Origin of the sequence: Micromonospora sp. NPDC047557 (assembly GCF_043205095.1) — a bacterium.
Taxonomy (GTDB): domain Bacteria; phylum Actinomycetota; class Actinomycetes; order Mycobacteriales; family Micromonosporaceae; genus Micromonospora.
This window is the reverse complement of record NZ_JBIDDK010000025.1, coordinates 1-46,639: the sequence shown is the minus strand read 5'-3', so window position 1 is coordinate 46,639 and position 46,639 is coordinate 1. Positions and strand designations below refer to the sequence as shown.

41 protein-coding genes and 1 pseudogene are annotated in these 46,639 nt (G+C 71.6%); 9 read left to right on the top strand and 33 right to left on the bottom strand.

The window, feature by feature from the left end; translation table 11 throughout:
• Positions 1-110 precede the first annotated feature (110 nt).
• From ACGGAQ_RS32010 to ACGGAQ_RS31920, 19 genes are all read right to left on the bottom strand, one after another.
• On the bottom strand, positions 111-1,178 hold the full coding sequence (locus ACGGAQ_RS32010) for a polyprenyl synthetase family protein (RefSeq protein WP_354854588.1): 1,068 nt from the start codon (positions 1,176-1,178) through the stop codon (positions 111-113).
• Positions 1,175-2,590 (bottom strand): alkaline phosphatase family protein, encoded by a 1,416-nt coding sequence (locus tag ACGGAQ_RS32005; protein ID WP_393055802.1) that lies wholly within the window; start codon positions 2,588-2,590, stop codon positions 1,175-1,177. The genes ACGGAQ_RS32010 and ACGGAQ_RS32005 overlap by 4 nt, the downstream gene beginning before the upstream one ends.
• Entirely contained in the window at positions 2,587-3,786 is a 1,200-nt protein-coding gene (gene eboE / locus ACGGAQ_RS32000) for a metabolite traffic protein EboE (protein WP_393055799.1), read from the bottom strand. Before eboE ends, ACGGAQ_RS32005 begins: the two co-directional genes overlap by 4 nt.
• On the bottom strand, positions 3,786-4,640 hold the full coding sequence (locus ACGGAQ_RS31995) for a TatD family hydrolase (protein ID WP_393055796.1): 855 nt from the start codon (positions 4,638-4,640) through the stop codon (positions 3,786-3,788). Before ACGGAQ_RS31995 ends, eboE begins: the two co-directional genes overlap by 1 nt.
• Positions 4,641-5,249: an EboA domain-containing protein gene (locus ACGGAQ_RS31990; RefSeq protein WP_393055793.1), complete on the bottom strand. Its 609-nt coding sequence runs from the start codon at positions 5,247-5,249 to the stop codon at positions 4,641-4,643.
• A 65-nt stretch (positions 5,250-5,314) separates the two neighbouring features.
• Entirely contained in the window at positions 5,315-6,316 is a 1,002-nt protein-coding gene (locus ACGGAQ_RS31985) for a sugar phosphate isomerase/epimerase family protein (protein WP_393055790.1), read from the bottom strand.
• Positions 6,313-7,185, bottom strand: coding sequence for an SCO3242 family prenyltransferase (locus ACGGAQ_RS31980; protein ID WP_393055788.1), 873 nt, complete (start codon positions 7,183-7,185; stop codon positions 6,313-6,315). The genes ACGGAQ_RS31985 and ACGGAQ_RS31980 overlap by 4 nt, the downstream gene beginning before the upstream one ends.
• Entirely contained in the window at positions 7,169-8,335 is a 1,167-nt protein-coding gene (locus tag ACGGAQ_RS31975) for an inositol-3-phosphate synthase (protein WP_393055784.1), read from the bottom strand. The genes ACGGAQ_RS31980 and ACGGAQ_RS31975 overlap by 17 nt, the downstream gene beginning before the upstream one ends.
• Before the next feature lie 623 nt (positions 8,336-8,958).
• Positions 8,959-10,152 carry a Gfo/Idh/MocA family protein gene (locus ACGGAQ_RS31970; protein WP_393055811.1) on the bottom strand — a complete coding sequence of 398 codons (1,194 nt, stop codon included), beginning with the start codon at positions 10,150-10,152 and terminating at the stop codon, positions 8,959-8,961.
• Between the two features lie 53 nt (positions 10,153-10,205).
• Positions 10,206-11,258 carry a substrate-binding domain-containing protein gene (locus ACGGAQ_RS31965; protein ID WP_393055781.1) on the bottom strand — a complete coding sequence of 351 codons (1,053 nt, stop codon included), beginning with the start codon at positions 11,256-11,258 and terminating at the stop codon, positions 10,206-10,208.
• 119 nt (positions 11,259-11,377) lie between these two features.
• Positions 11,378-12,502, bottom strand: coding sequence for an ABC transporter permease (locus ACGGAQ_RS31960; protein WP_393055778.1), 1,125 nt, complete (start codon positions 12,500-12,502; stop codon positions 11,378-11,380).
• Complete coding sequence (locus ACGGAQ_RS31955; protein ID WP_393055775.1) at positions 12,499-14,136, bottom strand: sugar ABC transporter ATP-binding protein; 1,638 nt, start codon at positions 14,134-14,136, stop codon at positions 12,499-12,501. Before ACGGAQ_RS31955 ends, ACGGAQ_RS31960 begins: the two co-directional genes overlap by 4 nt.
• On the bottom strand, positions 14,133-15,311 hold the full coding sequence (locus ACGGAQ_RS31950; protein WP_393055808.1) for an ROK family protein: 1,179 nt from the start codon (positions 15,309-15,311) through the stop codon (positions 14,133-14,135). The genes ACGGAQ_RS31955 and ACGGAQ_RS31950 overlap by 4 nt, the downstream gene beginning before the upstream one ends.
• A gap of 231 nt (positions 15,312-15,542) precedes the next feature.
• Entirely contained in the window at positions 15,543-15,815 is a 273-nt protein-coding gene (locus tag ACGGAQ_RS31945) for a hypothetical protein (protein ID WP_393055772.1), read from the bottom strand.
• A gap of 29 nt (positions 15,816-15,844) precedes the next feature.
• A complete protein-coding gene (locus ACGGAQ_RS31940; protein WP_393055770.1) occupies positions 15,845-16,237 on the bottom strand; it encodes a hypothetical protein in 393 nt (130 codons plus the stop codon).
• Positions 16,234-16,821, bottom strand: coding sequence for a hypothetical protein (locus tag ACGGAQ_RS31935; RefSeq protein WP_393055767.1), 588 nt, complete (start codon positions 16,819-16,821; stop codon positions 16,234-16,236). Before ACGGAQ_RS31935 ends, ACGGAQ_RS31940 begins: the two co-directional genes overlap by 4 nt.
• Before the next feature lie 82 nt (positions 16,822-16,903).
• Positions 16,904-17,221, bottom strand: coding sequence for a hypothetical protein (locus tag ACGGAQ_RS31930; RefSeq protein ID WP_393055764.1), 318 nt, complete (start codon positions 17,219-17,221; stop codon positions 16,904-16,906).
• A 69-nt stretch (positions 17,222-17,290) separates the two neighbouring features.
• Positions 17,291-17,836: a hypothetical protein gene (locus tag ACGGAQ_RS31925; RefSeq protein WP_393055761.1), complete on the bottom strand. Its 546-nt coding sequence runs from the start codon at positions 17,834-17,836 to the stop codon at positions 17,291-17,293.
• A gap of 35 nt (positions 17,837-17,871) precedes the next feature.
• Complete coding sequence (locus ACGGAQ_RS31920) at positions 17,872-18,411, bottom strand: MauE/DoxX family redox-associated membrane protein (RefSeq protein ID WP_393055758.1); 540 nt, start codon at positions 18,409-18,411, stop codon at positions 17,872-17,874.
• Positions 18,412-18,614: 203 nt separating this feature from the next.
• Here ACGGAQ_RS31920 and ACGGAQ_RS31915 point away from each other — a divergent pair, with 203 nt between their 5' ends.
• Positions 18,615-19,385: a BTAD domain-containing putative transcriptional regulator gene (locus ACGGAQ_RS31915; protein WP_393055755.1), complete on the top strand. Its 771-nt coding sequence runs from the start codon at positions 18,615-18,617 to the stop codon at positions 19,383-19,385.
• Here ACGGAQ_RS31915 and ACGGAQ_RS31910 read toward each other — a convergent pair.
• The 7 genes from ACGGAQ_RS31910 to ACGGAQ_RS31880 form a co-directional block, all read right to left on the bottom strand.
• Entirely contained in the window at positions 19,351-20,361 is a 1,011-nt protein-coding gene (locus tag ACGGAQ_RS31910; RefSeq protein ID WP_393055752.1) for a YihY/virulence factor BrkB family protein, read from the bottom strand. The genes ACGGAQ_RS31915 and ACGGAQ_RS31910 overlap by 35 nt on opposite strands.
• 64 nt (positions 20,362-20,425) lie before the next feature.
• Positions 20,426-21,235 carry an ABC transporter permease gene (locus ACGGAQ_RS31905; RefSeq protein ID WP_393055749.1) on the bottom strand — a complete coding sequence of 270 codons (810 nt, stop codon included), beginning with the start codon at positions 21,233-21,235 and terminating at the stop codon, positions 20,426-20,428.
• 9 nt (positions 21,236-21,244) lie between these two features.
• Positions 21,245-22,036 carry an ABC transporter permease gene (locus ACGGAQ_RS31900; protein WP_393055746.1) on the bottom strand — a complete coding sequence of 264 codons (792 nt, stop codon included), beginning with the start codon at positions 22,034-22,036 and terminating at the stop codon, positions 21,245-21,247.
• 212 nt (positions 22,037-22,248) lie between these two features.
• The gene (locus ACGGAQ_RS31895; RefSeq protein ID WP_393055743.1) at positions 22,249-25,113 is read right to left on the bottom strand and encodes a hypothetical protein; all 2,865 of its coding nucleotides are present in this window, start codon (positions 25,111-25,113) and stop codon (positions 22,249-22,251) included.
• Positions 25,095-25,583: a hypothetical protein gene (locus ACGGAQ_RS31890; RefSeq protein WP_393055740.1), complete on the bottom strand. Its 489-nt coding sequence runs from the start codon at positions 25,581-25,583 to the stop codon at positions 25,095-25,097. Before ACGGAQ_RS31890 ends, ACGGAQ_RS31895 begins: the two co-directional genes overlap by 19 nt.
• Positions 25,584-25,997: 414 nt before the next feature.
• Positions 25,998-26,189 (bottom strand): DUF397 domain-containing protein, encoded by a 192-nt coding sequence (locus ACGGAQ_RS31885; RefSeq protein ID WP_393055738.1) that lies wholly within the window; start codon positions 26,187-26,189, stop codon positions 25,998-26,000.
• Positions 26,180-26,968 carry a Scr1 family TA system antitoxin-like transcriptional regulator gene (locus ACGGAQ_RS31880; protein ID WP_393055735.1) on the bottom strand — a complete coding sequence of 263 codons (789 nt, stop codon included), beginning with the start codon at positions 26,966-26,968 and terminating at the stop codon, positions 26,180-26,182. Before ACGGAQ_RS31880 ends, ACGGAQ_RS31885 begins: the two co-directional genes overlap by 10 nt.
• Positions 26,969-27,256: 288 nt before the next feature.
• On the opposite strand from ACGGAQ_RS31880, the gene ACGGAQ_RS31875 reads away from it, so the two are divergent.
• A complete protein-coding gene (locus ACGGAQ_RS31875) occupies positions 27,257-27,499 on the top strand; it encodes a flavin reductase (protein WP_393055732.1) in 243 nt (80 codons plus the stop codon).
• Positions 27,500-27,590: 91 nt separating this feature from the next.
• Here the strand turns inward: ACGGAQ_RS31875 and ACGGAQ_RS31870 are convergent, their stop codons facing one another.
• Positions 27,591-28,523: an ABC transporter ATP-binding protein gene (locus tag ACGGAQ_RS31870; RefSeq protein ID WP_393055729.1), complete on the bottom strand. Its 933-nt coding sequence runs from the start codon at positions 28,521-28,523 to the stop codon at positions 27,591-27,593.
• Positions 28,524-28,687: 164 nt separating this feature from the next.
• Between ACGGAQ_RS31870 and ACGGAQ_RS31865 the strand changes: the two genes are divergently transcribed.
• Both ACGGAQ_RS31865 and ACGGAQ_RS31860 read left to right on the top strand, forming a co-directional pair.
• A complete protein-coding gene (locus tag ACGGAQ_RS31865) occupies positions 28,688-30,955 on the top strand; it encodes a TRAP transporter permease (RefSeq protein WP_393055727.1) in 2,268 nt (755 codons plus the stop codon).
• Positions 30,919-31,932 carry a TAXI family TRAP transporter solute-binding subunit gene (locus ACGGAQ_RS31860; RefSeq protein WP_393055724.1) on the top strand — a complete coding sequence of 338 codons (1,014 nt, stop codon included), beginning with the start codon at positions 30,919-30,921 and terminating at the stop codon, positions 31,930-31,932. Before ACGGAQ_RS31865 ends, ACGGAQ_RS31860 begins: the two co-directional genes overlap by 37 nt.
• Positions 31,933-31,939: 7 nt before the next feature.
• Here ACGGAQ_RS31860 and ACGGAQ_RS31855 read toward each other — a convergent pair whose 3' ends face one another.
• Entirely contained in the window at positions 31,940-32,476 is a 537-nt protein-coding gene (locus ACGGAQ_RS31855) for a hypothetical protein (protein ID WP_393055722.1), read from the bottom strand.
• Positions 32,477-34,379: pseudogene (gene dnaG / locus ACGGAQ_RS31850) on the bottom strand (DNA primase).
• Between the two features lie 164 nt (positions 34,380-34,543).
• Here dnaG and ACGGAQ_RS31845 point away from each other — a divergent pair.
• The 3 genes from ACGGAQ_RS31845 (at position 34,544) to ACGGAQ_RS31835 (ending at position 37,681) form a co-directional block, all read left to right on the top strand.
• Positions 34,544-35,815, top strand: a complete 1,272-nt coding sequence (locus tag ACGGAQ_RS31845) for a serine hydrolase domain-containing protein (protein ID WP_393055719.1) — start codon at positions 34,544-34,546, stop codon at positions 35,813-35,815.
• Positions 35,816-35,880: 65 nt separating this feature from the next.
• A complete protein-coding gene (locus ACGGAQ_RS31840; protein WP_393055716.1) occupies positions 35,881-36,576 on the top strand; it encodes a response regulator transcription factor in 696 nt (231 codons plus the stop codon).
• Complete coding sequence (locus tag ACGGAQ_RS31835) at positions 36,569-37,681, top strand: sensor histidine kinase (protein WP_393055713.1); 1,113 nt, start codon at positions 36,569-36,571, stop codon at positions 37,679-37,681. The genes ACGGAQ_RS31840 and ACGGAQ_RS31835 overlap by 8 nt, the downstream gene beginning before the upstream one ends.
• Positions 37,682-37,745: 64 nt before the next feature.
• Here the strand turns inward: ACGGAQ_RS31835 and ACGGAQ_RS31830 are convergent, their stop codons facing one another.
• From ACGGAQ_RS31830 to ACGGAQ_RS31820, 3 genes are read right to left on the bottom strand one after another with little or no spacing between them, the layout of a single operon-like run.
• Positions 37,746-38,579, bottom strand: coding sequence for a siderophore-interacting protein (locus tag ACGGAQ_RS31830; protein WP_393055711.1), 834 nt, complete (start codon positions 38,577-38,579; stop codon positions 37,746-37,748).
• A gap of 14 nt (positions 38,580-38,593) precedes the next feature.
• On the bottom strand, positions 38,594-39,847 hold the full coding sequence (locus ACGGAQ_RS31825) for a deoxyguanosinetriphosphate triphosphohydrolase (RefSeq protein ID WP_393055708.1): 1,254 nt from the start codon (positions 39,845-39,847) through the stop codon (positions 38,594-38,596).
• Positions 39,844-40,191: a VOC family protein gene (locus tag ACGGAQ_RS31820; protein WP_393055705.1), complete on the bottom strand. Its 348-nt coding sequence runs from the start codon at positions 40,189-40,191 to the stop codon at positions 39,844-39,846. The genes ACGGAQ_RS31825 and ACGGAQ_RS31820 overlap by 4 nt, the downstream gene beginning before the upstream one ends.
• Before the next feature lie 247 nt (positions 40,192-40,438).
• On the opposite strand from ACGGAQ_RS31820, the gene ACGGAQ_RS31815 reads away from it, so the two are divergent.
• Positions 40,439-40,939 (top strand): roadblock/LC7 domain-containing protein, encoded by a 501-nt coding sequence (locus ACGGAQ_RS31815; RefSeq protein ID WP_393055702.1) that lies wholly within the window; start codon positions 40,439-40,441, stop codon positions 40,937-40,939.
• A gap of 116 nt (positions 40,940-41,055) precedes the next feature.
• Here ACGGAQ_RS31815 and ppdK read toward each other — a convergent pair whose 3' ends face one another.
• Entirely contained in the window at positions 41,056-43,764 is a 2,709-nt protein-coding gene (ppdK, locus tag ACGGAQ_RS31810; protein WP_393055699.1) for a pyruvate, phosphate dikinase, read from the bottom strand.
• Positions 43,765-44,022: 258 nt separating this feature from the next.
• On the opposite strand from ppdK, the gene ACGGAQ_RS31805 reads away from it, so the two are divergent.
• Positions 44,023-45,750 carry a beta-N-acetylhexosaminidase gene (locus tag ACGGAQ_RS31805; protein ID WP_393055805.1) on the top strand — a complete coding sequence of 576 codons (1,728 nt, stop codon included), beginning with the start codon at positions 44,023-44,025 and terminating at the stop codon, positions 45,748-45,750.
• Positions 45,751-46,639: the final 889 nt, after the last annotated feature.

Below are 46,639 nucleotides of genomic sequence, written 5' to 3'. Positions count from 1 at the left end.
TTTTTTGTTTTTTTTGTGTTTTTCTATTGTTTTTTTTTCTTGTTTGCGGGGGGGGGGGCCCCCCCCCCCCCCCCCCCCCCCCCCCCCCCCCCCCCCCCCCCCCCGACACGTCACGACTGCCGACCGGTCACCTGACTGGCCAACCCCACCAACGCCGCCCGTACCGAATCCGGAAGCGGGATCGCCGCCAGCGCTCCCGTCGCCGCTTCCTTGCGTATCCTGATCATCTGTTCGATCCGGTCCCGCGCGCCGGTGGCCTCGATGATCTCGCGCAGCTCGACCGCGCCGTCCGCGTCCAACTTCGGGTTGCCGAACAGCTCACGCAGCCGCAGGGTCTGCGACCGGTCGGCGGCGCTGCGGGCCAGCGCCATCATCACCGTCGGCTTGCCCTCACGCAGGTCGTCCAGGATCGACTTGCCGGTGACCGCCGGATCACCGAAGACGCCCAACACGTCGTCGCGGAGCTGGAACGCGTCACCCAACGGATCACCGAACTCGCCGAGAGCCGCGATCAGCTCCGGCCCCGCCCCGGCCAGCGCCGCGCCGATCTGCAACGGGCGGGTGACCGTGTACCGGGCCGCCTTCATCCGTATCACGGTGAGCGCGCTGGCCACCGAGCCGTCACCCACCCCGGAGACCAGGTCGAGGTACTCCCCCGCGATCACCTCGGTACGCATCAGCGCGAACACGGCGTAGCCCCGGTGCACCTGTTCGGTGTCCAGCCCGCACTCGTGGAACATCTGATCCGACCAGGCGGCGCAGAGGTCCCCGCAGAGCAGTGCGGTGTTGCGCCCGTACGCCTCGGGGTCGCCGCGCCACGACGAGCGGGCGTGCAGGTCGGCGAAGAGGCGGTGCACCGACGGTTCGCCCCGGCGGCGGTCGCTGCCGTCCAGGATGTCGTCGTGGATGAGCGCGAACGCGTGGAACAGCTCCAACGCCGCCGCGGCCACCACGATCGGGCGGCCGTCGGCGGCCCCGGCAGCGCGCCAGCCCCAGTAGCAGAACAGCGGACGCAGCCGCTTTCCGCCGGCCAGCACGAACCGTTGCAGCGCGGTGAACACCCCGCGCGGCGCGCCGTCGGGCCAGTCCGGGCCCTGCCGGTCGAGAAAGGCCGCCAGCTCCGCGTCGAAGCGCTCCCGCAGCCTGCTCGCGTCCGTCGGGGCGACGGTGGACGTCACGATCCCACCCCGGTCCGGCCACCGTCGCGGCTGGCCAACCCGGCCAACTCCAGCAGCAGCGCCTTCACCTCGGTGGCCGCGACCCGGTCCCGGGCAGCGGACGGGTCGGAGCAGAGCAGCACCGGGGCGTCCGCCGGGTCGCTGGGCAGCCGCCCGTGTGAGCCGCGCACCGCCTGGGCGCCGGCGTCCAGGCCGACGGCGCTCATCAGGTAGCGCATGCCGAGCTTCTTGCGGGCCAGCGCCACCCCTGCGCGAGCCTTCGCGGCGCCGGGGTTGGCCGGGTCGAAGAACAGCTCGGCGGGGTCGTACCCCGGCTTGCGGTGGATCTCGACCAGCCGGGCGAAGTCCGGCGCGCGGGCGTCGTCGAGCCAGTAGTAGTAGGTGAACCAGGAGTCCGGCTCGGCCACCAGCACCAGCTCGCCGGCGCGTGGGTGGTCCAGCCCGTGCGCGGCCTTGCCGTCGGCGTCGAGCACCTCGGCCACCCCGGGTAGTCCGGCGCAGAGCTTCGCCACCGCCGGCACGTCGGCCGGGTCCTTGACGTAGACGTGCGCGACCTGGTGGTCGGCGACCGCGAACGCTTTCGACGTCCACGGGTCGAGGTACTCCATGCCGGCCTGGGTGTGCACCCGCAGCAGCCCCTCGGCACGCAGCAGCCGGTTGACGTCCACCGGCCGGGACACGTCGGTGATGCCGTACTCGGAGAGCACCACCACTGTCGCGTCGCGGGCCCGTGCGGCGTCCAGCAGCGGGCCGAGCACCGCGTCCAGCTCGGCCGCCGCGGCGGCGGCCTGGGCCGACGAGGGGCCGAAGCGTTGCAGGTCGTAGTCCAGGTGGGGGACGTAGACCAGGGTCAGGTCGGGTGACACGTCGGCCAGGATCTGCTCGGCGGCCTGGCAGATCCACCGCGACGACGGCAGCCCGGCGGTCGGCCCCCAGTAGGTGAACAGCGGGAAGGTGCCCAGCCGCCCGGTGAGCGCGTCGTGCAGCTCCGGCGGGTCGGTGTAGCAGTCCGGCTCCTTGCGGCCGTCGGCGTAGTACACCGGTCGCGGCGTGACCGTCCAGTTGACGTCCGCGCCCATGGCGTACCACCAGCAGACGTTGGCCACGGTGTAGCCCGGTTCGGCCCGACGGGCCGCCTGCCAGAGCTTGTCCCCGCCGACCAGCGCGTTGTGCTGCCGCCACAGCAACACCTCGCCCAGCTCCCGGAAGTACCACCCGTTGCCGACGATCCCGTGCCCGCTGGGCTGCTCGCCGGTGAGGAAGGTGGACTGCACCGAGCAGGTCACCGCGGGTAGCACGGTGCCCAGCTCGGCCCGGAAGCCGCCGTCGGCGACGCCGCGCAGCCGAGGCATGTGCGCCAGCAGGCGGGGGGTCAGCCCCACCACGTCGAGTACCACAAGTCGTCGGCTCATCGCGTCACTCCCGCGGTCACGGTGTGTTCCGGGGTCAGCCCGAGGCCGACCAGTTCGTCTCGGGCGAAGGCCAGCTCGGCGGCGATGCCGGCGGCCAGCTCCGCGTCGGTGCCCGGCCGCCGCGCGGCCGGTAGAACCCCCCAGGTGTACGTCTCGACGTCGAGGTGGTCGCACCCGGCGGCCGGCCCGCTGTAGAGCGCTCTCAGGGCGGCGCGCAGGACGGACAGGGTCGAGCCGAGTGGTTCCTCAGGTGGGGCGTGCAGCGGCACGTGGTAGTGCACCCGCCACGGGCCGGGCAGCGCCCGGTCCAACGCCTCGTCCAGGTCGTCGGCCGCGTACGCCGGGTCGGCCGGGTCGGCCAGACCGGCGCAGCCGGCGCTCCGGGTCTGGTGCAGGAAGCGCGGCTCCACCCAGCGGCGCAGCGCGTCCGCGCCGCCGGCCGGGTCGGCCGCCTCGACGGCGGCGGAGACCTGCACCTTCACCACGGGCAGCCCGGCCGCCCGCAGTCGTTCCAACGCCTCGGCCGGCTCCTCCCAGGCGCACGCCAGGTGGGCCAGGTCGACGCAGACGCCCAACCGGTCGGTGTCGATGCCGTCCAACAGCGCGGCTGCCTGCCCGGTGCTCTCCACCACACAGCCGGGCTCCGGCTCGAAGGCGACCCGCACCTCGCGGCCGGTGTCGCGCTGCACCGCGGCCAGGCCGGCGGCGAGCTGGTCCAGCCGGCGTCGGGCGGCGTCGGCCCGCTCGGTGTCCCAGGGCCGCCGCCAGGCCAGCGGCAGGGTGGAGATCGAGCCCCGGGCCGCGTCGTCGGGCAGCAGGTCGGCGAGCACCCGGGCCAGATCCAGGGTGTACGTCAGCCGCTGCTCGGTGGTCCAGTCCGGGTGGTACACGTCCTGCTTGACCACCGGCGCCTGGAAGGCCGCGTACGGGAAGCCGTTGAGGGTGACCACCTCCAGCCCGCGCGCGTCCAGTTCGGCGCGCAGCCGCAGACGCAACGCCGGGTCGGCGGCCAGCTCGGCGGCGACCGGGGCGGCCAGCCACAGGCCGAGGCCGAGCAGGTCGCTGCCGAGCGCTTCCCGCACCGGCACGGCGTAGGTGTCCAGTTGACCGAGGATGCCGGCGAGGTCCTCGGCGGGGTGCACGTTGGTGCAGTAGCCGAGATGGACGGTGTCACCGCCGGCATGTCGCAGCCGCATCAGCTGCCGCCGCGCAGGATCGAGTTGCCGGTCTGCGGGTCCACGGCGGTGACGTCGAGGTCGCTCAGGTCGAGCCGACCGGACTGGCCGTAGAACTCCACGGGGTTGCGCCACAGCACCCGGTCGACGTCGTCGTCGCTGAACCCGGCGAGCAGCATCGCCTCCGCGGTGGCCCGGGTCAGCAGCGGATCGGAGCGACCCCAGTCGGCGGCCGAGTTGACAAGCATCCGCTCCGTGCCGTACTCGCGCAGCAAATCGACCATCCGGTGCGGCGTCATCTTGGTGTCCGGGTAGATGGAGAAACCCAGCCAGCAGCCGCTGTCCCGGACGAGCTTGACGGTCACCTCGTTGAGGTGGTCGACGACCACGCGACCCGCGTCGATGCCGGATTCGGCGACCACGGCGAGGGTGCGCTCGCAGCCGCGCGCCTTGTCCCGGTGCGGGGTGTGCACCAGCGCCGGCAGGTCGTACGCCACGGCGAGGGCGAGCTGCGCGGCGAACGCCTCGTCCTCCTCCGGCGTCATCGAGTCGTACCCGATCTCGCCGACCGCCACGACCGCGTCCTTGTCCAGGTAGCGGGGCAGCAGGTCGAGCACCGGGCGGCAGCGCGGGTCGTTGGCCTCCTTGGGGTTGAGCGCGATCGTGGCGTGGTGCCGCACCCCGAACTGCCCGGCCCGGAAGGGCTCCCAGCCGATGAGCGAGTCGAAGTAGTCGATGAACGAGGCGGCGCTGGTGCGCGGCTGGCCCAGCCAGAACGCCGGCTCCACCACCGCGCGGACCCCGGCGGCGGCCATCCGTTCGTAGTCGTCGGTGGTGCGTGAGGTCATGTGGATGTGGGGGTCGAAGATGCGCATTCACGCCTCCCGGGGCAGTGCGGCGGTGAGCCGGTCGAGCAGGTCGGTGGCGTCGGCGGGCATCTCCCGGCCGGCGGCGTGCCGCTCGGCGGTGAGCGCGGCCAGCATCGCGGCCAGCTCCCCGTCGGCGCGGGTCTCCAGGTCGGCGACCACGGCCAACGGAACGCCGCTGAACACGCACTTGAGCACCGCCTGCCGCCAGGCGGCCGGGTCGAGGTGCCGGGCGTACGGGCCGAGGGCCGCGGCGACCAGCCGGGTGTCGTTGGTCCGGATCGCGTCATGCAGCAGGGGCACCCCGGCGGCGCCGATCGGCAGCAGGGGCAGGGCCCGCAGCACGGCCCGCCGCTCGGCCGCGTCACCGTGCTGGTAGAGGTTCTCGGCGTACGAGGCGTGCTCGCCCGGCAGGGCGGTGAGCAGCAGCACCCGGGCCGCGTCGTCGGCGGTCCAGCCGGGGGCGTCGGGCAACGCGGCCCGACCGCAACGCCGGCCGACCGCGGGAAAGAGCCGGGCGATCGCGGTGGGCTCGGCCGCGACCCGGCGCAGCGCCTCGTCCAGCCAATCGGGATCGGGTACGCCCCGCAGCGCGGCCCGTAGTGAATCCGGTGTCATCCCGTCTCCTCCCCTTGTGCTGCTGCGCCGCTCCGCGGGTGCCCGAGCGCGTCCTTTGCTCTGCTTCACTCCACGCGACGGTTGGTGTCCCGATCTGTTGCGTCCGTTGAAGCAGAGCAAAGGGCGTCGGCGGGTACCTCTTGTCGCCGGCGGTCACCGATTGTCGAAGTGGCCGCCGCGGCGCGCAGGAAATCAATGGACCGGGCGGCCACGTCCGGTGCGGCGTGCGAGTCGCGGGGCAACTCGACGGCGACCAGCCCGAGGTAGCCGGCGTCGGCCAGGGCCGCCAGCACCGGTGGGAAGTCGATCTCACCGGTGCCGAACTCCAGGTGCTCGTGCACGCCCCGGCGCATGTCGTCGATCTGCACGTTGACCAGGTGGTCGGCCACCTCGGCGACGCACTGCGGCACCGGCCACGGCTCCAGGCACCGGCAGTGGCCGATGTCGAGGGTGATGCCGAAGCGGGCCGGCGCGTCGAGCGCCGCGTGCAGTCGACGCCAGTCGGTGATGCTCTCGACAAGCATGCCCGGCTCCGGCTCGAAGCCGAGGGTGACGCCCGCGCTGTCGGCGGCGTCGATCACGCTGGCGCAGCCGGCGACGAGCCGGTCCCAGGCGCACTGGGGTGACACCGTCTCGGGCCGCACACCGGCCCAGAACGAGACCGCCTCCGCCCCCAGGTCAGCGCCGATCCGCACCGCCCGGCGAAGGAACTCGATCCGCCGGGTGGGGTCGTCGTGCAGCAGCGTCGGTGCGTGCTTGTGCCACGGGTCGAGCAGATAGCGGGCCCCGGTCTCGATCACCACCCCCAGACCCAGCGCGTCCAGCCGCCGAGCGACCGCGGCGATCCGGCGCGTGAGCCCGGGTGCGAACGGGTCCAGGTGGTCGTGGTCCAGGGTGAGCGCCACGCCGTCGTAGCCGAGGTCGGCGAGGACGGCGAGCGCGTCGTCGAGCCGGTGGTTGGCGAAGCCGTTCGTGCCGTACCCGAGGCGCAGCGTCGTCGCGTCGCCGCTCGGCGGCACGACCGTCCCGTTGCCGGACCGCCCAGGTCGGGGCCGGGGCACGGTCATGTCGGGGAGACCTTCCGGGCCAGTCGACGGCCCAGTGGCGCCGCCGCCGCGACGGCCAGCCCGAGCAGGCCGGCGCCGCCGCGTGCGGTGAGCGCTCCCTGTAGGGCGGGCAGGCCGGTGATCCCCGCGCCGACCGCCGCGCGGACCTTCCCGGCCGAGGGATCCCGGACGACCTGGGCCTGGGCCGCGCCGTAGCGGGCGGCGTACCACCCGGCCAGCACCGCGGGCAGCGCGACGGCGGGGGCGGCAGCGCGACGGGTGCCGGGGACGGCGATGGCGGCGCTGGCGGCGACCACTGCGGTGCCGGCCAGGGTGCGCATCGGCAGGGCCGCGTCCGTGCCGGTGACCTCGCGCCGGGACAGGGTGGTGACCGTCCAGGTGTGGGCCGCCACGGTCGCCGCCGAGGGGAGCGCCCGCCACAGGCGGCCGCCGGATGCGCCCAGCAGCACGTCCAGCCCTCGGCAGGCGGCCATCACGGCGGGGCCGGCGGCGGTGTTCTTGGCCAGCAGGTCGTACCCCCAGATGCTGGCGGCCAGCGGCACCGCGAGCGCGGCGGCGCGGCGACCGCCCACGGCGGCGGCCAGGCCCACGCCGGCGGCGGTGAGGCCGGCCGCGAGGCCCAGCGCGGCGGTAGGGGTGACCCGGCCGCTGGGGATCGGCCGCTCGGGGCGTTCGATGGCGTCCAACTCCCGGTCGGCCCAGTCGTTGGCGGCCATGCCGGCCCAGTAGAGCAACACCGACGCGCCGGCGAGGGCGGGGGTACGCGGGCTCAACGCGCCGGCGGCCGCCGCGCCGGCGACCACGTCACCGGGGACCGAGAGCGCGGCCGGTGCCCGGACCAGCTCGGCCAGGTCAGCCAGCGTGGTCATGGCCACCGTCCAGGCCGGCGTGCAACCGCTGGGTGAAGTCGGTCAGCCGGGCCCACTGCTCGGCCAGCGAGTGGGTGGGCGCGCCGAGCGGGTCCTTGAAGAAGAAGCCCAGGTCGGCCAACGGCCCCACGTGCCCGGCGGCGTGCGCGGCGGCGGTGAGCCGGGCCAGGTCGAGCACCAGCGGCGCGGCCAGCGCGGAGTCGCAGCCGTGCCAGGTGAACTCCATCCGCATCCCGGTGCCGAGGAACCCGGCGAACGTGATCAGATCCCAGGCGGTCTTGAAGTCGCCCAGCTCCTCGACGTACTCGATGCGGGTGTTGCCCTGCGGGACGTAGCCCAGCGTCTCGCCGAGCACGCGCTGCTTGCTCTGCACCTTGGCCGCGTTGGCGGCCGGGTCGGCCAGGGTGGCGCCGTCGCCGCCGCCGAGCAGGTTCATCCCGGACCAGGAGCGCACGGCGAGGTTGCGCATCGCGAACATCGGCGCGAGCACCGACTTGACCAGGGTCTCACCGGTCTTGCCGTCGTGCCCGGCGTACGGCAGGCGCCGCTCTTCGGCCAGCGTGGCCAGCGCCGGCAGCCGCAGCCCGGTGGACGGGGTGAAGTCGACGTACGGGCAGTCGGCCAGCAGCGCCGCGTACGCGTACAGGGAGCTGGGCGGCAGCACCTCGTCCGGGCCGGCGAGGGCGGCACGCAGCGCGGCCGGGTCGACGTGCCCGGGGTGCGGTCGGGGTGCGGGTTCGGTGGCGGAGACGTTGACCACGACCACGCGGTCTAGCCGGTTGCGCGCCCGGAAGGAGGTGAGGTCACCCACGACTGTCGCGACCCGGTCGGCCTGGGTGGCGCCGAGCGGGGCGGGACGCAGTTCCTGCTCGACGGCGGCCAGCTCGTCGGGGAGCGCGGCGACCAGCCGCCCGGGTATCACACCGGTGTCGGCGAGGGCCTCCGCGCGCTTGCTCAACGGGGTGGTGGCCACGTCGTGCCCGCCAAAGACCAGGTCCGCGAAGGACGGGAGGGCGGGACCGCGCAGATCCGGCAACTCGGTGACGCAGCCGGTCGGCCCGGCCAGGCCGGCCCGCAACGCGAGCCCTCCGACGATGCTGGTGGTCGCGACCGAACCGCGTGCTCCTACCAGCCAGACACCCGTTCGCATGGTGCTCCTTCCCGTTCAGGAGGAACCGTCGGTGTAGTTAAATATAGGAATATCAGAATATTTTACGAAAAGCTACGGCCTTGGCGGATGGGCCCCGCCCGCCCGACCCGTACCGGAACGACACCGGATCCGGCGTCGGCGTCGGCGGCGACGACGACGGACCGGTTTCCGGTATGGGTGCGGGCAGACGGGGCTGGCAGGCAGGGTCGGTCGGCGTCTCGACCCTGCCTCCCCCGCATCCGGCCGGCCGGGGCGTTGGCGTGCCCCGACCGGACGTCTCAGGTTGCCGTGCCCACCGGATCGTCGACCGAGGTGCGGTCCGTCGCAGGGCGGCGTACCGAAGCGGGACGGGTGGGGGCAGCGGCGGGCGGTGTCATCGGGTCCTCCGGAGTGCCGGGGGGTGGTGGCGGTCCTCCGGTGCGGCCGGGGAATCCCGGTCCGGTCGCACCGGACGACCGTCCTGCTCGTGCGCCACCGGGCCACACGGCCCGGCTGCACACTCTCCGGAGCCGACCTCGTCCCGACCGCGGGGCGCAAACCGCGGTCGGTCCCTCGCCGGTCGGCTCCGGAAAGCCGGTCGGGCGACGGCGGCGCGAACACCGCCGTCGCGGATGGTCAGGGGGTCAGACGGCCACCGCGGTCAGCGCCGGTTCCACGTCGGTCCAGGAGGAACCGACGTCCGCCGAACGGGTCACCGCGTCCAGCACGAGCTGGACCTGCAACGCGTCGGCGAAGGAGGGCGCCGGGTCGGTGCCGGTGGCGATCGCCTCGATGAGATCGCGCATCTGGTGGGTGAAGGAGTGCTCGTAGCCGATGATGTGGCCGGGCGGCCACCACGCCGACATGTACGGGTGGTCGCTCTCGGTCACCAGGATCCGGCTGAAGCCCTGTTCCAGGGTAGGCCGGGTGGCGTCGTAGAACTCCAACTCGTTGAGGCGCTCCAGGTCGAAGACCACGCTGCCCAGCGAGCCGTTGATCTCGACTCGGAGGGCGTTCTTGCGGCCCGTGGCGAAACGGCTCGCCTCGTACGTCGCCAGGGCGCCGCCGTCGAGTCGGGCCACGAAGATCGCGGCGTCGTCGACGGTGACCGGCCCGGTGGCCGACCCGTTGCCGTCGACCGATCCGCTGCCGTCCACCGTGGCCGCCAACCCGCTCGACCCGGCCGGCAACGGCCGCTCCTTCACGAACGTCTCGGTGATCGCGCTGACGCCGGTGATCCGCTGACCGACGACGAACTGCGTCAGGTCGATGATGTGCGCACCGATGTCACCGAGCGCGCCGGAGCCCGCCCTGTCCTTCTGCAACCGCCAGACCAGCGGGAACTGCGGGTCCACGATCCAGTCCTGCAGGTACGTCGCTCGGACGTGCCGGATCACCCCGAGTCGTCCGTCGGCGACCATCTGGCGCATCATCGTGACCGCGGGGACCCGGCGATAGTTGAACCCGCACATCGACCGCACCCCGGAGGCACGGGCGGTGTCCGCCGCGGCGGTCATCGCCCGTGCCTCCGCCACTGTGTTGGCCAGCGGCTTCTCGCACAGGACGTGCTTGCCGGCGGCCAGTGCGGCGAGGGCGATCTCGGCGTGACTGTCGCCGGGTGTGCAGATGTCAACCACGTCGATGTCGGCGGAGTTGATCACGTCACGCCAGTCCGTCGTGTACGCGTCCCAGCCGAGCCGGTCGGCGGCCTCGGCCACCTTCGGTGTGTCGCGGCCGCAGATCAGCGCCATCCTGGCCCGTGCCGGCAGGTCGTACACGCGGTTCACGGTGCGCCACGCCTGCGAGTGCGCGGCGCCCATGAACGCGTAACCGACCATGCCGATCCGCAGTTCTCTGTCTGTCGTGGACAAGGTGGGTCTCCCCCCGTGTATCAGAACCCGAGCTTGAGGTAGCTGCTCGCGTTCTCCTTCGTGATCGTCTCCGAGGCGAGCACGATCTCCTTGGGCACCTGGAGTTCCACCAGGTCGGACATGCCCTTGCCCTGCCCGATGAGGCGGGCGAGCGAGATGGCCGAGGAGGCCATCGACGGGCTGTAGGTGACGGTGGCCTTCAGCACGGTGTTGTCCGCCTGGATGTCCTCCATCGCCTTCTTCGAGCCGGCGCCGCCGACCATGAAGAACTCCTTGCGGCCGGACTGGTTGACCGCGGCCATGACGCCGACGCCCTGGTCGTCGTCGTGGTTCCAGATCGCGTCGATCTTCGGCAGCGCCTGGAACAGCCCGGTCGCGGCCTGCTGGCCGGAGTCGACGGTGAACTCCGCCGGCCGCCGGTTGGCCACCTTGAAGCCGCTCGCGGCGAGCGTGTCGGCGAAGCCCTTCGACCGCTCCTGGGTCAGCTCAAGCGCGTCGATGCCGGGGATCTCACCGATGATCGGGTTGCTGACGTTCTTGGCCTTGAGCTGCGCGATGATGTACGTCGCTGCGGCGACGCCCATGCCGTAGTTGTCGCCCTTGATCTGCAGGCGGTACGCCCGGGCGTCGGGGAAGGCCCGGTCCAGGTTGACCACCGGGATGCCGGCGGTCATCGCCTCCAGGCCGAACGCGTTGAGCTCCTTGCCGTCGTGCGGCAGCACCACGATGACGTCGGGCTTCTGCGACACCAGGGTGGACAGCGCCGCCCGCTGGGCCGCCGGGTCCGCGCCCGCCGCGACGGGCTTGAGCTCCACGTCGGAGTACGCGCCGGCCTGCGCCTTGGCGTTGTTGGTGATGGCGGCGATCCAGCCGTGGTCGTCGGCGGGGGCGGAGAAGCCGATGACCACCTTCTTGCCGGGCTCGTTGTTGACGCCGGTCGCCGCGGCCTTGGTCTGCGCGGTGGTGGGCGACGACTCGTTGCTCGTGCAACCGGCCAGCAGTACGCCGGCGCCGACCGCGACCCCGCCGAAGAGCATTCGGCGGCGCGACAGGTCGGGACTGTGCTGGGTCATGACGACCTCCTGTGTTCGCAGGTGGTGGGATGAGTGAAGGGTGCGTGGTATCCGGTCACCGTCGATGCTCGGGTGACCCTGCGGTGGTGCGGCAAGGTGGTGCGGGTGCTGGTAGGGGATCAGCTGCTGGTGAGCCGGTTGCGGCCCAGGAACTGGGTGATGCTGCGGAACTGCACCTGCTGGACCAGGACGGCCGCCACGATGATGCCGCCCTTGACCATGTTCTGGGCCTCGCTGGAGAGGCCGTTGATGGCGAAGAGATTGGTGATCGTCGAGAAGATGATCACGCCGAGCAGGGAACCGATGATCGTGCCCCGCCCGCCGCTGAGCAGCGTGCCACCGATGATCGCGGCGGCGATCGCGTCCAGCTCGTAGAGGTTTGCCGTCGCCGCCTGGGCCGAGTTGGCCTGCGCGGTGAGCATGATGGCGGCGATGCCGCAGCAGAGGCCGGACAGCGCGTACAGCAGCAGGGTGTGCCGCCGCACGTTGATGCCGGCCAGCCGGGCCGCCTCCGGGTTGCCTCCGACGGCGACCGTGCGCCGTCCGAAGGTGGTGCGGTTGAGCAGCACCCAACCGGCCGCGACCACCGCGGCGAGGATGTAGACCAGCAGCGGGATGCCGAGCACCTTCTCGCTGGCGATGTTGTTGATGAAGGTGTTGTTGGACAGCTGGGTCTGCTTGTTGGAGATCTCCGCCGCCAGACCGCGGGCAGCCACCAGCATCGCCAGGGTGGCGATGAAGGGCACCAGCCGGCCGTACGAGATGAGGATCCCGTTGACCACGCCGACCGACAGCCCGACGACCAGAGCGGTGAAGATCATGCCGCCGGCGCCGTAGCTCTGCGTGGCGACCGTGGTGGCCCAGACCGCGGAGAGCGCGACGATCGCGCCGACCGACAGGTCGATGCCACCGCCGATGATGACGAAGGTCATCCCGACGGTGACCACGCCGACCACCGAGGCCAGCTTGAGGATGGTGAGGGTGTTGTCCCACACCCAGTCCGGGTTGGAGTAGAGGTCCCACCGGCTCACGGCGCCGATGATGACCAGGACCACCAGCACCCCGATGAGGCCGAGGTTACGGCGGGCCCCCTCGCCGCTGTCGCCCCGCCACCACGAGAGCCGGTTGCTGGTGGTCGCCGCCTCGCTGGCCGCCGCCGTCTCGGCGGGGTCCACCGGCGGCGACTGCGCCGGCACCTGCGGGCGCTCCGGGGTCGCGGTGGGGGTGGGAGTCGCGTCGCTCATGCCGGTGCGCCTTCCATCAGGGACCCCGCCATCACGAGGTCGAGCACAGTGTTCTCGTCGAGTTCGCCGGCCGGGGCCTCGCGGACGACCCGGCCCTCCCGCATCACCAGGACCCGGTCGGCCAGACCGAGCACCTCGGGCACCTCGCTGGAGACCAGCAGGACCCCGACGCCCTGGGCGGCCAGACCCCGGATCACCTGGTACAGCTCGGCGCGGGCACCGATGTCCACGCCTCGGGTCGGCTCGTCCAGGAGCAGCAGTTTGGTGTCACCGAGCAGCCACCGCCCCACCACCACCTTCTGCTGGTTGCCGCCGGAGAGGGTGCGCACCGGGCGGCGGACGTCACGGGGGCGCAGTTCGAGATCGTTGGCGATCCGGTTCGCCTCGGCCTGCTCGGCCGCCACGTTGGTGAAGCCGAACCGGGCGTACCTGCTGAACGTGGAGAGGGTGACGTTGCGGTAGATCGGCTCCCCGAGCAGCAGCGCCTGACTCTTGCGCTCCTCCGGCGCCATGCCCATGCCCGCCCGGACCGCCGCGCCGACACCCGCGCCCAACGCCCGGCCGGCCATCCGGACCGTGCCCGCGTCGGCGCGGCGGGCGCCGTAGATGGTCTCCAGCAGCTCGGAGCGGCCCGAGCCGACCAGCCCGGCGATGCCGACGATCTCACCGGCCCGGACATCGAGCGACACGTCGGCGAACTCGCCCGCCCGGGTCAGCCCCTCGACGTGGAGCAGCTCCGCGCCGGCCGGACCGGCCGCCGGGCGCTCCGGAAAGACGTACTCGATGCTGCGGCCGGTCATCCGGCTGACCAGGTCGCGGGTCGGGGTGTCGCGCGCCGGCAGGTTCGCCGCCGTGGTCCGTCCGTCCTTGAGTACGGTGACCCGGTCGCCGATCTCGCGGATCTCCTCCAGGCGGTGGGAGATGTAGATGACGGCGATGCCCTGGGCGGTCAGCTCCCGGATGATCCGGAACAGGTTGCCCACCTCGTCGTGCGCCAGCACCGCGCTCGGCTCGTCCATGATGATCAGTCGCGCCTCGTGCGAGAGCGCCCGGGCCATGCTCACGATCTGCTTGCCGGCCGCCGGCAGCGCGCGGACCATCCGCTTGGGGTGGATCTCGCCGTGCCCGAGCCGACCGAGGATCTGCCGGGTTCGTCGGACCATTTGCCCGCGACGGACGAAGCCCAGCCGGCGCGGCTCGTGGCCCAGGAACGCGTTCTCCCCCACCGACAGGTCCTCGACGAGGTCCAGCTCCTGGTAGATGGTGGCGATGCCGGCGCGCATGGCGGCCTGCGGGTTGGCGAAGGTGGTCGGCTCGCCCCGCCACTCGATGAGGCCGGAATCCGGCTGGTGCACCCCGGCCAGCACCTTGATCAGGGTGGACTTGCCGGCACCGTTCTGCCCGAGCAGGCAGTGCACCTCGCCGGCCCGCACCTCCAGCTGCACCCCGTCCAGGGCGCGTACGCCGGGGAAGGTCTTGACCACATCGGTGAGGCGCAGGACCACCTCGCCGGCGACGGTGTCCGCGGGGGCCTCGACCAGCGACGCCCCGGCGACGGCGGCGTTCTCCTCGGGCTGGGCCACAGTCTCCTCCTCGCTCACGGTGGGTTTCGCGCCTGGCGACCGCAGGTTCATGAGGCCTCGCCGAAGGCGACGTCGCTGGCGAGCACGGCCGCGCCGGCGACGCCGGCCCGACCACCCAGCTCGGACAGCACGACGGGCAGGTTGCCGGTGGCCAGCGGCAGCGACCGGCGGTAGACCACGCTGCGGATCTCCGCGAGCAGGATGTGCCCGAGTTGGGCCAGCCCACCACCGATCACGATCATCGACGGGTTGGTGAAACTCACCAGACCGGCGAGGACTCCGCCGACCCGTCGCCCGCCGTCGCGGATCAACTGGATACAGGTCACGTCGCCCTCGACCGCGCCCTCGGCGACGTCCAGAGCGGTCACCACACCGCGCAGGCCCAGCCGCTCGGCCAGTGCCGGCGACGACCCGCTGCGGGCGGCGGCGGTCGCCTCCTTGGCCAGCGCGGCGCCACTGAACAGCGCCTCCAAACATCCGACGTTCCCGCACGAGCACATCGGCCCGTGCGCGTCGACCTGGATGTGGCCGATGTCCCCGGCGCAGCCGTCGGTGCCGCGGTAGACCTCGCCGGTCAGGTAGATGCCGCAACCGATACCGGTGCCGATCTTCACGAAGAGGAAGTCGTCCACCGAGTGGGCGACCCCGCCGTGCCGCTCACCGATCGCCATGATGTTGACGTCGTTGTCGACCACCGCCGGGCAGCCGTGCTCCCGGCTGAGCAGCTCGCGGACCGGAAACCGATCCCAGCCCGGCATGATCGGCGGCGAGACCGGGACGCCGTCGCGGAAGCTGACCGGGCCGGGCACACCGATGCCCACCGCGTCCAACCGCTCGTACGCGCCGTCGACCCGGGCCTTGTGCAGCAGTTCGTTGACCCGTTGCAGGGTCACCTTCGGTCCATTGCGGATGTCGGCCGGCTCGGCGTAGTGGGCCACCGGTTCGAGCCGACCGTTGACCACCTCGACGTCCATCGAGCTGGCGCCCAGGTCGACGGCCGCGAAGCGCAGTTTCGGGTTCAGCTCGACCAGGGTGGAGCGACGCCCGCCCCGGGAGGCGGCGAGCCCGGCCTCGGCGACATAACCCAGGGCGACCAGCCGGTCCAGCTCGGCCAGCAGGCGCGGGCGGGGCATCTGGAGGCGGTCACCCAGCTCGGCCCGGGACACGGCGCCCTCGTCGCGGAGCAACCGCAACAGTCGGACGTGCAGGGGCTCGACGGTCCGCACCGGGGAGTTCACCTCTTCATCGAACTCGTTCACATCGACGCAACGCCGAGGTGTTGTGTCCGACACAGTAGGAGCGTTCCGCACCGCCTGTCCAGAGCTTCGACCGTTCCGGTGGCAACTTTTGTCCGTAAGAGCAAAAGCTAATAGTGGATCAAGAAAAGGGCCTGCGGAAACGAACCGGGGGCGGGAGCGCCTCGCGCTCCCGCCCCCGGCGGTGTTGGACGGTCGGACCTACATCCGCCGTAGGTCGGCCGTCGCGTCCAGGGCCCGGATCTGTACGGCGTTGCCGCTGTCGTACACCTCCACCGGCTCGGTGGTGAACTGACCGTGCTCTCCCGCGCTCAACCGCACCGCGGGATCCACCACGATCTGCTTCGGTGCGACGTGCATGGCGTACACCCCGTCGACCTGGCCGTCGGTGATGCTGGTGCCGACCATGACGGCGGTACGACCGCGGGCGTCCTTGGTGATCGCCACCAGGCCGCGGTCCGTGGGAATGGGCATGACTACCTCCTTCTGGCTTCTGTTCGTGATCAGTCGTCCTGCACACACGCGTGCAGGGGTGAGTGCGCGGCGACCGGCGAGCCGAACATGATCTGACGCCAGTCGCCGGTGAAGGTGAAGAAGCCGGCCGTGGTCCGTACGCCGAGGCGGCCCGGGATGCGCGACCCGGAGACGTGCTCCGGCACCGAACCCATCCCGTACACGCTCTCCAGGGACGGCCACACGGAGATGCTCAGCAGCGTCCGGGTGCCCCAGTCGACGATCAACCGGCTGCCGACCAGCTCGGGCAACCGTCGCCGGACCGCCCGCTTGATCCGCAGGTGCAGCACCACCAACCGCAGCAGGACGAGCCGCGACGGGCACTCGAACCGGGTGATGACCACCTGCCCACCGGCCGGATCCGGCCGGAAGACCGGGGTCACCCCCAGCTCAGCAGCGATGCCTGAGCCACGGCCGCGACCAGCAGCGTCGCGCCGGACCACCGGCGGATGATCCTCTGCCAGTCCTGCCATCTCCGTCCCTTCTCCTCGTCGATCGGCGTCGTCGTCGGCTTACGGATGCTCAGCGCCACCATCGACAGCACCGCCAAAACGGCCACCACGATCAGCGTCGTCGGCAACGCCGCCGGACTCAGCAGCACCAGCGCGGCCAGGGCCACCCACAGGAACGAGGTGGTCTTCTGGGTGGTGAACAGCAGGGCCAGGTCGAAGCCCCACACCACTCCCAGCGAACCGGGTGGCAGCGTCCGGGCCAGCGACTGCGGCACCTGCCGCCACACGTGCGGAGTGCGAAGCCGCAGATCCGCCACGCCGAAGCCGAGCGCCACCACGATCACCAGTCCGACCCGCACCGCCTCCGGCAGCACCGCGGTGACCCCGGTGGCGAGCAGGTAGAACGGGACCGCCAGTACCGCCGCGCCGAAGATCCCACCGACCAGCAGGCCGAGCAGGAACCGAGTTCCGCCCCACCTGTCGTCCCGCAACATCGGGCCGGCGACCCCGGCCATGGAGACGCCTCAAGGGCTGTAGCCCTGCAGGATCGCCCCCAGCAGGGCGACGCCGATCCAGACCTCCATCTCCTGGTGGCCGTCAGCAGTTCGAGGTGCAGGTGCACTTGCCGGCGGAGGCGTTGTACGTGCCGTCGGGGCGCTTCCGCTCGCAGCACTGGCAGCGGTAGATCGGTCCCACCGTGCCGAACGTGCAGGTCCACACGTAGTGGCTGGCGGCCAGGCAGGTCGACATGCTGATGTTCGGTGGCACGTAGTCGAGGCTGCAGCAGTTCCAGTTGGCCGCCTGGGCCGGCGACCCCTTGGCGAAGACCGCGACGGCGGCGGCCAGTCCGCCGGCGCCGATACCGCGCAGCACGCCCCGTCGTTTGACCGAGGACTTGGGGACAGCAGTGGTCATGACACCTCCTGTGTGAGATGGGCTGCCGGGTCGCGTGCCCGTCGCACGTCACCCGGGGTCCTGGCGCGCTCACGCCTCCTGGGCGGAATGGGCGGAGTGCAGGTGGCCGGTGGCGGCGAGGGCGCTGTCGAGCGTCCAGAAGAGCAGCGCGGTGTCCAGCCGACCGTGCCGGAACAGCAGGGCCGCGGGGCTGGAGTCGATGTTGAACTCGCCGGTGCTCCAGGCACCGCCCTGGTCCAGGTACGGCCGGGTCCGCTCCAGCTCGTGCCGGCGGATGAAGTCCTCGCCGCGCTCGCGGACACCGCAGGAGACCACCACGCTGAGGTCGACCCCACGGTCCAGCGCGCCCGGCACCTGGGCGGCGATCTGCTCACAGCTCGCACACGAGGAGCTGAGCACCAGCACCAGGGCGCGCTCGCGGTCGCGCAGGTGCGCCAACTCCGCCGGCCAGTTCAGCGACTCGGCGCCCAACCGGGCGTTCTCCAGGGGTTCGACCTGGGCCGACGGCTCGTTGTTCTGCTCCGGCAATCGCGCCGCCAACTGGCCGAGCATCGCGAAGAACAGCACCATCGTTCCGGCGAGAACAAGCAGGACGAAAGCAAGGAACATGGTCATGGCGTTCATTACCCTTCGTGGTGGAGAAGCGCCCGTCACACCCGGTCGGATTGCGGGAAGAGCGGTCGTACGATCGGGAGAATCCAGCGACGGTTGGCGTAGAGCGACAGCAGCAGCGCGGCGAGCGCGGCACCGATCACCGGCCCGGCGGGCTGGTTGGCGGCGGCGTCGACGACGGCGAGGTTGCCCGCCGCGACGGCCACCAGGCCGACGCCGATGACGATGTTGACCGGTCCGAACGGGGCACCCTCGGTGCGGCCGAAACACCCGCACGGCTCCTCGCTGCCCCGGACCGCGCCGACCAGGCCGACCAGCGCGAACGACAGCCCCAGCGCCGCCACCAGCAGCGCACCCGCTCGCCGGGTGGGTTCCACGACCAGGGTCACCGCGGCGCACAGTTCGAGCAGGGCCACCAGCCGGACGAGGCCGGACCCGGACGCCCAGGGCAGGCCGATCTCCCGAAGCGCGCGCCCCAACTGCATGCCGGCCACGGTCTTCGCGGCGGAAGCCTGCATCAGCAGCGCCGCCGCCACACAGTTGACGAATAGGATGCCGACAATGGATATTGAAGCCACAACGGGCTCCTTCCCCCTATTAGCGGAAGCGCGTCGTTACTGGCACTCTGACCCATCGACTCATTCGTACGGCACATCCCCGGCACCGCGACCGCACGGATCCGTCATCGTCATGTCATCGGCGGGCATGACTCGGCCGACGACCGTGCCGGTGAGCCTTGGCACGGCTCTGCGGGCCGACCCGGCCCACCGAACGGAGAAACGTGGAATTCGCCATTCTCGGCCCGCTGGAGGTTCGCTCCTCAGGCACACCGGTGGATCTGCCCGCACCCCGCCAACGGCGGATCCTGGCCGCGCTCCTGATCGCCAGCGAGGGCTGGCTGTCGGTCAACCGGCTGATCGAGACATGCTGGGACGACGCCGGGCCGTGGACCGCCCGCAAGCAGGTGCAGAACCAGGTCGGGGCGCTGCGGCGGCACCTCGTCCGGCACGGCGGTGACGCGAACATCGTGGTCACCCGCCCCGACGGCTACCAACTGGACGTGTCGGACGCGTACGTGGACGCGCGGGAGTTCGCCGAGACCGTCCGGCGGGCCCGGCAGGCCGCCGAGGTCGACACCGCCCGCGCGGTCACCCTCTACCAGGGCGCGTTGACCCTGTGGCGCGGTCCCGCGCTGGACGGGTTGAACAGCCCCGCGCTGGAACCCGCCGCGGCGCGACTGGCCGAACTGCGGCTGCTCGCCGCCGAGGAGCGCTACGACCTGGAGCTGCGGCTCGGCCGACACCGCCAGGTGCTGGCCGACCTGATCGAACTGGCCGCCGAACACCCCTCCCGGGAACGCCTACAGGCGCTGCTCATGCTGGCGTTGTACCGGGAGGGGCGTCAGGTGGAGGCACACGGCGTGTACCGGCGTCTGCACGACCACCTGGCGGAGGAACTCGGGACCGGACCGGGAGGCGAACTCCGGCAGCTGCGGGAGCGGCTGCTGTGCGATCAGGTCAGCGCTTGGCACCCGAATTCCGCTTCTTCCTGAGCTTGCGGTCGTCGCGCAGTTCGAGGTACGGCTCGTCGTCGACGGCGTGGCCGGCCGAGATGGCCCGGCCGCGCTCCAACTCCGCGTCGAACTCGGCGCCCAACAGGATCGCGATGTTGCTCAGCCAGAGCCAGACCAGAAAGATGATCACGCCGGCCAGCGCACCGTACGTCTTGTTGTACGAGCCGAAGTTGCTCACGTAGAGGGCGAAGAGACCGGAGATCACCAGCCAGATCACCACGGCGAGCACCCCACCCGGGCTGACCCAGCGGAACCCGCCGTGCCGGGCGTTCGGCGAGGCCCAGTAGAGGATCGCGAACATCAGGCTGACCAGGAGCAGCAGCACCGGCCACTTGGCGACGTCCCAGACCGTGACGGCCGTCGAGCCGAGGCCGACCGCGTCCCCGACCACCTCGGCGAGCCGGCCGGTGAAGACCACGATCACCGCGCAGGCCAGCAGGAGTACGCCGATCACCGCCGTCACGCCGACCCGGATCGGCAGCGTCTTCCAGATCGGCCGGCCCTCCGGCACGTCGTAGATCGTGTTCGAGGCGCGCATGAACGCGGCGATGTAGCCGGACGCGGACCAGAACGCGGCCAGGAGACCGATGATCGCCGTGACGCTGGCCAGCCCTCCGCTGCCCTGCGCCTGTTTGATCGCCTCTTCGATGATCTTCTGGATGCTGTCGTTGGGCACCGCCTGGTTGACCGTGTCCTTGACGCCCTCGGTGGCGCTGGTGCCCAGCAGGCCGAGGATGGAGATCAGCACCAGCACGCCCGGGAAGATGGACAGCACCCCGTAGTAGGTAAGTGCCGCCGCCCAGTCGGTCAGGCTGTCGTCCTGGAACTCGGTGACCGTGCGGCGCAGCGCAGCCTTCCAGCCGCTGCCGGGCAGATCGGTGGGGCTGTCCGGCCCAGCGTCGGGCCCGACCGGCCCGCTGCGCTCACGGTGGTCGGACGTCTCGTCGGAGGCCATCGCCCCTCCTCTTCGTCGGCGGTGTCGCCCCAGGACATGCCCCGCGAACAGCGGTGGATAACCCCTACGGGCAGAGCAACCTGCCCATCCGGCGCGACGCCACCAGCAGGCCGACCGCCAGCATCGCCAGCAGGTAGAGCACGTCGAGCAGCCAGAGCCAACCCCCGGTGCCCAGCGCGACGCCACGGATCAGGTGCACGGCCCGGTACAGCGGGGTGACCTCGACCAGCCAGTGCAGCAGGGTCGGGTACGCCTGCGCCGGCACGAAGGTGCCGGAGAAGAGGAACAGGGTGAACTGCGCGGACGCCACCAGGTCGAAATCCTGCCAGCTGCGCATGAAGGTGGAGATCGCCATGCCGAGCGCCCCGAACGCGAACCCGACCAGCACCGCGGCGGGCAGCGCGGTGAGCGCGTGGACGACGCTGGTCAGATCCAACGCGACCATCACCCCGAGGAACGCGGCCGAGTAGGCGCTGCCCCGCAACATCGCCCAACTCAGCTCACCGAGGGCGATCTCGAACGGCCGTACGGGGGTGGCGATCATCCCGTCGTACAGCTTCATGTACTTCATCTTGCCGAAGAAGTTGAAGGTGGTCTCGGAGAGCGCCCCGGTCATCGCGGAGGCGGCCAGCATCGCCGGCGCCACGAACGCGGCGTACGACACCAGCCGCCCGTCGGGCAGCGGCAGGTCACCGACCAGCGTCCCGACGCCCACGCCGATGGAGAGCAGGTAGAGCAGCGGCTCCACGAAGCCGGAGAGCAGCAGCAGCCAGTAGACCGACTTCAGCGCGGCGAGATTGCGCTCGACCACCGACCCCGACCGCCGAGACGCGGCGGAGACGTCGACCAGCCGGGGCAGGACCAGCGTGACCACGAGATCTCCCTAGACGACGAGCTTGCGGCGAAAAGCGCGCAGCGCCAGCAGCCAACCGACGGCCGCCCAGGCAGCCAGGTAGAGCAGGTGCCCGCCGATCGACCACTGCGGGGCGACACCGAGCGTCGCCGCACGACAGAGGTCGACAGCGTGCCACAGCGGAGTCGCGTACGCCAGCCAGCGCAGCGCCTCCGGCAGCGACTCGACCGGGAAGAACACGCCGGCGAACAGCGTCATCGGGATGACCGCGAACCGGAACAGCATCGCCAGCCAACTGTCGCTGGACACCACCGCGGCGTACGCGAACGTCGGCGTGGCCCCGGCCAGCCCGAGGAGCGCCACCACCGGCAGGGTGGCCAGCGCCCACGGCGACCGCAACGCCCCGAACACCCCGGTGACCAGCAGGAAGGCCGCGATCGTCGTGAGCACCCGGAACAGCACGAAGGCCAGGTGCCCGGCCAGGATGTCGCCCACCCGCAACGGCGACGCCGTCTGTGCGAAGTAGGTCTTGACCCACTGGAAGTTGCTGAACACCGGCCACGTCGAGTCGCCAACGGTCACCTGGAGCGCCGTCGAGGCGATCAGCCCGGGAACCAGCCAGTCGAGGTAGCGCACCCCGTCGACGCCCTGGTCGATGTACGCGCCGACGCCCAACCCGAAGCCGAGCACGGTCAGCACCGGCAGCAGGAACGACGAGAACACCCCCGCCCGCCAGGTGCGACGAAGATTCACCAGGTAGTGCTCGAACACCGCGTACGCCGGCACCCAGGGCAACCGCGTCCGCTGCGCCACACTCACCATGACCACCCCCCGTCCCCGACCTTCCTACCCCCGGGGTACGACAGGCCGCCGGTCACCCTACGGCGACCCCGTCGACGTGTCGCCCGGATTCCGGCCGACGCGCCTGGTGATCAACACGGGTTCACTCGAACCGCCAGCGGGCGCCGGTCAGGTCCGAGGGGCGGACACCTGCCGGCGCCCGCCCCTCGAATCGACCCACCGGGTCGACTGTGTTACCAGTTCGTGCCGCAGGACTTCGCGGTGCCGCTCGCCGGCACGAACGCCATCGCGTCCCAGGCGATGTCGACGTCGCCGGTCGCGCCCTCGATCTTGTTACTGAGCTGCACCCGGGCGCGCGGCCCGAGAGTGTAGCGGCCCAGGCTGACCCACCGGTCGACGCCCAGAGTCTTGGCGTCCTGGTTCACCGGGCAGAACTGCGGTTTGTCGCGGGGATCGCCGTAGATGCCGATGCCCGGGTTGATCATGTACTCGGCCGCCGTCTCATTGGCGCCGTGCGACGGCAGGTGCACCACGATGTCCCAACTCTTGATGCCACTGCGGATATCCGGCGTCCAGGTTCCGACGACCTGATGCAGCGGCGCGTAATCGGGGTCGACGCTGTGGGTGAACCACATGTGGCCGAGATAGCCCGCACCGACCTGGTGCACGTCGATGTCCGCGTGGAAGCTCATCAGGTCACCTGCCGGGGACCCCTGGCGGAGGGTGAACTTGCCACCCCAGCTCTGCCCCGCGCAGCCCAGCGTATTGATCGACGAGTCTCTGAGATCGTCGACAACCAGGGCCCCGCTCGCCGAGAACGGGGTGCACCGCTTCGGATAGACCGCCTTGACGGCCGGCTCCGCCGAGCCCACCGCGTACACCAGCTTCTGAGTGCTCAATGGAGCAGCCTCGGTGACCCAGGTGGTATCGCTGTGCCACCAGCAGGACTCGTCGCAGGCCGAGTTGTCCCCGGTCGGCGAGCAGTGGTTCGACGAGGTGCAGAACTGGTACTTGGACGGCAGGCTGAGCTGGTTGCGCGATGAACCGAACAGCGGCGTGGAGTACTTCGTCACCGGGTCGATCCACTGCCACTGCGGCACCTCGGCCCAGCCCATGATCCGCTCCGGGTACGACCAGTCCGACGGGTGGCTCGCATCCTCCTTGTCAATCCGCAGGAAGGGGTCCCGGTTGGCCGGATACGTCGGGTTCGCCGGGTTGTTGAACCAGCCGAGCCCGTAGTTGCTGCCCGCTCCCGGCTCGCCCCGGGCGTGCACCCCGCTGTTGTAACCCCAGACCGCCAGGAACCAGTTCTCGATGTAGAGGGGATCGTTGGTGTTGACGGTGATGCCGAGCGCCTGCACCTCGTTGAACTTCTTCACAAGGATCTGCAGACCAGCGGCGATGTTCGCGGCGTAGTCACTGGAGATGGCCACCCTCTCCTGCTCGGAGAGGCCCGGCGTGGCACCGAAATTCATGCCGTCGGTGACCTGGGAGATGCCGTACCCACAGTCGCTGCTGCTGTAGTCGATGGAATCCCAAACGCCGCTGCTGCGGTTGCCGTAGTAGTCGGAGACGAGCGGGTTGCCGCCGTCGCCCGGGGAGGCGTGCCAGGAAGCCTGCGCCATGTTGGTCTCCTGGGCCAGCACCGCCAGCATCACCTGCGCCGGCACCCGCGGCCCGGACGGCAGGGGGAACATTCCCTGCGGCGTGTACGCCGGCATGCCGGTCTTCAGGTAGTTGGCCGGCCGCGAGACGGTCAGCTTGCCCTGCACAGCGAGGTCCACCGCCCACTCCACCTGGTTGGCGCTGGGTTGGAGCGCCTGCCGGCGGATGTCGTTACGCGGAACCGCGCACCTCGGCTGGTAGGCGGGGTGGGTGATGACCTCTCCGGCCGCCCGAGCGCTGGGAGCCTCCATACGGCCGGCTCGGGGCGCGGCGTCCGCCGGCGCCTTCGGTGTGGCGGCAATTGTGTGCCGGCTCTCCCGACCGGTGGCCGTGGCCCGGACCGTGACGTCGAAACGGGACCGACTGTCAGCCTGGTCCGTCTCGACCGGGCGGACCGACATCGCCAGCAGGTGGCCCTCCCGGGACGCCACCCGAGACTTGTCGGCGGCCGTGAGCAGTACCAGATCGGCGGGGGGCCGACGGATGCCGCCGACGTCACCGACGAGGGCGTTGCGGCCACCGGAGAGACCGACCAGTTCGAGCCCGGTGGCGCGGCCGGTGCCGACGGTGGTGTGTCCGCGACCGACATACCGGTGGGCGGTCGCCCGGCCCTCGGCGCCCGGCTTCGCCTCGTCCACGGTCAGCACGTCGACCGCGCCGGCACCCGTCGCCCGCACGGCGAAGGGGCGCCCACCCGGGTCGGCCAGCTTGGCGAGCCTGCCGTTCCGGAGCCGGTAGAGGCCGCCCCGGAGGATGCCGTAGTCACCCTCGGCCGCCGGTGCCGCGTTGGTGAACTGCCCGGCCAAGCGGACTGTCGAGGTCACCTTGCCGGCTGCCGCGTCGATGGCGATGACCTCGGTGGTCTGCTGGTCAACGTCGGTGGGCCGGGTGACCAGCACCCGTTCGCCCGCCCCGCAGGACGGGTTGTAGTACGCCAACTGGACCCGTTCTCTCAGCGGCGTGGCCTTACCGGTGGTCAGGTCGACCACAGCGACATAGGCGCCCTTGGTGGCCAACTCCGGCTTGTTGCTGTACGAGGTCGGGGCATAGACCGCGACGGCCCGCTTACCGGAGCCAGTGACGCAGACGCTGCCCGTCCAGGTGCCGGCATCGGAGAGACCGGCGTTCAGCGTGGTCAGGGTCGACCAGGCGAAGGACTCCTTCTCCCGGGCCACAAGAAGGTGAAAGCCGTTGCGATCCCCGGCTCCCGTGATCAGTTGGTCGCTCGAACGGGCCCAGGCGGCGCCGAGCGATGCGTCCGGGTCGGCCAGCGCTCCCCGGCTCAGGGTCTCCTGAGGCACGGGCGAAACTGGTCGGGCGGCCACCGGCTGAGGGACGACCAGCGCCGAGACACCGAGCGTCACCACCGCACCGAAGGCCGTCAGGGCCATTCGGCGCACCGGCCGCTTCGGTTTCAGATCCAGTTGGTGCACGACAGCTCCTCGTCCGGATCGTTGGTCGGAATGGGAGGCTCACCCGAGCCGGCGGCTATGTACCAACAGGACATCACCGAGTTGTTCCAATCCGTCATCGCCGAGCGCCACAGGTCCACACCGGCGGTCGTGTAGTTGACGTAGCTGCCCGGGAAGAGGTCGGACTCTGCCTCCGGCTTGCGCATCTGGTTCGCGCCGTACTGGGTGAGCTCCCAGAACTGGAACTCCGGCTCCCAGTCGGTCTCGTCGAAGGTGATCTGCCAGTCGACCCAGGTCGACTGACAGGCCGGCGAGTAGAAGACCGTGCCGGTGCCATCCATCAGCTTGCTGTTGTCGACTGGCGATTCGACGTAGATCCGTTGGTCACCAACAACGATCTTGTCGGCCAGGCAACCCGCGTCGCCGGCCCACCTGCCCTTGCATGTCTCCGCCTTGCAGCTGGCGGCTCGGGCCATCTGCGGTGGGGTCACCGCCGCTCCGCCCACTGCAAGCAGGACGCTGAGAGCAACGGCCGATGCGAGAACGCGCCACCACCCGCCGCGGCTGGCGGATACGGACGAGGCACGCCTGCTCAGGCTGCGCATCGACCGCTCCCTGGCCGAGTCGGTCGGACTTCGAGAATCATCATGGTTCTGGAGAGTCCCCGGGACCATCACAGTCACATCACCGTCGCGTCATAGCCATCGGTCTGGGGAAGGCCAGCGGCCCGCCCGGTTCCGAACCGCGATCGGACGGCGACGGTCAGTCAACCAGCAACGCGCTCGCGCTCATGATCAACTCGACTGCACGGAAGTCGGGGTGTCCGTGGCGCTGCGACACCCTGATTTGCAGGAAGCGGAGTCGATCTACGCGGGCCGGCGACCGGCGACCGGCGACCGGCGACCCTACCGACGAAGGGCGCCGGGCCCGACGAACGCACGCCACGCGTCGGGCGCGAAGACCAGCACCGGGCCGCCCGGGTCCTTCGAGTCACGAACGGCCACCAGCCCCGGAAGGTTGTCGGCCACCTCCACGCAGTTACCGCCATCCGGGCCGCTGCGGGTGCTCTTGCGCCACCGGGCGCCGGTCAACTCCATGTCTCCGCCACTTCCGCCATCAGATCGAGGGACTGCCTGTGCGATAGTGCCTCACCGCGGATCGACTCCCACACCTCGACCATCTGACGGACGTAGTCAGCCCGGTCGATGACCTGCCCATGGCGCTGGCCAGCGAGGTAGACAAGATCCTCCCCCTGCGGCGAGGTAGCGATGACGAAGGGGCCACCGAGCCCAACATAAGCACCCACAGTCGCCGGCACCACCTGGATTCGGACCCTGGGAAATGCCGAGCCGAGCTTCACGAGGTGCTGAATCTGCTCGCGCATCACGCCTGCTCCCCCGACGGTGCGGCGCAGCACGTGTTCGTCGATCACCGCAGTGAGCAGCGGAGGTCGGTCGCGGGTGAGCAGTCCCTGACGGTCCAGCCGGGTTGCCACCTGCTGCTCGATCTCGTCGGGCGCGAACAACCCGCCGCCGGTCAGTAGCGCACGGGCGTACCCCTCGGTCTGCAACAGACCTGGCACACACAGCGGCTCGAACGAGCGCAGCGCGGTGGTCTCCTGTTCGACGCCGGCCCAGTCGCGGAACCACGGCACCACGGCCTCGCGGCTGATCCGCCGCTGGATGCGCTCGAAGCGCCCGTCGGCCGTGAACACGGCGTCGCATCGGCGCGCGAAGTCCAGACTCGGCCGGCGCTCGGAGGTCTCCACCTTGGCGACCAGCGCTCCGGAATAGCTCAGCGCCTCCGCCAGCGTCGCCTGGGACATGCCACTGGCTGCCCGGGCCAGCCGCAGCTCCTCCGCGAAGTGCTCCAGCATGGACGAACTCTCCACGGACAGCCTCCGTACATCCTCGTACCCTGCCGGGCCGATCACCGTACGCGCTGGTCGTCGGCGCGCGGAACCTCCCACGGTAGTCGCGTCCTCAGCAGACTGTCACGCAGCGGGACCGCTCACGGGATCGGACGGCGGGCGGAACCAGGCCGGGGGCGCCCGACGGACGACTGACGGGCGCCCCTTCTGATCCGACGGAGGCTCCACCATGCGACTTCGGAACGTCCGCCCGGATGCGGGCCGCTGGTCGGCTCGGGACCGGGGCGGGAACTGATGCCCCGCTACCGGCCGCACGTGGCGGCCCGCCCGTCCTGGCGTTGCCGGGTCTGCGGCATCGCCTGGCCGTGCTCGGCAGCTCGTCTGGCGCTGCTCGGCGAGTACCGCGAGAACCGGACCGGCCTGCTCGTCTACCTGGCCGCGCTGCGGGAGGAGGCGGACGCGGACCTCGGGCGTCAGGTCACGCCCGACCGGCTGACCGACCGTTTTTTCACCTGGGCCAGAGCCCGAGCGCGGTGATCGTTGGCGGCTCAGCGGGTCGACACGCCGGCCGGAAGGCAGCTGGGCTGCCACCGATCGGCCGGCGACTCGATCGCGGCGGCGCGGCCCGTCAGTCGACCAGGGTGCGGCCGGTCAGGTGCAGGAAGACGTCCTCCAGGCCGCTGCGCCGCACCAGGACGTTGGCCGGGTTGAGCCCCAGCGCGCCGACCTCGGCGACCGCCGCGTCGCCGTCGGACACGTAGAGCAGGACGCGGTCGGGCAGCACCTCGACCCGCTCCCCCACACCGTCGAGCTTGCCGGCGAACGGCTCCTGCGACTCGGCGGCGAAGCGCAGCTCGACCACCTCGCGGGTGGAGTGCTCCTCGATCAGCGCCCGGGGTGAGCCCTCGGCGACGATCCGCCCGCCGTCCATCACCACCAGCCGGTCGCAGAGCTGCTCGGCCTCATCCATGTAGTGCGTGGTGAGCACCAGCGTCACGCCCTGCTGCTTGAGCCGGAACAGTCGCTCCCACACCAGGTGCCGCGCCTGCGGGTCGAGCCCGGTGGTCGGCTCGTCGAGCAGCACGATCTCCGGGTCGTTGACCAGGGCGCGGGCGATGGTCAACCGGCGCTTCATCCCACCGGAGAGCGGCTCGACCTTACTGTCGGCCCGCTCGGTGAGCTGGACGAAGTCGAGCAGCTCGGCGGCCCGTTCCCGGGCGACCCGGCGCGAGATGCCGAAGTAGCGGGCGTACACCGTGAGGTTTTCCCGGACGCTCAGCTCCGGGTCGAGATTGTCCATCTGCGGGCACACGCCGAGCCGGGCCCGGATCGCCGGCCCGTCGCGGACCGGATCCAGGTCGAGGATGCGCAGCTCACCGCCGCTCGGTGGGGAGATGCAGCCGACCATCCGCATGGTGGAGGACTTGCCGGCGCCGTTGGGCCCGAGGAAACCGAACGCCTCACCCGAGCGCACCTCGACGTCGATGCCGTCGACGGCGGTGAAGTCGCCGAACCGCTTCACCAGCCCACGAGCCTGAATCAGTGGTCGCCCCGAAGTCACCGCCCGACCCTAGCGGCCGGATCCGACAGCTTTCCACGGAAATTCCGGCCCAGCGTGCAGATCCGGCATGCGAAAGGCCGCGGCACGGGCCGTGGATGTCCCGACGGGACACGAACACTCTTCGCTGCCCCACCCGCCAGCCAATCGACGTGTATCGTCCGATTGTGTCGCCCGCCCGTTCGCCCGACGGTTCGTCGCCACCCGCACGACCAGCCAACTCTCCCGTCAGTGAGCCCGGCCCGGCCGAGAACGGGCCGCCACCTCGCCCCAGAGCGCCCCACGCCAGCTCAGCCGACACCAGCACGTCCGAAGGCACCGATTCGGCCGAGCGGCTCGGCGGCGATGCTCAGGCCGTTGACGAACGTGCAACCCGGGAGCTGGCCGCCCAGTTCGAGGACGAGAAGCCGGGCCGGGTGCTGTCCGGGCCGGCCGGCCTACTCTTCACCGCGGCGGCGCTGGCGGTCGGCCTTCTCGCCCTGTGGCAGGTCTTCCGCCCTCTGGCGCAGGGCAGCAAATATTATTTGATCATCTTCCTGGCGGGCATGCTGCCGCCGGTCTTCCTGGTCCACCCGGCGGGCCTGCGAATGCCGGCCTGGCGGCGGCGCAGAAGCGACAGCGACAGCCGCGCTCTGGCGCGGCCCACCGCCGTGGACTGGGCACTGGCCGTCCTGGCGGTGGCCGCCTGCCTCTACCCCGTCCTACCGATCCCCCTGGGTACGGGTGGCGGCGGTTACAACGCCTTCCTCGACCGGCAGGGTCTGCTGGCACCCCCGGATCTGGTGCTGGGCACCATCCTGCTGCTCCTGCTGCTCGAAGCGTGCCGGCGCACCACCGGGTGGATCCTGCCCGCGGTCTGCCTGCTGTTCCTCGGCTACGGCTACTACGGCGGGCTGCTGCCGCAGTCCTGGCCGGTAGCCCACGCCGGGCTCGACTTCAGCCAACTGGTCGACGCGTTCTACAACTCCGACAGCGGCTTCTACGGCACCCCGCTGGACGTGGCGGCCTCGTACATCGTGCTGTTCACCATCTACGGCGCGGTTCTGGAACTGTCCGGGGCGGGGCGGTTCTTCGTCGAACTGTCGGCGGCGGCGTTCCGCCGCTCGCGCACCGCCGCCGGGCGTACGGCGGTGGCCTCCGGCTTCCTGCTCGGCACCGTCTCCGGGTCCGGGGCTGCCACGACGGTGAGCATCGGGGCGGTCACCTGGCCGCTGCTGCGCCGCGCCGGCTACCCGGCCGAGCGCGCGGGCGGCATGCTGGCCGCCGCCGGTGTGGGCGCGATTCTCTCCCCGCCCACCCTGGGCGCGGCGGCGTTCATCATCGCCGAGTATCTGGGCGTCTCGTACCTGCAGGTGCTGAGCTGGGCAACCGTGCCGACCGTGCTCTACTACCTCGGCATCCTGCTCTCCGTGGAGATCGACGCCCGCCGCTCCGGCGTACGCCCGGTGGTGATCGACGTCGCCTCACCGTGGCGCCTGCTGGCCCGGTTCGGCTACCACTTCGCCTCGCTGATCGCCATCGTCGTGTTCCTCGCCGTCGGCATGTCCGCGACGAGGGCGGTCGTCTTCGCCACCCTCCTGGCCGCCGCGCTCTCGTTCCTGGACCGTACGCACCGGCTCACGCCACCCCGGCTGATGACCGCGCTCGTCACCGGGGTGCGCGGCGCGCTCGCCGTGACCGCCGTCTGCGCCGCCGCCGGCATCATCACGGCGACCACCACCAAGACCGGCCTCGGGCCGCAGGCGGCGGCGCTGCTGGTCGGCGGGGCCAAGGCGGCCACCTCCAACCCGACTGTCGTGCTGGCGCTCACCGCGCTGCTCGCTGCCGTCGCACTGAGCCTGCTGGGCCTGGCCGTGCCGGTCACCGCCTCGTTCGTGATCGGTTGGGTGATCGTCGGCCCGGCCCTGCTCGACCTGGGCGTGACAGCGCCCGCCGCGGCGATGTTCGTCTTCTACTTCGCGGTCCTGTCCGAGGTGTCCCCGCCCACCGCGCTCGCGGCGGTGGCCGCCGCGGCCGTCACCGGCGGCCGGTTGGTGCCGACCATGTGGCAGACCCTGCGCTACGCCCTGCCGGCCTACCTGATTCCGATCGCGTTCGTGATCACGCCGGCCGGCGTCGGTCTGCTGGGCATCGGCGGCGTGCCGCGGATCGCCTTCGCCGCCGTGGTGACGGCGCTCAGCGTGTCCGTGCTGGCCGTCGCCGCCGGTGGCTGGCTGCCCGGCGTGGGTCCCGCCGGCGCCCCGGAACGCGTACTCGGCGCCATCGCCGGCGTCACCCTGCTCTGGCTCGAACCCGTGCCGGTCGCGGTCGGCGTGGCGCTGGCCGCCATCGCCTCAGCGGGAGTGCTCGTCCGACGCGGATCCACGGGCCGACCGCGAACACCAACAGAGGAGAAACTGTGCGACGAATCGACGTACGACTCGCGGCGGGCCTGAGCGTGCTCGCCCTCGTCACGACCGCGGGCTGCGGTGGCCAGCAGGGCGGCGCCGCCGAGGACGACACGGCCAGCGCGGTCACCTGCGAGGTGGCCCGGGAGACCCGGGTCGGCATCGCCACCGGTAACGCGACAGGCGTCTACTACCCGATCGGCAACGCCCTGGCCGGGCAGTTGTCCGGTGCGACCGGCGGCAAGCTCACCGGAACCGCCGCCGAGACCGGCGCCTCGGTGCAGAACGTCGAGCAGTTGGTCGGCGGCCAGTACGACGTGGCGTTCTCGCTGTTCGACACGGCGGTCAACGCGGTCGAGGGCAAGGGCAGCTTCTCCGCGCCGCAGCCGGTGCAGGCGTTGGCCCGCCTCTACGACAACTACACCCAGGTGGTGGTCCGTAAGGACTCGGGAATCACCTCGGTGGCCGGCATGCGCGGCAAGCGGATCTCCACGGGCTCCCCGAAGTCCGGCACGGAGGTGATGGCGAACCGGCTGCTGGAGGCCGCCGGACTCGACCCGGCCAAGGACGTCCGGGCGCAGCGGCTCGACCTCGCCAAGACGGTCGACGGTGTCAAGGACGGTAGCGTCGACGGGTTCTTCTGGTCCGGTGGCCTGCCCACCGGCGGCCTGACGGACCTGTTCACCACCGCCGGCGACACGGTGATGTTCGTCGACATCGCGCCGCTGCTGCCGAAGCTGACCGCGCTGAGCCCCGGCTACCAGGCCGGCACGATCGGTCGGGACGTGTACCGGACGGCGACCGACACCCCGACCATCGTCGTACCGAACGTGCTGCTGGTCCGCGAGGACCTGGACGCCAACGTCGCCTGCGCGATCACCCGGACGGTGTTCGACAAGCGCGACGTCCTGGCCCAGGCCAACCCGGCGGCCAAGGGGATCTCGCTGGAGAAGGCCCGCAGAACCCTGCCGGTGCCGCTGCACCGCGGCGCCGAGAAGGCGCTGAACGACCTCGGCGCGAAGTGACGGCCGGTCAGCCGTCGGCCGGCGCCGTGGCGGCGCGGGCCGCGCTGACCAGCCGGTCGGTCTCGGCGAGCAGGGCCGCGTCGTCCGCCGGTGTGCCGGGATCGAGGCGGACCGTCCAGCTCAGACCGTCCACGCCGGCCACCCGCCGGGCCGCGACCCGGGCCGCGCCGCCGGGCACCGGCTGGTGTTCGGTGTACGCGACGGAGCGCGTCACCCGTGCCCGCACCTGGTGCGGCAGCTCACCCGGGTCGAGCAGCAGGTACGTCTCGGCCGGCCCGTCGGCGACCACGGTGTAGCCGTCGCGCTCGACGACCGTCTCGGCGGGCGTGACGGTCAGCTCCCGACCGGACCAGACCGCCTTGAGGACGTCGTGCCAGCCGATGCGGTGCCCCCGGCCGGGCAGCCACAGCCCGAGGTTGCTGGCCACGACGACCCCGTCGCCCTCGCCATTGCCCGCCGCCGACCAGGCGAGCACCCGCTCGTCGGCGGCCAACGGTGGCCGGTCGGCCGGCGGCAGCTTCGGCTTGCGGCTGAACAGTCCCATCTAGAGCCCTCCCGCGGCCTGCTCGCGCAACGCCCGGGCATGCTGCTCCAGCGACAGCAGTTCGCCGAAGGCGGCGAAGTACTCGTCCTTGTTGTTGACCGGGTTGATCCGCTGGATGCGCGACTTGAGGTCGCGGATGCGGGCCGTCACCGACCCGAACTGCACCCGAGCCATGGTGATCGACACGTAGCGTGGGTCCGGTTCACCGTCGATCCGCAGCGGCTCCACGGCCAGCTCGCCGACCAGCGCCGCCGAGGCCAGGTCGTCGCAGGCGTCGCGGACCTTCTCGATCCAGACGGCGCCGCCGGTCGCCGACGCGGCCCCACCGGCCGCCGCGACAGCAGCCCGTACGGCGACGTGCACCGGGTTGCGGTATTCCGTGGCCTCGACCGCGTCGAACATCGGCCCGGCCAGCACCGGCTGTTGCAGGGCGAGCTTCAACGCCTCACGCTCGACCATCGACTGCGGGCTGTCCACCGCCGGTTCGGGGCGGGATGGGGCGGATCGCGGGGCGGGTGCGGCGTCCCGGCCGCCGGGCGGCGGGGTGTTGGCGGCGGCGAGCACCGCCCGCTGCACCGGCTCGATCTCCATGCCGAGGTCCATGGCTAGCTTGCGGACGTACTCCGGGCGCTTCTCCCGGTCTTTGAGCTGCGCGACCAGCGGCGCGGCCCGGCGCATCGCCTCGACCCGGCCGTCGACGGTGTCCAGGTCGAAGCGGCTGATCTCGTGGCGCAGCGCGAAGTCGACAAGGGGCTCGCGCCGAGCGACCAGGTCGCGGACCGCCAGGTCGCCCTTGGCCAACCGCAGGTCGCACGGGTCCATGTTGTCGGGGCTGACCGCGATGAAGGTCCGGCCCACGAAGCGCTGGTCGTCGGAGAAGGCACGCAGCGCCGCCTTCTGCCCGGCGGCGTCCCCGTCGAAGGTGAAGATGATCTCGCCGGCCACCGAGTCGGTGTCCAGCAGGAGCCGGCGCAGCACCCCGATGTGGTCCGCGCCGAACGCGGTGCCGCAGGTCGCCACCGCCGTCGTCACCCCGGCCAGGTGGCAGGCCATCACGTCGGTGTAACCCTCGACGATCACCGCCCGGCCCTGCTTGGCGATCTCCCGCTTGGCCTGGTCGATGCCGTAGAGCACGTGCGACTTCTTGTAGATCGGCGTCTCGGGGGTGTTCAGGTACTTCGGGCCGTCGTCGTCGTCGAAGAGCTTGCGCGCGCCGAAGCCGATCACGTCGCCGGCGAGGTCCCGGATCGGCCACAGCAGCCGGCGCCGGAACCGGTCGATCAGCGTGCCCGAGCGGGACTCCCGGGACAGCCCGGCGGTGACCAGCTCCTGATGGGTGAAGCCCTGCTGGCGCAGGTGCTTGGTGAGCAGGTCCCAACCATCCGGCGCGAACCCGCACCCGTAGCGCTCGGCGGCGGCCCGGTCGAAGCCCCGTCTGGCCAGGAACTCCCGGGCCGGCCGCGCCCCGGCGGTGCTGAGTTGCGCCCGGTAGAAATCGACCGCGGCGGCGTGCGCGGCGACCAGGCGCTGCCGTTGACCCTGCTGCGGGCGGGGACGCGGGGTGCTCCGGTCGTCCTCGACGTAGCGCAGCTGGATGCCGGCACGCCCGGCCAGCCGCTCCACCGACTCGACGAAGCTGAGGTGCTCCGCGTCCATCAGGAACTTGATCGCGTCGCCGCCGGCCCCGCAGCCGAAGCAGTACCAGACGTTGCGAGCCGGCGAGACGTTGAACGAGGGGCTCTTCTCGTCGTGGAACGGGCACAGGCCCTTGAGGTTGCCGCCGCCGGCGGACTTCAGGGTGACCGTCTCGGAGATCACATCCCCGATCGAGGTGCGTTCCCGGACCAGTGCGATGTCCTCGTCCCGGATCCGCCCAGCCATGCGCCACCCCCTCGGCGTACATCCTGCCCTGCCGGGGTGACCCACGCGGCGTCGGGGGCTGGCGTATCGCGGGTGTATCGAAAAGTGCATACGCCCCCGCAACGGTCGGGCGGCTTGAGTTACCGGAATGGACCGGAGCGCAGCACCGTCAGCGCACGATTCGACGACCGGAAACGGAGCATGATCATGGATCCGAACACCGCACGCGGCATTGACCGGCGGCGACTGATCAAATGGGGCGGGATGGCCGCCGCCGGCGTGGCGGCGGCCGGCGGCCCGCTGGTGGGTACCGGGACCGGCCACGCCGGCCCGGCCCACGCCGACCCGGCCCGGCCCGGCCCGATCCCGCCAGAGACCCGGCCCGGCGGGGCCTACGACCGGTACGTGGCGCGGCTGGCCGCCGAGGGCAAATTCTCCGGCGTGGTGCTGCTGTCGCACCGGGGCCGGACGGTGCTGTCGCGCAGCTACGGCATGGCCGACCGGGAGAAGGGAATCCGGAACCACGAGAACGTCGCGTTCGACCTCTCCTCGGGCAGCCAGCCCTTCCTGTCGGTGGCCATCCTCCAGTTGGTGCAGCAGGGCAGGGTGACGCTCGCGGACCCGGTGGGCACCCACCTGACGGGCCTCCCCCGGGAGATCGCCGAGCGGGTGACCATCCATCACGTGCTCACCGGCACCGCCGGGCTGGACGCCCCGATGCCGGACTGGCAGCGCGTCTTCCACAGCCGGGAGGAGGTACACGCCTACCACGAGCAGTGGGTACGGCAGGCCAAGCTGGTGGGGGTCCCCGGCGCGGGATCCGACGGCCACCTGCCCGGCGGCGGCGTCGGCCTGGCCATGGCCGCGCAGATCGTGGAGGCCGTGTCCGGCATGACGTTCTGGGACTACGTGCACGAGCACGTCTTCGGGCGCGCCGGCATGAAGGGCTCGGCTTACTACACCAGGGACCAGTGGCTCACCGACAGGCACATCGCCCACCCCTACATGGCGCAGGCCGACGGCAGTCTGGTGGACGCCGTCCGCCACTTGGACAAGGGCAGCACCGACCCGCACACCCTCGGCAGGAATCCGGGCCGCAGCTTCATCGGTTACGCCTCGGGCGACGGCTTCGCCACCGCACCCGACCTGGTCCGGTTCGCGGCGGCGTTGTACGACGGCACGCTGCTCGACAGGCCCTACGCCGACCTGTTCGCCGGGGCCAAGCTCCCCGGCCCGGCGCCCACGTCGTACGCGGGCTACACGATGCCGGTCAGCATCGTCAACGGCCAGTGGGTGATCGGGCGCGGCGGCGGGGCCGGTGGCGTCGGCGCCAACTGGAGCATCTACCCGGACACCGGCTGGGTCGGCGTCATCCTCAGCAACAACGACGGCGTGCCGATGCTGGACGTCTGCCTGCGCGAGGCCGAGGCCGTCACCGGCGGGCCGGTCGCCCCGCCCGGCGGCGGGAACGGCGGCTGAGTGGCCCGGCGCAGGATCGTGCTGCGGGGCGCCACGGCCGAGCCGCCCGATCCTAGGGTGCAGGCATGCGCGTACTGATCGTGGAGGACGAGCCGCACCTGGCCGAGGCCGTCCGGGACGGGCTGCGGCAGGAGGCGATTGCCGCCGACATCGCCGGAGACGGCAATTCCGCCCTGGAACTGCTCGGCGTCAACTCCTACGACCTCGCGGTCCTCGACCGGGACATCCCCGGCCCCTCCGGCGACGAGATCGCCCGGCACATCGTCGCCTCCGGCAGCGGCATCCCGATCCTCATGCTCACCGCCGCCGACCGGATCGACGACAAGGCCTCCGGGTTCGAGATCGGCGCCGACGACTACCTCACCAAGCCCTTCGACCTTCGGGAACTCGTGCTCCGCCTCAAGGCGCTCGACCGCAGGCGCGGGCACACCCGGCCCCCGGTTCGCGAGCTGGCGGGCCTGCGGCTCGACCCCTTCCGCCGGGAGGTCTTCCGTGACGGACGCTACGTCGCGCTCACCCGCAAGCAGTTCGCAGTGCTGGAGGTCCTCGTCGCCGCGGAGGGCGGCGTCGTCAGCGCCGAAGAACTGCTGGAACGGGCCTGGGACCAGAACGCCAACCCCTTCACCAACGCCGTACGCATCACCGTCTCCGCACTACGCAAACGGCTCGGAGAACCGTGGATCATCGCCACCGTGCCCGGCGTCGGCTACCGCATCGACACCGGACCCGACGCCGGGCGGGAGGGTGGGGGCCATGGCTAGGGCGCCCGGTCTGAGCGTCCGGCTCAGGATGACCCTCAGCTATGCCGGGTTCGTCATGCTGGCCGGCGCGCTACTCCTCGGCACCGTGTGGGTGTTCCTGCTGCGTTACGTGCCCGAGGAGATCGCCCTCCCGCAGCCACCCGGGCCCGGCCACCCCGGCCCCCCTGCGCTGTTCGTGCCGAACCGCTCCGACCTGCTGCGCGCCTTCGTCCCCAGAGCAGCGGTGGTGCTGGCCGTCCTGCTGATCTTCGGCCTTCTGGGCGGCTGGATCCTCGCCGGGCGGATGCTCGCGCCGCTGGCCCGCATCACCCAGGCCACCCGCCTGGCCGCAGGCGGATCGCTGTCCCACCGCACCCGCATGGCGGGCCGCCGGGACGAGTTCCGGGAACTCTCCGACGCGTTCGACTCGATGCTCGAACGACTGGAGTCCCACGTCGCCGAGCAGCAGAGGTTCGCCGCGAACGCCTCCCACGAACTGCGCACCCCGCTCGCGATCTCGCGGACCCTGCTCGACGTCGCCCGCAGGAACCCCGCCCGGGGCCGGGACGAACTGCTCGAACGACTGCACGCCGCCAACAAGCGGGCGATCGACCTCACCGAGGCCCTCCTGCTGCTCAGCCGGGGCGACCGCGGAGACTTCGCCCGCGAGAGCGTCGACCTCTCCCTCCTCGCCGAGGAGGCCGCCGAAACGCTGCTCCCCCTCGCCGAGCAGCGCCGGATCACGCTCGAGGTCACCGGCGGCGCTGCCCCGGCCAGCGGCTCCGCCGAACTCCTGCTGCAGATGGTGACGAACCTTGTGCAGAACGCCCTCGTCCACAACCTTCCCGACGGCGGCACGGTGACGGTCCGCACCGAGGCGCACGGCGGCACCAGCGTGCTGCGGGTCGAGAACACGGGTCGTCGGCTCCCACCGGAGTTGGTGCCGCTCCTCGTCGAACCGTTCCAGCGCGCGACGGAACGCGTGCGCACCGACGGACCCACGGGCGTCGGTCTCGGCCTGGCCATCGTGCACAGCATCGTTCGCGCCCACCACGGGACCCTCGACCTCGTCCCCGGCCCGGACGGCGGTCTCCTCGTCACGGTCCGGCTTCCCGGCACGTCGTAGGAGCCGACGTCGGCGTCGACCTGCACAACCTGGAACCCGGCTCGGCCGCCCCGAGCAGGTCGTGTCAAACGGGCGCGGTGGTCTCCTCCGCCTCGACCTGCCGGTTCCAGTCGGGCTTCGTCGAGCGCCAGCCCTCGTCGTCCATGCCGCGCCGCCAGTAGCCGGAGATGGAGAGCCGGTCGGCGGGCACGCCCCGCTCGCCGCGCAGCAGCCGGCGCAACTCCCGGACGAACGTCGCCTCGCCGTGCACGAAGGCGTGCACCGAACCGGGCGGGAACTCCAGCTCCCGCACCGCCGCCACCAGGGCGTCGCCCACCGGGCGCTGCCCCCGGTGCAGCCAGGTCAGCTCCACGGCGCCGGGGCTGAGCAACTGCTGCTCGTCGGCCGGGTCGGCGATCTCGACGAACACCCGGGCCGGAGCGCCCATCGGCAGCCGTTCCAGGGCGGCGGCGATCGCCGGCAGGGCGCTCTCGTCGCCGATCAGGAGGTGCCAGTCCGCGTCCGGGTCCGGCGCGTACGCCCCGCCGGGGCCGACGAAGTGCACCGGGTCACCCGGGCGCAGCGCTGCGGCCCACGGGCCGGCCAGCCCCTCGTCGCCGTGGTGCACCACGTCCACGGTCAGCTCCCCGGCCAGCGGGTCCCACCGCCGTACGGTGTAGGCGCGCAGCCGGGGCCACTGCTCCCGGGGCAGGTCCCGGCGGATCGCGGCGAGGTCCAGCGGCTGCGCGTACGCGACGCCGGGCTGCGGAAAGACCAGCTTGATGTAGTGGTCGGTGAACTCGCCCACCGGCAGGCCGGTCAGCTCGTCCCCACCGAGGACGAGCCGGATCAGGTGCGGGGTGGGTCGCTCGGTGCGCAGCACCTGGACCGAGGTGACGTTCCTTGGGCGTTCCGTCATGCACTTAGGTTAGCCTAAGTTGCTGTGGTCGCCTCCGGCGGTGCGCCGCCGCCGACCAGACGGGTGTGCCAGCTCATCGCCGCCGGGTCGGTGAGCGAGGCGATCTGGTCGATCACCACGCGCAGCCGGGCGGCGTCGTCCGGCGCGGCCCGCCACAGCGGGGCGAACACCGGGTCGAGGCCGTCCGGGGCCCGTCCGACAAGCGCCGCCGCCAGCTCGGCCAGCATCGTCCGCTGCCGCTCGTAACGACCCCGGAAGCCGGTGCGCCGCATCACGTAGCGCAGGGCGATGCCCTTGAGCAGCGCGCACTGGGCCCGGACCCTCCTTGGCACCACCAGATCGGCGGCGTAGCGGCGGTGCGGCCCGGGGCCGTACCGCTCCTCGGTAGCCGCGACCGCCGCCGACACGAACCGACCGGTCAGGCCGCTCGTGGTGGCCTTCAGCGCGACCTGGGCGCGGTGGCTGCCGTCGTACCCGACGAGGGGGGCGAGCAGCGGGTCAGCCAGCAGCTCGACAAGCACCTCGGCCAGGTCGGCCGGAGACTCCCCGGAGTAGGCGGCGGCCACGTCGGCGCAGAGCGCGGCCCGCTCGTCGGCGTCCGCGAGCAGCGGGCGCAGCGCGACGTACCCGCCGTGGATGCCGTCCTCCACGTCGTGCACCGAGTACGCCACATCGTCGGCCCAGTCCATCACCTGCGCCTCCAGGCAGCGCCGGTCGCCGGGCGCACCGGCCCGGATCCAGCCGAAGACCGCCGCGTCGTCGGCGTACACCCCGAACTTGCGCTGCCCGTCGCGGCGCGGCCAGGGGTACTTGCCGATCGCGTCGAGCGACGCCCGGGTGAGGTTCAGCCCGGCCGACGAACCGTCCGGGGCGAGCACCTTCGCCTCCAGTCGGGTCAGCACCCGCAGCGTCTGCGCGTTGCCCTCGAACCCGCCGCAGGGCGCGGCGAGCAGGTCCAGAGCGGCCTCGCCGTTGTGCCCGAACGGCGGGTGCCCGAGGTCGTGGGCGAGCCCGGCGACGTCCACCACGTCCGGGTCGCAGCCCAGCCGGGCGCCCATCTCCCGGGCGATCTGGGCCACCTCCAGCGAGTGGGTCAACCGGGTCCGCAGGAAGTCGTCGGTGCCGGCGGTGTGCACCTGGGTCTTGGTGGCCAGCCGGCGAAACGCCGCGGAGTGCAGCACCCGGGCCCGGTCACGCTCGTACGGCGACCGGCGGTGGCCGGTGTCCTTGGGCGGCTCCTGGACCAGCCGGGCGTCCGCGCGGTTCACTTCTGACGCAGGACGCAGAACTCGTTGCCCTCCGGATCGGCCAGGACCGTCCACTCGACGTCGCCCTGGCCGATGTCGACGTGCCGGGCGCCCATGTCGACCAGACGCTCGACCTCGGCTTCCTGGTCGACCGGGCGGAGGTCGAGGTGCAACCGGTTCTTACGCTCCTTGCCGTCGGTCACCGGCACGAAGACCAGCCCGGGAAGGCGGTCGGCGGACTGGCGGATCTCCACCTCGTCCGGTCTCTCGGTGACGACCTGGTATCCGAGCGCCTCGGCCCACCAGCGGGCCAGTCGGGCCGGATCGCGGGCGTCGATGGTCAGGTTCTCCCAGACGCTGGTCATACAACCACCTTTCCCGTCGACGGCGGACACAGTCGGCCGTGTGAGCGAGCCAAGGTTACGCCCGCCGATGCCGCTCGGCCTGCCCGCGACGCAGCACCGGAACCTGCGCAACCGCCGATCGGTTCCCAGTTGTGGACCGATCGCCCTGGGTTACGGGCTCGCGGGCGGAAGTGGCCACCGGTAGCGTTCCCAACGCGGAAAGTGACCAACCGACCGAGACGCGGAGCCGACCGCTAGGGAGACGCTCGTGGATGCAGACACGGTGGTGGGAACGGAACTGCTCGGGCTGCGTCGACGCCGGCCCGAGGTCGCCGGCGCCGTCCTGGCCGGTACCGACGGGCTGCTCATCTCCAGCGATCTGCCGAGCACCGACGCCACCCACCTCGCCGCGCTCGCCGCGGCCAGCTACGGGCTCGGTCACCGGGTCGCCGACACGGTCCGCCGGGGCGAGTTCCGCGAGTCGGTGGTCTGCACCACCGACGGCTGCGTGGTCACCTACCCGGCCGGACGCAGCGCCCTGCTGACACTTGTCACCGGGTCGGCAGCCAAGGATCTGGAAGGACTGCACGAGGAGGCCCGGGCGGTGGCACACCGGGCAGGCCGTGTGCTGGACAATCGCGGCGGCGGGATCGGCGCCACGGCGATGCCCGACGCGCACGCGCCGCTGGCCGTGCGTACCCCGATGGCGACCCTGCCGACGCAGCTGCGCCGCTCGGCCCGACCCACCTGGCGTCGCCCGCCGATCTGAGCGCCGACGACGGTCGGCCCGCCGCAGATCTGGGCACGCCAGCGACGGCCCGGCCCATCGCCGATCAGGGCGCGCTGGCGGCGGCCCGGTCGTCCGGGCCGCCGCCAGCGTCCGCGTCAGCGGCTGTCCGACCCGTCGGTCTCCACGGCCGCCCGGCCGGCCTCCAGGCGGGCCACCGGCACCCGGAACGGCGAGCAGGACACGTAGTCCAGGCCGACCTCGTGGAAGAAGTGCACCGAGTCCGGGTCGCCGCCGTGCTCACCGCAGACACCGAGCTTCAGCCCGGGACGGGCGGCCCGGCCCTCCTCGGCAGCGATCCGCACCAGCCGGCCCACGCCGTCGCGGTCGATCGACTCGAACGGCGAGATGCCGAAGATGCCCAGCTCCAGGTAGCGCCAGAAGAACGCGCCCTCGACGTCGTCGCGGGAGAAGCCCCAGCCCATCTGGGTCAGGTCGTTGGTGCCGAAGGAGAAGAACTCGGCCGCCTCGGCGATCTGTCCGGCGGTCAGCGCCGCCCGGGGCACCTCGATCATGGTGCCGATCAGCACCTCGACGCCGCTGTCACCGACCACCTCGGCGATGATCTTCTCGGCCTCGGCGCGTACCGTCTCCAGCTCCTGCACGGCGCCGACGAGCGGCACCATGATCTCCGGCTTGGCCACCCGGCCCTCCCGGGCGCAGGTCACCGCCGCCTCCGCGATGGCCCGGACCTGCATCGCGAACAGGCCGGGGATGACCAGGCCGAGGCGGACGCCGCGCAGCCCGAGCATCGGGTTCTCCTCGTGCATCCGCCGGACGGCGGCGAGCAACGCCTCCTCCTTGGCCACGTCCTCGCCGCGTTCCTGCGCGACCGCGACGTTGACGGCGAGCTGCTCCAACGGTGGCAGGAACTCGTGCAGCGGGGGGTCGATCAGCCGGACGGTGACCGGCAGCCCGTCCATCTCGCGGAAGATCTCCACGAAGTCGGCCCGCTGCAACGGCAGAAGCGCCTCCAGCGCGGCCTCCCGCTCGTCCGCGGCGCGCGCCAGGATCAGCCGCTCGACCAGCTCCCGCCGCTCGCCGAGGAACATGTGCTCGGTGCGGCACAGCCCGATGCCCTCGGCGCCGAAGCGCCGGGCACGGGCGGCGTCCGCGCCGGTGTCGGCGTTCGTGCGGACCGCCAGCCGCCGCCTGCCGTCGGCGTGCGTCATGATCCGGTGTACGGCCCGGACGAGCGCGTTGTCGATGTGCTCGGGGTCGAGGCTGCCCTCGAAGTACTGCACGACCTCCGACGGCATGACCGGCACCTCACCGAGGTACACCTTGCCGGTGGTGCCGTCGATGGAGACGACGTCGCCCTCGTTGACGGTCCGCCCGGCCACGGTGAACCGCTTCGCCGGCACGTTGACGTCGATCGCGTCGGCGCCGGAGACGCAGGTCTTGCCCATTCCCCGGGCCACCACGGCGGCGTGGCTGGTCTTGCCGCCGCGCGAGGTGAGAATGCCCTTGGCGGCGATCATGCCGTTCAGGTCGTCCGGGTTGGTCTCGCGGCGGACCAGGATCACCGACTTGCCCTCGGCAGCCAGCTCGACGGCCCGCGCAGAGGTGAAGACCACCGTGCCGGACGCCGCACCCGGTGAGGCGCCGATGCCCGTGGCGACCGCCTCGAACTCGTGGTCGAGCTGGAAGCGGGGGAACATGAGCTGGGCGAGCTGTGCGCCGTTGACCCGGTGCAGCGCCTCGTCCAGGTCGATCAGGCCCTCGTCGATGAGCTGCCCGGCGATGACGAACGCGGCGGCGGCGGTGCGCTTGCCGACCCGGGTCTGCAACATCCACAGCTTGCCGCGTTCGATGGTGAACTCGATGTCGCACAGATCCCGGTAGTGCTCCTCCAGCCGGGCCATGAACGAGAGCAACTCGTCGTAGGACTTCTTGTCGAGCTGCTCCAGCTCCTGCAACGGCACGGTGTTGCGGATGCCGGCGACCACGTCCTCGCCCTGGGCGTTGGCCAGGTAGTCGCCGTAGATGCCCTGCGCGCCGCTGCCCGGGTCGCGGGTGAAGGCGACGCCGGTGCCCGAGTCGGGGCCGAGGTTGCCGAAGACCATGGTCACCACGTTGACCGCGGTGCCGAGGTCGGCCGGGATGCGCTCCTGGCGGCGGTAGAGCACCGCGCGCTCGGCGTTCCACGACTCGAAGACCGCCCGGATGGCCAGGTCGAGCTGCTCCCGCGGCTGCTGCGGGAACTCCCGGCCGGTGTGCTTGGCGAAGATCTTCTTGTACGCGTCGACCAGCCCGCGCAGGTCGTCCGCGTCCAGGTCGAGGTCGTTGTGGGTGCCCTTGGCGCTCTTGGCCTCGTCGAGGGCGTGCTCGAACTCCTCGCCCGGCACCTCGCAGACGGTCTTGCCGAACATCTGGATCAGCCGGCGGTAGGAGTCCCAGGCGAACCTGTCGTTGCCCCCCGCCTGCGCGGAGAGCCCGACCACGCTCTGGTCGTTGAGGCCGACGTTGAGGACGGTCTCCATCATGCCGGGCATGGAGAACTTGGCCCCGGAGCGGACGGACACCAGCAGCGGGTCCCCCGGGTCGCCGAGGCGCTTACCCATCGCCCGTTCCAGCGACTCCAGGTGCGCCTCGATCTGACCGGCGAGCCCGTCCGGCTCCCGCCCGGTCGCGAGGTACGCCTGGCAGGCCTCGGTCGTGATGGTGAAGCCGGGCGGGACGGGCAGACCGAGGTTGGTCATCTCGGCGAGGTTGGCCCCCTTGCCGCCGAGCAGGTCCTTGAGATCCTTGTTGCCCTCGGAGAAGTCGTAGACGTACTTGTGTTCGTCGGTCTCTTGCGCTGCCACCAGAGCCTCCCACGCGCGCCGGATTGACACTTAACGAAGGTTCAGGGCGAAGGTTAAGCGAAGATCGGGTGGCCTGGGACCGTTCGGTGACAATAGGCACAGCCATCACGACTATCCGCGTTCGTACCGGTTTTTGGGAACGCTTCCATGCGCACGATCACGCATCTCCGCCGGTCCTCGTATTCTTGACGGCACTGGTTCTGCCGAAGCTCACTTTTGCCATATCCGACGCGAATAACCCCCTCCGGAGCCGTCGTGGTGTCATCCCTTCCGCTCTCCTCCCCCGCCCCCGAGCCGACCCCGACGGCCACCGTCGCCGACTCGGCCGCCGTGCCCGCGCACCAGCCGGAGGCCGGCGACCTGGCTGTGCTCGCCGCGCGGGCGGCCGGCGACGACCTGCTCGCCCCCGCGGTACGCCTCGACAGCGTCGTACCGGCACCGGAACGGGTCGAAGCGGACCCCACCGCGTCCTTCGTGCTCACCGAGGACACCGCCATCCGGGTCACCGCCCACCCGGGCGCCCGCCCGGTGGCCGACCACCTCGCCGAGCTGCTCCGACCGGCAACCGGGTTCCTCCTGCCGGTCGCCGACACCCGTGCGGTCGGGCCGACCGGCCCGCTGACGCTCACCCTGGCCGCCACGCCCGCCAGCCCGGCCCCCGCCACCGAGCGCCCGACCACCGACCTCGGGGCGGAGGGCTACCGGCTCGACGTGACCACCGCCGAGGTACGCCTCGTCGCCGACACCGCAGCCGGTCTCTTCTACGGCGTACAGACGCTCCGGCAGCTGCTCCCCGCCGCCGTGGAGAGCCCGACGCCGGTGACCACGCGCTGGGCGCTGCCCGGCGGCACGATCCTGGACCGGCCCCGCTTCCCCTACCGGGGCGCGATGCTCGACGTGGCGCGACACTTCTTCGCCGTCGAGGACGTCCTGCGGGTGATCGACCACCTCGCCCGCTACAAGCTCAACCACCTGCACCTGCACCTCACCGACGACCAGGGGTGGCGCATCGCCGTCGACTCCTGGCCGAAGCTGGCCACCGTCGGCGGGGCGAGCGAGGTCGGCGGCGGCCCCGGCGGGCACTACACCAAGGCCGACTACCGGCGGATCGTCTCCCACGCGGCCGCCCGGCACGTCACGCTGGTCCCGGAGATCGACCTGCCCGGCCACACCAACGCGGCGCTCGTCGCGTACCCGCAGCTCGCACCGGACAAGCTCGCGCCGCCGCCGTACACCGGCACCGAGGTCGGCTTCAGCTACGTCGACCCGGCCGACGAGCAGACGTACGACTTCATCGCCGACGTGCTCGGCGAGGTGGCCGCCCTCACCCCCGGGCCGTGGCTGCACATCGGCGGCGACGAGGCGTTCAAGGTCAAGGGTGCGGTCTACACCGGTTTCGTGGAGAGGGCGCAGCGGATCGTCGCCGACACCGGCAAGGCTGTGGTGGGCTGGCACCAGCTCGCTCCGGCGGCGCACCTCGACGGGCGGGTCCTGCAGTGGTGGGGCACCGACGCCGAAGATCCCACCACGGCCGACGCGGTGCGGCGGGGCGCTCGGCTGATCCTGTCCCCCGGCAACCACGCGTACCTGGACATGAAGTACGCCGAGGACACCCCGATCGGGCACGACTGGGCCGGCCTCATCGACGTACGGCGAGCGTACGACTGGGATCCGGGCACGCACGTCGCCGACGTTCCCACCACGGCCGTCCTGGGCGTGGAGGCCCCGCTGTGGACCGAGTCGGTCACCTCGCTCGCCGACATCGAGTTCATGCTGTTCCCCCGGTTGCCCGCCATCGCCGAGCTCGGCTGGTCGCCCCGGGCCGCGCACGACTGGGCCGGATTCCGCGAGCGCCTGGCCGGGCACGGGCCACGCTGGTCCACCGCCGGGATCACCTTCCACCGCTCCCCCGAGATCCCCTGGCCGGCGACCCCCACCATCCCCCGCCAACACCGCGCGCCCCAAGACGACCCGACAACCCACTGAAGGCGCGGCACACCGCGAGGTCGCGGTCAGCGGCGTGCGCCGACGGACACCGTGCACGCACGTCTCGGCGGGCATGATCGTGCTCGATCCTGGATGTAGTGGCCTCGCCCGCGTGGTGAGGCCCCTGTTTCCTGGATCGAGCACGATCATCCAGGTGGCCGTGGGGCCGCGCGGTGGTGATCGACTCGGGTTCGGTGATGTCGGGGTGTCCCGGGCGCCCGGATACCCCGACTTCGCCGAAGTCGAGTCGATCAAACCCGGGTGGTGGCGGATGTCCGTTTCCGTTGGGCGGTGTAGGGGGTTTGGGTGGTGGCGTCCCGTGGCGGGCGCCACCCTGGGGGCGGAATCGGGGACCCGGCGGGGTCGTTATACCTGGCATGGCGCCGCGACCTACGGGCTAGCGGCGCACGGCAGCCGCCGGGAACACCCGCCCGGCCGCCACGGTTACATCCCCCGCACCGCCGAGCAGCACCACTAGCCCGGCCCGGGTGACAGCCGCCGGGAACACCCGCCCGGCCGCCACGGTTACACCCCCCGCACCGCCGAGCAGCACCACTAGCCCGGCCCGGGTGACAGCCGCCGGGAACACCCACCCGGCCGCCACGGTTACACCCCCCGCACCGCCGAGCACCACCGGCCGGCGTCGTCCGGAAATGCGGAATGACTCGCCACCCCGGACCGTTGCACCACCCCCCGGGACACCCCCCGTGCAGGCCCCCGCCGGGCCGCCGGACCACGTCCCGCCGTGAACTTTTTCCGCCCGGCACACACCCCCCGAGTTTGTGTGTGTCGTTGCGTATCCCCCTGATGCAGAGGAGCACGCCATCATGCGTACCGATCTGATGCGTAAGACCGCTCTGACCGCTGCTGGCCTCGCCTTCACCGGCGG

Coding starts and splice junctions, on each gene's coding strand:
- ACGGAQ_RS32005 (WP_393055802.1), bottom strand. CDS start 2,590: ATGAGCCGACGACTTGTGGTACTCGACGTGGTGGGGCTGACCCCCCGC.
- eboE (WP_393055799.1), bottom strand. CDS start 3,786: ATGCGGCTGCGACATGCCGGCGGTGACACCGTCCATCTCGGCTACTGC.
- ACGGAQ_RS31995 (WP_393055796.1), bottom strand. CDS start 4,640: ATGCGCATCTTCGACCCCCACATCCACATGACCTCACGCACCACCGAC.
- ACGGAQ_RS31990 (WP_393055793.1), bottom strand. CDS start 5,249: ATGACACCGGATTCACTACGGGCCGCGCTGCGGGGCGTACCCGATCCC.
- ACGGAQ_RS31985 (WP_393055790.1), bottom strand. CDS start 6,316: ATGACCGTGCCCCGGCCCCGACCTGGGCGGTCCGGCAACGGGACGGTC.
- ACGGAQ_RS31980 (WP_393055788.1), bottom strand. CDS start 7,185: ATGACCACGCTGGCTGACCTGGCCGAGCTGGTCCGGGCACCGGCCGCG.
- ACGGAQ_RS31975 (WP_393055784.1), bottom strand. CDS start 8,335: ATGCGAACGGGTGTCTGGCTGGTAGGAGCACGCGGTTCGGTCGCGACC.
- ACGGAQ_RS31970 (WP_393055811.1), bottom strand. CDS start 10,152: ATGGTCGGTTACGCGTTCATGGGCGCCGCGCACTCGCAGGCGTGGCGC.
- ACGGAQ_RS31965 (WP_393055781.1), bottom strand. CDS start 11,258: ATGACCCAGCACAGTCCCGACCTGTCGCGCCGCCGAATGCTCTTCGGC.
- ACGGAQ_RS31960 (WP_393055778.1), bottom strand. CDS start 12,502: ATGAGCGACGCGACTCCCACCCCCACCGCGACCCCGGAGCGCCCGCAG.
- ACGGAQ_RS31955 (WP_393055775.1), bottom strand. CDS start 14,136: ATGAACCTGCGGTCGCCAGGCGCGAAACCCACCGTGAGCGAGGAGGAG.
- ACGGAQ_RS31945 (WP_393055772.1), bottom strand. CDS start 15,815: ATGCCCATTCCCACGGACCGCGGCCTGGTGGCGATCACCAAGGACGCC.
- ACGGAQ_RS31935 (WP_393055767.1), bottom strand. CDS start 16,821: ATGGCCGGGGTCGCCGGCCCGATGTTGCGGGACGACAGGTGGGGCGGA.
- ACGGAQ_RS31930 (WP_393055764.1), bottom strand. CDS start 17,221: ATGACCACTGCTGTCCCCAAGTCCTCGGTCAAACGACGGGGCGTGCTG.
- ACGGAQ_RS31925 (WP_393055761.1), bottom strand. CDS start 17,836: ATGACCATGTTCCTTGCTTTCGTCCTGCTTGTTCTCGCCGGAACGATG.
- ACGGAQ_RS31910 (WP_393055752.1), bottom strand. CDS start 20,361: ATGGCCTCCGACGAGACGTCCGACCACCGTGAGCGCAGCGGGCCGGTC.
- ACGGAQ_RS31900 (WP_393055746.1), bottom strand. CDS start 22,036: ATGGTGAGTGTGGCGCAGCGGACGCGGTTGCCCTGGGTGCCGGCGTAC.
- ACGGAQ_RS31885 (WP_393055738.1), bottom strand. CDS start 26,189: ATGGAGTTGACCGGCGCCCGGTGGCGCAAGAGCACCCGCAGCGGCCCG.
- ACGGAQ_RS31880 (WP_393055735.1), bottom strand. CDS start 26,968: ATGCTGGAGCACTTCGCGGAGGAGCTGCGGCTGGCCCGGGCAGCCAGT.
- ACGGAQ_RS31875 (WP_393055732.1), top strand. CDS start 27,257: ATGCCCCGCTACCGGCCGCACGTGGCGGCCCGCCCGTCCTGGCGTTGC.
- ACGGAQ_RS31855 (WP_393055722.1), bottom strand. CDS start 32,476: ATGGGACTGTTCAGCCGCAAGCCGAAGCTGCCGCCGGCCGACCGGCCA.
- ACGGAQ_RS31845 (WP_393055719.1), top strand. CDS start 34,544: ATGGATCCGAACACCGCACGCGGCATTGACCGGCGGCGACTGATCAAA.
- ACGGAQ_RS31840 (WP_393055716.1), top strand. CDS start 35,881: ATGCGCGTACTGATCGTGGAGGACGAGCCGCACCTGGCCGAGGCCGTC.
- ACGGAQ_RS31835 (WP_393055713.1), top strand. CDS start 36,569: ATGGCTAGGGCGCCCGGTCTGAGCGTCCGGCTCAGGATGACCCTCAGC.
- ACGGAQ_RS31830 (WP_393055711.1), bottom strand. CDS start 38,579: ATGACGGAACGCCCAAGGAACGTCACCTCGGTCCAGGTGCTGCGCACC.
- ACGGAQ_RS31820 (WP_393055705.1), bottom strand. CDS start 40,191: ATGACCAGCGTCTGGGAGAACCTGACCATCGACGCCCGCGATCCGGCC.